The 56,774-nt window shown below is 56.9% G+C and carries 55 protein-coding genes (2 of these 55 only partly in view); 18 read left to right on the forward strand and 37 right to left on the reverse strand.

Translation table 11 applies throughout. The annotated features are described in order from the left end of the window. Positions 1–111, reverse strand: partial view of a baseplate assembly protein gene (locus QQJ86_RS11935; protein ID WP_284321169.1) — the start only. 780 nt of this gene lie to the left of the window's left edge; only the first 111 of its 891 coding nucleotides appear in the window; it begins with the start codon at positions 109–111; its stop codon lies beyond the left edge, outside the window. A 282-nt stretch (positions 112–393) separates the two neighbouring features. Between QQJ86_RS11935 and QQJ86_RS22840 the strand changes: the two genes are divergently transcribed. From QQJ86_RS22840 to QQJ86_RS11950, 3 genes are all read left to right on the forward strand, one after another. Further along, positions 394–636, forward strand: coding sequence for a Com family DNA-binding transcriptional regulator (locus QQJ86_RS22840; RefSeq protein WP_284321170.1), 243 nt, complete (start codon positions 394–396; stop codon positions 634–636). After that, positions 554–1,297, forward strand: coding sequence for a DNA-methyltransferase (locus QQJ86_RS11945; RefSeq protein WP_284321171.1), 744 nt, complete (start codon positions 554–556; stop codon positions 1,295–1,297). Before QQJ86_RS22840 ends, QQJ86_RS11945 begins: the two co-directional genes overlap by 83 nt. Positions 1,298–1,464: 167 nt before the next feature. Further along, on the forward strand, positions 1,465–1,890 hold the full coding sequence (locus tag QQJ86_RS11950; protein ID WP_284321172.1) for a hypothetical protein: 426 nt from the start codon (positions 1,465–1,467) through the stop codon (positions 1,888–1,890). A 34-nt stretch (positions 1,891–1,924) separates the two neighbouring features. On the opposite strand, the gene QQJ86_RS11955 is transcribed toward QQJ86_RS11950, so the two are convergent. From QQJ86_RS11955 to QQJ86_RS12005, 11 genes are all read right to left on the reverse strand, one after another. Then, positions 1,925–2,383 carry a phage virion morphogenesis protein gene (locus QQJ86_RS11955; RefSeq protein ID WP_284321173.1) on the reverse strand — a complete coding sequence of 153 codons (459 nt, stop codon included), beginning with the start codon at positions 2,381–2,383 and terminating at the stop codon, positions 1,925–1,927. Next, complete coding sequence (locus QQJ86_RS11960) at positions 2,380–2,859, reverse strand: phage tail protein (protein WP_284321174.1); 480 nt, start codon at positions 2,857–2,859, stop codon at positions 2,380–2,382. The genes QQJ86_RS11955 and QQJ86_RS11960 overlap by 4 nt, the downstream gene beginning before the upstream one ends. Continuing rightward, a complete protein-coding gene (locus QQJ86_RS11965; protein WP_284321175.1) occupies positions 2,856–3,341 on the reverse strand; it encodes a hypothetical protein in 486 nt (161 codons plus the stop codon). The genes QQJ86_RS11960 and QQJ86_RS11965 overlap by 4 nt, the downstream gene beginning before the upstream one ends. Next, positions 3,338–4,156: an N-acetylmuramidase family protein gene (locus QQJ86_RS11970; protein ID WP_284321176.1), complete on the reverse strand. Its 819-nt coding sequence runs from the start codon at positions 4,154–4,156 to the stop codon at positions 3,338–3,340. Before QQJ86_RS11970 ends, QQJ86_RS11965 begins: the two co-directional genes overlap by 4 nt. Beyond that, positions 4,146–4,430 (reverse strand): phage holin family protein, encoded by a 285-nt coding sequence (locus tag QQJ86_RS11975; protein ID WP_284321177.1) that lies wholly within the window; start codon positions 4,428–4,430, stop codon positions 4,146–4,148. The genes QQJ86_RS11970 and QQJ86_RS11975 overlap by 11 nt, the downstream gene beginning before the upstream one ends. Continuing rightward, on the reverse strand, positions 4,430–4,780 hold the full coding sequence (locus QQJ86_RS11980; RefSeq protein WP_284321178.1) for a putative holin: 351 nt from the start codon (positions 4,778–4,780) through the stop codon (positions 4,430–4,432). Before QQJ86_RS11980 ends, QQJ86_RS11975 begins: the two co-directional genes overlap by 1 nt. An 11-nt stretch (positions 4,781–4,791) precedes the next feature. Next, positions 4,792–5,001, reverse strand: a complete 210-nt coding sequence (locus tag QQJ86_RS11985) for a tail protein X (protein WP_284321179.1) — start codon at positions 4,999–5,001, stop codon at positions 4,792–4,794. Continuing rightward, positions 5,001–5,465: a head completion/stabilization protein gene (locus QQJ86_RS11990; RefSeq protein WP_284321180.1), complete on the reverse strand. Its 465-nt coding sequence runs from the start codon at positions 5,463–5,465 to the stop codon at positions 5,001–5,003. The genes QQJ86_RS11985 and QQJ86_RS11990 overlap by 1 nt, the downstream gene beginning before the upstream one ends. Before the next feature lie 100 nt (positions 5,466–5,565). After that, a complete protein-coding gene (gpM, locus tag QQJ86_RS11995; RefSeq protein WP_284321181.1) occupies positions 5,566–6,216 on the reverse strand; it encodes a phage terminase small subunit in 651 nt (216 codons plus the stop codon). A gap of 11 nt (positions 6,217–6,227) precedes the next feature. After that, entirely contained in the window at positions 6,228–7,238 is a 1,011-nt protein-coding gene (locus QQJ86_RS12000) for a phage major capsid protein, P2 family (protein WP_284321182.1), read from the reverse strand. A 50-nt stretch (positions 7,239–7,288) separates the two neighbouring features. Then, complete coding sequence (locus tag QQJ86_RS12005; RefSeq protein WP_284321183.1) at positions 7,289–8,146, reverse strand: GPO family capsid scaffolding protein; 858 nt, start codon at positions 8,144–8,146, stop codon at positions 7,289–7,291. A gap of 148 nt (positions 8,147–8,294) precedes the next feature. Between QQJ86_RS12005 and QQJ86_RS12010 the strand changes: the two genes are divergently transcribed. Together QQJ86_RS12010 and QQJ86_RS12015 are read left to right on the forward strand one after the other, a co-directional pair. Then, entirely contained in the window at positions 8,295–10,055 is a 1,761-nt protein-coding gene (locus QQJ86_RS12010; RefSeq protein ID WP_284321184.1) for a terminase large subunit domain-containing protein, read from the forward strand. After that, entirely contained in the window at positions 10,055–11,068 is a 1,014-nt protein-coding gene (locus QQJ86_RS12015) for a phage portal protein (protein WP_284321185.1), read from the forward strand. Before QQJ86_RS12010 ends, QQJ86_RS12015 begins: the two co-directional genes overlap by 1 nt. Before the next feature lie 294 nt (positions 11,069–11,362). Here QQJ86_RS12015 and QQJ86_RS12020 read toward each other — a convergent pair whose 3' ends face one another. The 3 genes from QQJ86_RS12020 to QQJ86_RS12030 all read right to left on the reverse strand — a co-directional run bounded on the left by QQJ86_RS12020 (position 11,363) and on the right by QQJ86_RS12030 (position 18,245). Beyond that, a complete protein-coding gene (locus QQJ86_RS12020; protein WP_284321186.1) occupies positions 11,363–13,510 on the reverse strand; it encodes an RHS repeat-associated core domain-containing protein in 2,148 nt (715 codons plus the stop codon). A gap of 13 nt (positions 13,511–13,523) precedes the next feature. Next, on the reverse strand, positions 13,524–15,755 hold the full coding sequence (locus tag QQJ86_RS12025; RefSeq protein WP_284321187.1) for a DUF6531 domain-containing protein: 2,232 nt from the start codon (positions 15,753–15,755) through the stop codon (positions 13,524–13,526). A 369-nt stretch (positions 15,756–16,124) separates the two neighbouring features. Next, complete coding sequence (locus QQJ86_RS12030; RefSeq protein ID WP_284321188.1) at positions 16,125–18,245, reverse strand: DUF6531 domain-containing protein; 2,121 nt, start codon at positions 18,243–18,245, stop codon at positions 16,125–16,127. 1,409 nt (positions 18,246–19,654) lie between these two features. Here QQJ86_RS12030 and QQJ86_RS12035 point away from each other — a divergent pair. Both QQJ86_RS12035 and QQJ86_RS12040 read left to right on the forward strand, forming a co-directional pair. After that, positions 19,655–20,026, forward strand: coding sequence for a helix-turn-helix domain-containing protein (locus QQJ86_RS12035; RefSeq protein WP_284321189.1), 372 nt, complete (start codon positions 19,655–19,657; stop codon positions 20,024–20,026). Next, positions 20,023–20,544, forward strand: coding sequence for an ImmA/IrrE family metallo-endopeptidase (locus tag QQJ86_RS12040; RefSeq protein WP_284321190.1), 522 nt, complete (start codon positions 20,023–20,025; stop codon positions 20,542–20,544). Before QQJ86_RS12035 ends, QQJ86_RS12040 begins: the two co-directional genes overlap by 4 nt. Before the next feature lie 683 nt (positions 20,545–21,227). Here the strand turns inward: QQJ86_RS12040 and QQJ86_RS12045 are convergent. Next, positions 21,228–22,280 (reverse strand): alpha/beta fold hydrolase, encoded by a 1,053-nt coding sequence (locus QQJ86_RS12045; protein WP_284321191.1) that lies wholly within the window; start codon positions 22,278–22,280, stop codon positions 21,228–21,230. Positions 22,281–22,476: 196 nt separating this feature from the next. Next, on the reverse strand, positions 22,477–22,800 hold the full coding sequence (locus QQJ86_RS12050; protein WP_284321244.1) for a DHCW motif cupin fold protein: 324 nt from the start codon (positions 22,798–22,800) through the stop codon (positions 22,477–22,479). 667 nt (positions 22,801–23,467) lie between these two features. On the opposite strand from QQJ86_RS12050, the gene QQJ86_RS12055 reads away from it, so the two are divergent. Next, positions 23,468–23,935, forward strand: coding sequence for a hypothetical protein (locus QQJ86_RS12055; RefSeq protein WP_284321192.1), 468 nt, complete (start codon positions 23,468–23,470; stop codon positions 23,933–23,935). A 63-nt stretch (positions 23,936–23,998) separates the two neighbouring features. Here QQJ86_RS12055 and QQJ86_RS12060 read toward each other — a convergent pair whose 3' ends face one another. Further along, a complete protein-coding gene (locus QQJ86_RS12060) occupies positions 23,999–24,916 on the reverse strand; it encodes a LysR family transcriptional regulator (protein WP_284321193.1) in 918 nt (305 codons plus the stop codon). Between the two features lie 142 nt (positions 24,917–25,058). On the opposite strand from QQJ86_RS12060, the gene QQJ86_RS12065 reads away from it, so the two are divergent. After that, the gene (locus QQJ86_RS12065) at positions 25,059–25,919 is read left to right on the forward strand and encodes an NmrA family NAD(P)-binding protein (protein WP_284321194.1); all 861 of its coding nucleotides are present in this window, start codon (positions 25,059–25,061) and stop codon (positions 25,917–25,919) included. 147 nt (positions 25,920–26,066) lie between these two features. On the opposite strand, the gene QQJ86_RS12070 is transcribed toward QQJ86_RS12065, so the two are convergent. The 4 genes from QQJ86_RS12070 to QQJ86_RS12085 form a co-directional block, all read right to left on the reverse strand. Continuing rightward, a complete protein-coding gene (locus tag QQJ86_RS12070; protein WP_284321195.1) occupies positions 26,067–27,170 on the reverse strand; it encodes a Fic family protein in 1,104 nt (367 codons plus the stop codon). A gap of 277 nt (positions 27,171–27,447) precedes the next feature. Beyond that, complete coding sequence (locus tag QQJ86_RS12075; RefSeq protein ID WP_284321196.1) at positions 27,448–28,386, reverse strand: alpha/beta hydrolase; 939 nt, start codon at positions 28,384–28,386, stop codon at positions 27,448–27,450. 75 nt (positions 28,387–28,461) lie between these two features. Then, complete coding sequence (locus QQJ86_RS12080) at positions 28,462–29,085, reverse strand: hypothetical protein (RefSeq protein WP_284321197.1); 624 nt, start codon at positions 29,083–29,085, stop codon at positions 28,462–28,464. Between the two features lie 108 nt (positions 29,086–29,193). After that, entirely contained in the window at positions 29,194–30,330 is a 1,137-nt protein-coding gene (locus QQJ86_RS12085) for an acyltransferase family protein (RefSeq protein ID WP_284321198.1), read from the reverse strand. Positions 30,331–30,629: 299 nt separating this feature from the next. On the opposite strand from QQJ86_RS12085, the gene QQJ86_RS12090 reads away from it, so the two are divergent. Further along, complete coding sequence (locus tag QQJ86_RS12090) at positions 30,630–32,222, forward strand: carboxylesterase/lipase family protein (protein ID WP_284321199.1); 1,593 nt, start codon at positions 30,630–30,632, stop codon at positions 32,220–32,222. A gap of 138 nt (positions 32,223–32,360) precedes the next feature. Here the strand turns inward: QQJ86_RS12090 and QQJ86_RS12095 are convergent, their stop codons facing one another. After that, positions 32,361–32,645, reverse strand: coding sequence for an XAC0095 family protein (locus QQJ86_RS12095; RefSeq protein ID WP_284321200.1), 285 nt, complete (start codon positions 32,643–32,645; stop codon positions 32,361–32,363). A 526-nt stretch (positions 32,646–33,171) separates the two neighbouring features. Between QQJ86_RS12095 and QQJ86_RS12100 the strand changes: the two genes are divergently transcribed. Then, positions 33,172–33,825, forward strand: coding sequence for a Rossmann-fold NAD(P)-binding domain-containing protein (locus tag QQJ86_RS12100; protein WP_284321201.1), 654 nt, complete (start codon positions 33,172–33,174; stop codon positions 33,823–33,825). A 213-nt stretch (positions 33,826–34,038) separates the two neighbouring features. Here the strand turns inward: QQJ86_RS12100 and QQJ86_RS12105 are convergent, their stop codons facing one another. The 4 genes from QQJ86_RS12105 to QQJ86_RS12120 form a co-directional block, all read right to left on the reverse strand. Next, positions 34,039–35,916, reverse strand: a complete 1,878-nt coding sequence (locus QQJ86_RS12105) for an AI-2E family transporter (RefSeq protein WP_284321202.1) — start codon at positions 35,914–35,916, stop codon at positions 34,039–34,041. 485 nt (positions 35,917–36,401) lie between these two features. Then, positions 36,402–36,896, reverse strand: coding sequence for an Ohr family peroxiredoxin (locus QQJ86_RS12110; protein ID WP_284321203.1), 495 nt, complete (start codon positions 36,894–36,896; stop codon positions 36,402–36,404). Positions 36,897–37,015: 119 nt separating this feature from the next. Continuing rightward, the gene (locus QQJ86_RS12115) at positions 37,016–37,792 is read right to left on the reverse strand and encodes an SDR family oxidoreductase (protein WP_284321204.1); all 777 of its coding nucleotides are present in this window, start codon (positions 37,790–37,792) and stop codon (positions 37,016–37,018) included. A gap of 144 nt (positions 37,793–37,936) precedes the next feature. After that, on the reverse strand, positions 37,937–38,977 hold the full coding sequence (locus QQJ86_RS12120) for a LysR family transcriptional regulator (RefSeq protein ID WP_284321205.1): 1,041 nt from the start codon (positions 38,975–38,977) through the stop codon (positions 37,937–37,939). A 296-nt stretch (positions 38,978–39,273) separates the two neighbouring features. Here QQJ86_RS12120 and QQJ86_RS12125 point away from each other — a divergent pair, with 296 nt between their 5' ends. The 6 genes from QQJ86_RS12125 (at position 39,274) to QQJ86_RS12150 (ending at position 43,103) form a co-directional block, all read left to right on the forward strand. After that, positions 39,274–39,717: a cupin domain-containing protein gene (locus QQJ86_RS12125; RefSeq protein ID WP_284321206.1), complete on the forward strand. Its 444-nt coding sequence runs from the start codon at positions 39,274–39,276 to the stop codon at positions 39,715–39,717. Between the two features lie 582 nt (positions 39,718–40,299). Continuing rightward, complete coding sequence (locus QQJ86_RS12130) at positions 40,300–40,653, forward strand: YkgJ family cysteine cluster protein (RefSeq protein ID WP_284321207.1); 354 nt, start codon at positions 40,300–40,302, stop codon at positions 40,651–40,653. 12 nt (positions 40,654–40,665) lie between these two features. Further along, positions 40,666–40,896, forward strand: coding sequence for a hypothetical protein (locus QQJ86_RS12135; RefSeq protein WP_284321208.1), 231 nt, complete (start codon positions 40,666–40,668; stop codon positions 40,894–40,896). Positions 40,897–40,966: 70 nt separating this feature from the next. Continuing rightward, positions 40,967–41,116 carry a hypothetical protein gene (locus tag QQJ86_RS12140; protein ID WP_284321209.1) on the forward strand — a complete coding sequence of 50 codons (150 nt, stop codon included), beginning with the start codon at positions 40,967–40,969 and terminating at the stop codon, positions 41,114–41,116. A gap of 113 nt (positions 41,117–41,229) precedes the next feature. Continuing rightward, positions 41,230–42,609, forward strand: a complete 1,380-nt coding sequence (gene dbpA, locus QQJ86_RS12145) for an ATP-dependent RNA helicase DbpA (protein WP_284321210.1) — start codon at positions 41,230–41,232, stop codon at positions 42,607–42,609. Positions 42,610–42,857: 248 nt separating this feature from the next. Next, complete coding sequence (locus tag QQJ86_RS12150; protein WP_284321211.1) at positions 42,858–43,103, forward strand: hypothetical protein; 246 nt, start codon at positions 42,858–42,860, stop codon at positions 43,101–43,103. Between the two features lie 168 nt (positions 43,104–43,271). Here QQJ86_RS12150 and QQJ86_RS12155 read toward each other — a convergent pair whose 3' ends face one another. The 4 genes from QQJ86_RS12155 to QQJ86_RS12170 all read right to left on the reverse strand — a co-directional run bounded on the left by QQJ86_RS12155 (position 43,272) and on the right by QQJ86_RS12170 (position 48,079). Then, positions 43,272–45,080, reverse strand: coding sequence for an aspartyl protease family protein (locus QQJ86_RS12155; RefSeq protein WP_284321212.1), 1,809 nt, complete (start codon positions 45,078–45,080; stop codon positions 43,272–43,274). A 523-nt stretch (positions 45,081–45,603) separates the two neighbouring features. Then, on the reverse strand, positions 45,604–46,248 hold the full coding sequence (locus QQJ86_RS12160; protein ID WP_284321213.1) for a DUF6348 family protein: 645 nt from the start codon (positions 46,246–46,248) through the stop codon (positions 45,604–45,606). Between the two features lie 125 nt (positions 46,249–46,373). After that, positions 46,374–47,135, reverse strand: coding sequence for an ABC transporter permease (locus tag QQJ86_RS12165; RefSeq protein WP_284321214.1), 762 nt, complete (start codon positions 47,133–47,135; stop codon positions 46,374–46,376). Further along, on the reverse strand, positions 47,132–48,079 hold the full coding sequence (locus QQJ86_RS12170; protein WP_284321215.1) for an ABC transporter ATP-binding protein: 948 nt from the start codon (positions 48,077–48,079) through the stop codon (positions 47,132–47,134). The genes QQJ86_RS12165 and QQJ86_RS12170 overlap by 4 nt, the downstream gene beginning before the upstream one ends. Before the next feature lie 278 nt (positions 48,080–48,357). On the opposite strand from QQJ86_RS12170, the gene QQJ86_RS12175 reads away from it, so the two are divergent. Next, positions 48,358–49,158: an AIM24 family protein gene (locus QQJ86_RS12175; RefSeq protein ID WP_284321216.1), complete on the forward strand. Its 801-nt coding sequence runs from the start codon at positions 48,358–48,360 to the stop codon at positions 49,156–49,158. A 157-nt stretch (positions 49,159–49,315) separates the two neighbouring features. Here QQJ86_RS12175 and QQJ86_RS12180 read toward each other — a convergent pair whose 3' ends face one another. The 6 genes from QQJ86_RS12180 to QQJ86_RS12205 all read right to left on the reverse strand — a co-directional run. Beyond that, a complete protein-coding gene (locus QQJ86_RS12180) occupies positions 49,316–50,530 on the reverse strand; it encodes an MFS transporter (protein ID WP_284321217.1) in 1,215 nt (404 codons plus the stop codon). 53 nt (positions 50,531–50,583) lie between these two features. Then, positions 50,584–51,795: a cation:proton antiporter gene (locus tag QQJ86_RS12185; RefSeq protein ID WP_284321218.1), complete on the reverse strand. Its 1,212-nt coding sequence runs from the start codon at positions 51,793–51,795 to the stop codon at positions 50,584–50,586. Between the two features lie 320 nt (positions 51,796–52,115). Next, positions 52,116–52,595, reverse strand: coding sequence for a flavin reductase family protein (locus tag QQJ86_RS12190; RefSeq protein ID WP_284321219.1), 480 nt, complete (start codon positions 52,593–52,595; stop codon positions 52,116–52,118). Then, positions 52,585–54,132 (reverse strand): NAD(P)/FAD-dependent oxidoreductase, encoded by a 1,548-nt coding sequence (locus QQJ86_RS12195; RefSeq protein WP_284321220.1) that lies wholly within the window; start codon positions 54,130–54,132, stop codon positions 52,585–52,587. The genes QQJ86_RS12190 and QQJ86_RS12195 overlap by 11 nt, the downstream gene beginning before the upstream one ends. A gap of 83 nt (positions 54,133–54,215) precedes the next feature. Next, the gene (locus QQJ86_RS12200; RefSeq protein ID WP_284321221.1) at positions 54,216–55,226 is read right to left on the reverse strand and encodes an iron-containing redox enzyme family protein; all 1,011 of its coding nucleotides are present in this window, start codon (positions 55,224–55,226) and stop codon (positions 54,216–54,218) included. Positions 55,227–55,262: 36 nt separating this feature from the next. Next, a protein-coding gene (locus QQJ86_RS12205; protein ID WP_345782817.1) for an AMP-binding protein crosses the window boundary here: on the reverse strand, positions 55,263–56,774 show its 3' portion. Its footprint extends 135 nt past the window's final position; 1,512 of the gene's 1,647 nt are visible here — the last part of the coding sequence; its start codon lies beyond the right edge, outside the window; its stop codon occupies positions 55,263–55,265.

The following is a 56,774-nucleotide window of genomic DNA, read 5'->3' on the forward strand; positions in this document are numbered from 1 at the left end:
GCGTGCACGCAGATCCGCAAGCATGTCCGCGAAGATGCGCTCGAACGAAATCGCCTCCACCACGGCGGGTGCCGGGAGTTGCGATAGATCGACGGCGGTCAGGCCGGACATGGATAGCGGGCGAAGAGCGAAGGCATGCCTGCATGCTGCCGACGGCGAGGACGGTGACGCGAGCGCAGGGCGATGTACCGAAGGATTGGTACATCCGTGTCAGGCTGTCGTGCGCCATGTTGCGCAAGGCATCCTCTCGCTACTACGTGGAGCGGCCGACATCGCGCGGGAACGCGATGCCGACCATCCAACCCGCAGCAACACCTGCAAGCCAAACCGAAGGCTCCACACCCCGTCGACGGAGCCTGGCGAGGCTAACACGCCCGTCAATAGGATCTACGGATGCAGGATGTTCGCTGCTCGCGCTGCGCGAAATTGCTCGCGCGCGCTCGTCATTTCGATGCGATCGAAATCAAGTGCCCGCGTTGCGGCACATTTAATTCGTTGAGGGCCGTTCCGAGCCCCCTGCCAGAGAGCCAGGGAGCGCCATACGAGAACGACCATGCACGACAAAGTCACTCCCTACACGCTTCATCGCAGCGATGCGCTGCAAGTGCTGCGCACCCTGCCGGATGCAAGCGTTAATGCGGTGATCACCGATCCACCGTATTGCTCCGGTGGTCAGACCATGGCCGCGCGCGCCAAGCCCACCGGCGAGAAGTACGTCAACAGCGACGCCAAGAACAAGCTCCCCGATTTTGAGGGAGATTTTCGTGATCAGCGTGGATTTCTTGCGTGGGCGAGCCAGTGGCTCGCCGAGTGCCATCGTGTCACGCGTCCTGGTGGTCACCTCCTGACGTTTATCGATTGGCGCATGCTGCCCACGATGACGGATGCCGTGCAGGTGGCCGGCTGGGTGTGGCAGGGGATTGTGGTGTGGGACAAGACCAACGGGTGTCGGCCGCAACGCGGGCGTTTCCGTAGTCAATCGGAATATGTGGTGTGGGCGAGCCGCGGGCCGATCGATACGCAAGCCCATCCGGTGGTCTTGCCCGGCGTGTTCTCGGTGCATCCCCAGCGTGGCGGCAAGCAACATCAGGTCGGCAAGCCGCAGGTATTGATGGATAAATTGATGGCGATCGTCCCTCCGGCGGGCACCGTGCTTGATCCTTTTATGGGTAGCGGCACGACGGGTGTGGCCGCGCTGTGCGCCGGACATCGGTTCGTCGGCATAGAAATGTCGGAGGGCTACTTCGGTGTGGCGCGGGACAGACTGAGTGCGGTATCCCAAATCTCTGCTGCGTAACGTTGGGCATCTTGAACGGCGTCTACACACATGCGAGGTGGCTCTCAAGTTTTTCCAAAGATCGCCGAACTACTACCGGTAACGGTGGGTGCAAGGGGGCAGCCTGCCGTCAGGTCGGGAGGTTTTACGCACCTCCCGGTGTTTTGTTGTTCGATTCGGAGCTGACGATGTCGACCTATGATCGTACTCAAGAAACGCTGATTGCCCTCGTTTTCGCCGCGATTCTCTGCGCTATCGGCGTCAAGACGTGTGCCGATGCGTTTGGTTTGCCCTGGAAAACAATGTTGCAGGAGATCGTGGCAACCTTGACGGTTGCAGGGCTAGGCATTGCCTCTTGGCTCTATGGGGGTGAGTGGCGCTTCTCCCGGCTGTCGGTTGCATGGCCTGCCTTGCTGGGCCTGCTTTTCTATGCTTGGTGGCCGGCGCTCGATGCATGGAACACGGTGATCTCACTTCCATCGCTGTTGGACTATGACCAAAGCAACTATGTGATAAAGGGCGATGCGTTCTGGGACGCCGCATGGTTCCGATGGAGCATCGTTGCTGTCTGTGTCGCAGGTTATGGCTGGCTCTACAAGCGCGAACCCTATTGATCGCGTTTTCAGAGAAGGGCTGGGAGAACGAGCGTCAACGCGTGAGGCTGCTGAGCAGTATGTCCTTCACCAGCACTCGATCTTCCGCACTAAACCCAAGCAGCTCGCGGCGTGTATAACGCACCCGCGGGCCGCTTGGCGTGACGCGATCGGTAAGGCCGTACTGGTGTACACGTGCTATGCGTGCGGCGCGACCTGTGAATGCGACCACCGCTGCATCGGCGGTGGCGTGGGTTTTGAAGTGTTTGGCCGTCCGCAGTTTCGTGAACATCTTACCGCGCTTGATGCGCCCCGCCTTGTTGCGCAGTTTGTGCATCTTGCGCGGCACATAGGGTGTGCCATCTGGATTGCGCTGGTCCACAATCCGTTGCTGCTGGCTTCGTCGCAAGGCGACCGCCACCGACTGCGTGATGCGACGACGTCCTGCAGGACGGATGGCCAGCAACAACCCCTCCACCCAATCTTCGAGCAACGCCAGATCTGCATCGCTCATGCGGGCTGATCCCACTCAGCGATCAACGCATCATGCAGAAAGAGCCGCCAATGCTTCGCCATCAGCCGTGGCTCGGGCATCGGTTCTTCGACATGGACGATATCCAGGCGACCGTTATTGCCCTCGGCCACGATCACGCGCTCGGTCAGTTTCAGCGTGAGGCTGAGATCGCACGCGTCATGGCTGATGATGTCCGCTTCGAACGTGATGCCATCCGGCCGTATATCGACGTTGTCGAGCAGCTCCGGCTGGTTCTCCCGCACCCACATCAAGAGCGGCACCATCACGGTGTCAGGATCGCCCGCATAGTCGATCAGGATCACGTTGAGGGTGTAACTGTATTCGAACGACAGGCCCGGCACGTAGGTGGCGATCACCGAACCCTTGTCGACGAAGACCAGCAAGCTCTCGGGATTGCGCGCGAGATCCGACAAGGCCGCGGTCAACGCCTGGCGCAGACTCGCAGGCTTCTTCATGGCGCGGCCTGGTTAGCACGCACCCATGCTTGCAGTGCCTTCAATTGTTCGATGGCCGCATGGCAGGTGGCGTAGTTGTCGACGACGGTGCCGGCGACTGCAGAGAGCGCAACGCCGCTGGGTTGCGCATCAAGAGTTCCGGCGGGACCGGGCAGCTCATTCGCGGCGGCAGCGTCGTGCACGCGCACAAAGCCAACAGGCACAGAACAAGCAGCGTCCGCTTGGGCAGTGACATAGACAGGGATCTCCTTGGTCAGCGTGGCGCCGCGCTCCTGCACGACGCGTACGCGGTCGACGTAACGCGTGACGATGTGTTCGCTGGCGCGCACAGCGGCGAGCTGGCCAGTCAGGTCACGCTGCGCCGTTGTGGCGGCGTCAGCACGCGCTTCAGCGAGCGCGATGCGCTGCGTCGTGACGACGTGATAGAGCCACAGTGCGCCGAGCAGGCCGGCACCGAGCAGCACTTGGCGCACCAGTGTCATGCCATCTCCGAAACCGACGGCCGCGCGGCGGCATGGCGTGCATACGCCTTGGCCAGCTTCACGTCGTACAGGTTGTCGGCATACCCCGGGCCGTTGTAGCTCCGCGCAAACGCGGCCCATTTGCGATTGCGCAGCGCCTTAAACAGCTCCGCATCGTTTTCTACGAATCGCACGAACGCCTGCAGCTGTTCGGCTTCGCCGGCGGCGAAAGCCGCAGCCATCGCTGTCGCACTGGCGTATCTGAGTGCTCGTGCATGGTGGCCCATGATCTGAAACCGCCCCCAACTGCAGGCTTCCATGGCGGGTTCCTGTGCGATCGCTGCAGCTTGCGCGAGGCGTGCATATTCCGCGACACCGCCGACATAACCACCACGTGCCTGGCTCAGAATCGACACCGGTGCCTGCACCGTGGTCGGATCGATGCCATGGGCCTGCAGCTGCCGCCAGAACACATGCCGCTCGAACAGGATCACCACCCGCCCATCCGGGAGGTAACCGGTGCGCGGGCTTTCCACTTCCACCACCGCGTTGATCGCCGCGCCCTCGCAGCCGAGTTCCGCCGCCGCGCGCTCGATATCGGCTTGCGTCAGTGCACGCGGATCGACGGTACCGAGCAATGCACTCTGCGTGCGCGGGCCGGCGATGCCGTCCTCGATCAGGTGGCGGCTGCGCTGGAAGGCGCGCACTGCGGCTTCTGTGGTCGGGCCATACCAGCCGTCGATGACGACAGGGTGGCCCACGCGATGCAATCGCTGCTGCAGCACGGTGACGTCCGCGCCGTGATCACCGGTACGTAAGGTGAAGTTAGTTGTCATGGTTCGTCCGAAGGATGGCCGCGACATTGCCCTGGGCGGTGAGGCTCAACACGCACAGCACGAGGGACACGCCGAGATCGCCGAGATGGATCGGCGTGTTCGCATAGAGGCCGAGCAGCACACCCAGCGCCGTACTGCCAGTGCTGACGATTAGCACCCAGGCGCACACACTGACCGCGAGGCGATAGCGGGCACCGGCGCGCCGATACAGGAGCAGACGCGCGCAGGTGATGGCGTTGGCAATGAAGAGCAGCGCGGCCAAGAGGTGGTCCATTAGGAACCTCCCCGACGCAGCCACGTGGTGAGGTCGATCGTCTTGATCCGCTCCAGCACCTGGACAGTGACGGCAATGGCGAACGCTGCAGCAAGGAATGCGGCGACACCCGTGGCCTGCACGTCGATGCGCGCCGCGACTTCCGGTGCCGCGAGGTAACCCACAATCCAACTGATGAGCAGGTAGATACCGCGCGAGGTCATCGACACATCCCGCGCATGCAGCGCGACGAGCGCCGCACCCGCAAAAGCGCCGACGATGGCATTGCCATCGATACCCGGCACGAGGGTGGCAAGTCCCACACCGGTCGCGACGAACGCGAGCGTAGTGGTGGTCGTCGGTTCGGCCATCGTTATCCCTCTCAGGTCCAGAGCTGTACCTGCGCCGTCACGGACTGCGCGGTTTGAGCGGTATCAGGCAGGTTGACCGGATAGCCCTGGGGCAACACGGGGCCGAGATCGGCCAGGCCTGGATTGGCGGCGAGCGTCGCTTCCGTCACGCTGGCGGTGCGCCCCAGCACGCGCTGACAGAGCGCATCGAGCGTTTCGCCTTGTAGTGCGCGCACGATCATCAGAGCAACTCCACCGTGGCGCGTGGACGGCCCAGGATGTCGCGAATCGCGTAGCGCGCTTGCCGGCGGTAATCGTCGACGGACAATTCCATCGCTTCGGCGCGACGCTGCCCGGCATCCGTGCTGTCGACATCGCGATAGCGTTCGATCAGTTCGGCTTTCGCGGTCGCGTACACGGCACGCTGATACAGCAACACCAGTCGCGAGGTGTCGCCGATCACTTTGCTCGGCACGTCCGCAAGCGACGTGCGGCCCAGTGCTTCCTGCTGCTGTTGCCACGCATCCAGTTCGTCTTCGACGGTCGACATGGCCAGCGCGATGCATTCGGTCAGGCGTGCCTCGGTGACGGTGCCGTCCAGACGCAGCACGGCGCGCACCTCAGCAAGCGCGATCGGGGGATACCAGTCACCCGAACGGATGACGGGTGGATCGGTAGTGGGTGCCGTAGCGACAAAACCGGACATCGGGATCTCTTCGATAAGGTGCGGCGGTGGTCGGTGGGTCATCCGGATGGGAGAGAGGTCATCGGGTGCCCACCGAGCCGCCGCGGCGCTCGGGGCGAGCTCAGGTCGCGGAGACAAGCTGCTTTTGCAGCTTGCTGATCTCGGTCTTGATGCCGAGTCGCGGATTCAGGCGCAGCGCATGCTGCAGGTGATCGAGTGCTTGTGTGGGAACGGTGTCGCGCAGTGCAAACCCAATGGCTTTGTGAAGCTTGGCCCGCACTTCATCGGGCATGTCGCGCCCGTCGGTCAGTTGGCCGACGCGCAAGAGCTGATCGACGGTGACCGTGGTGCCGGGCTTCTCGCTCTGATCGGCGATTTCCTCGACCACCAGGGTGGCGACGTCGCGCTGATAGTGTTCGGGCAGCTTCAGGTCGTGCTTCAGAAGATGCGCGGCCATGTCGAGTGCGGACTCCAGCGCTCCGGTGTCGATGTGCCACACCATCAGCGTGGCAAACACATCATCCTGCACGGGCTGATCGGCTTCGAGCACCCCGGCGATCCAGGCCGCGTATTCCGGGAGGCGCTGGCGTTTGACGGCAATCTTCTGCTGGATGGACTGGATGCTTTTCAGCACACGCTTGTCTTCGGCAAGCTTGGCAAGCATCAGGTCGTAGGCGCTGCCGGTGAGCTGTTGCGCACCGGTGCTGGCGGCCAGGCTCGCTGCCTGGGCCGCCAACACGCGCTCCCGATGACGCATGGCGGGGCTGGTCATCGTGGCAGTCCTCAGTGCTTGAGCTCGATGTTTTCGAAGAGGGCCACGGTGCCGTAGTGCTCGACCACGTAGGCATCGTTGGAGGACTCGTAGTTCTCGATCTGATCGCGCTCCGGCCGATCGCGCAGCAAACGGCGGCGTGCACCTTCCTGCCAGTAGATGGAAAGATTGCTGAGCGGCGTCACCAGCACAGCGTTGTCCGGGAAGCCCGGTACGCGAATGGCCGGCAAACCACCCATTGCTTCGCGGCTGATCAGGATGTCGCTGGCCAATTCATCCGTCGCGCGCTGATCACGGTTGAGCTTGGCGAACATCTTGTCGTGCAGAAGTTTGCGACCGCAGATGGCGACGAGATCCGTCGCATCGCGGTACGGCTCCTCCAGCAGCATCACCGCGTCGTACACCAGCGCGTCGATGTTGGCGTAATCGCAGCCGACGACGGTGCCGACCTGAATCTTGCCTTGGGTTGCGCCTTCCTTCATCCAGTGGCTGGGTGCCTCGGTGCGGATGTGCTGCAACCAGCCGATGTTCACGTCCTGCAGCAGCGGGTTGGCGGCGCGATCCGTGTCGGCCGCCACCTTCACGCCGTTGAAGCCGATCAGGATGCGATCTAGCGCCTGGCGCTTGATGATGGCGTCGCGCAGGCGCGTCTGGAAATCGGGGAACTTCGCCCACGCATCGATCTGCTGGTACTTGATCAAGGTGTCGAAGTCGGTTTTCTCGCAGCGATAGCCCTGGTTCTTGAGATCGCTGACGTCGCGCGGCATGCGGTCCTTGGTGCGCGTATCGGTGCGCCCGGCGATGGTGCCGGTGACACCCAGCATCACTTTCTCGCCTTCCTGTTCCTGCACGCCGATAACGTTGATCTTGCTCAGGAACTCGCTGCTGGCTTGCAGCTGGTTTTCCAGTGTCTGCTGGACCGTCGGTGTCACGCTGAATTTGCTCGCGGCGCTGTCCACGCCATTGAGCTGGGCCACGCGTTCCGCGTAGGCGTTGAAGAGGCGGCGGGTGTCGTTACGCATGAAGGCTCCGGGGCGGGCAAGCGAGAATCGGAAAAGAAAGCGAGTGCGGATCAGCAGTCGGTTTGCAAGACACCGCTACCGCCGGTGGCCGGCGGACGTGGGGTGAACGCGGGCGTGGCCTCCAGTTCGGCGCGCAACGTGGCGAAGGCCGTCGTGGTGTCCTGGCCGGCTTGCTCGATGGCGTCTAGGCGGCGCGTGAACGCGCTGAGCTGATCGGCGAACTGCTGGGTGGTGGTGGTCGAGTGCGTGGCGAGTTGTTCCAACGCCTCGGTGAGGCCATTCAATGCATCGCCCAGCTCGGCGAACTGCGTGTCCTGCACCTTGGCTTTGCCGGTGAGCTTGGCCAGGCGTTCTTTGATCGCCGCAAACAACGTCGTGGTGTGGCCATCCGACGATTCCTCTTCCCACTCGATCTCGATCGGCTCGGCGGCGGTGAAGAGGTTGTCGGGCGATTGCTTGCGGCTTGCGAGCGGATTGCTGGAGGCCTGCGCGGCAAAGGTGAGCATGTCGGTACCGAGACTCGCCGGGCTGTCGGTGACGCCGAGGCCCACGAGGTACGCGCGACCGGTGCTCGCGAATTTCGGATTGACCTCGATGCTGCTGTAAATCTTCTGCTTGGCCTTGGTCATGCTGACCAGGTCGGCGGTCGGTTCGATCTGCGCAAAGAGGGCCAATTTGCCTTTGAGATCCCCGTCGGCGATTTCCTCGGCCTTCACCGCCGTCACGTCGCCGTACGCCTTAAATGGACCATCCGGCATCAGGCCACGGATGTGCTCAAGGAAGATGCGCGCGCCGTAGGTCTGCGGGTTGTAGGTCGCCGCGATATCGCTGATCCAGCTGCGCTCCATCGTGCGGCCATCGGTGGTCGCGCCTTCAACGGCAACGCGGAAGAACTTGCTTTTGGCCATGGCCGACACCTCGTGAACGCAGCGACGTAAAAGGACGGGGCCATCCTCGACACCGCACGTCACGCGAGCAACGTACTAGCGCGGTACCAATCCACTGGTACCGAAGCACAAGCCATCGATACGAACGCGCGCGGGCGACGATGCGCGCATGGTGATGCCATCCCCTGAAATCGATCAGCGCCGCGGTGCGCGTGCCCTTTATTGGCAAGGGTGGCGTGTATCCGATATCGCGCAAACGATGGGGATCGCGCGCACCACCGTGGAATCGTGGAAGACACGCGATGCGTGGGACAAGGCGCCGGTGATCGAGCGCGTGGAAACCTGCATCGAAGCACGCCTGGTGCAGCTGGTTTGCAAGGATCCCAAGACCGGCAGCGACTACAAGGAAATCGATCTGCTCGGCCGGCAGATCGAACGCTTGGCGCGCGTGCGCCGCTACGAAGCCCCCGGCGGGACCGAAGCGGATCTCAATCCCGCCATCGAAGCACGCAACGCTGGCCCCAAGAAGCAGCCGAAGCGCAACACCTTCAGCGACGAACAGGTCGAGCACCTACGCAAGAGCTTCCTCGACTCGCTGTTCGACTACCAGCACACCTGGCACCGCGCGGCGGACGAACGCACGCGCATGATCCTCAAAAGCCGCCAGATCGGCGCAACCTGGTACTTCGCGCGCGAGGCGCTTTTTGATGCGATCAGCACCGGGCGCAACCAGATTTTCCTGTCCGCCAGCAAGGCGCAGGCGCACATCTTCAAGCAGTACATCCGCCAGTTCGCACTGGAAGCCTGCGACATCGACCTCAAGGGCGATCCGATCGTGCTGTGGAACGGTGCGCACTTGTACTTCCTGGGCCAGAACGCACGCACTGCGCAGGGCTACCACGGCAACTTCTACTACGACGAATTCTTCTGGACGTGCAATTTCGAGGAGATCAACAAGGTCGCCTCCGGCATGGCCATGCACAAGCAATGGCGCAAGACGTATTTCTCCACGCCAAGCGCCAAGAGCCATCCAGCCCACGCGTACTGGTCCGGCGATCGTTACAACCGCCGCCGGCCGAAGGATCAGCGGCTGGAGATCGTCACCACGCACGAAGCGCTGGTGGGCGGTCTGCGCTGCGCGGACAAGGTGTGGCGGCAGATCGTGACGATCGAGGATGCCGAGCGCGGTGGCTGCAGTCTGTTCGATCTCGATGAGTTGCGCATCGAATACACGCCGGACGAATTTGCCAACCTCCTGATGTGCCAGTTCCTGGATGACGGGGACAGCCTCTTTACGCTGGCGATGATGCAGGGCTGCATGGTCGACAGTTGGGTCGACTGGACCGATCTGCAGCCGCTGGCGATGCGTCCGTTCGGGTATGCGCCGGTGTGGATCGGCTATGACCCCTCCCTGGGCGAGGGCGGCGATAGCGCGGGGCTGGTCGTGGTCGCGCCGCCCAGCAAGCCCGGCGGGAAATTTCGCGTGCTGGAGCGGCATCGGCTGAAGGGAATGGATTTCGAGGCGCAGGCCGACTTCATTCGCAAGATCACCAAGCGCTACAGCGTGACGTACATCGGCATCGACGGCACCGGCATCGGTGCCGCCGTGCATCAACTCGTGATCCAGTTTTTTCCGATGGCACGGAAGATCCTGTACTCGCCCGATGCCAAAGCGCAGATGGTGATGAAGGCGCAGAACGTAATCGGCAAGGGACGTCTCGAATTCGACGCCGGCTGGACGGATCTCGCCCAATCGTTCATGGCCATCCGCAAGACGCTCAGCCACAGCGGCCGACAGGTGACCTACACCGCGGGTCGCACCGAAGAGACTGGCCATGCGGACCTCGCGTGGGCCTGCATGCATGCCCTGATCAACGAACCCCTGGAAGGCGCCACCGCGCGCAATACCAGTTTGCTGGAGATTTTCTGATGAGTGAGTCCGTGACGATGCCGCGCGTTGAAGCCTTTGCCTTCGGCGATCCCACACCGGTGCTCGATGGGCGTGAAGTGCTGGAGTACATGGAAGCGTGGCGTAACGGGCGCTGGTACGAGCCACCGATGTCACTGGAAGGGCTGGCACGCTCGTTTCGTGCAACACCCCATCATTCCAGTGCGATCTATGTGAAGCGCAACATTCTGGTATCGTCGTTCAAACCGCACCGACTATTGAGCCGTGAAGCCTTTGCACGTTACGTGCTCGATTACCTGGTGTTCGGCAACAGTTACCTGGAAGCGCCCAAGAATCGGTTGGGGAAGGTGCAGCCGCTGCAGCCGTCGCTGGCCAAGTACATGCGCCGCGGCTGCGACGACCTGGACAGCTACTTCATGGTGAAAGGTTGGAAGACGGAGTACGAGTTCGCGCCAGGTTCGGTGTTTCATCTGCGGGAGCCGGATGTACACCAGGAAATCTACGGCGTACCGGAATACCTGGCCGCTTTGCAAAGCGCGTGGCTCAACGAATCGGGCACGTTGTTTCGGCGCAAGTATTACCTCAACGGCTCACATGCTGGGTACATTCTTTATCTCACCGATGCGTTGTCGGACGAGGCGCAAGTGGACGCGATCAAGACGGCGCTCAAGAACAGTAAGGGGCCGGGGAATTTTCGGAACCTTTTCATGTATGCGCCTGGTGGCAAGAAGGATGGCCTTCAACTGATGCCAATTAGCGAAGTGGCTGCGAAGGATGAGTTCTTCAATATCAAGAACGTGACGCGGGACGATGTGCTGGCTGCGCATCGTGTGCCGCCGCAGCTGCTTGGTTTAGTGCCGACGGGCACCACTGGTTTTGGTTCAGTGGTGCCCGCTGCGCAGGTGTTTGCTGCGAATGAGTTGCTTCCTTTGCAGGCACGGCTAAGGGAACTAAATGATTGGGTAGGCAATGAAGTAATTACTTTTAATCCCTATTTAGTGGCAGACAACAACGGAGGCGCCACAAGTGGATAGTAGTGATTGCGTTAGTCAGTAATTTCTGCAGGCACACCCTGGGGAGTCAATGCTCTTATGGCTTGTGTCTCACCTTAACGCGACGGGCTATGTATATGGCAATTGACGCAACCATAGAAACAAAGCATACCCCCGTTACAGTAAGCAACGAACCCATCCTAGAGTCAAAGGATGCGGGGGTTTTCGAGAAAAAACTAGCCAGCCAAATAGTTTGAACGGTCCAGCCAGCAAAAAACACGAAAGCGGCAAGAGACAAGAGGAAAACAACCATCCAGAAGCGCATAGCAATATCCTCTACAACATTGGCATTGTTCTCAAAGTTTTGTGTTTGCGGCAGTGTTGTAGGACCTGCTGCACAAATGTGTGGCAGTCATTAATGGCCGGTAAGAATCGGCCCAGATCGCGACCGGGCTTGATCATATCATTCACGCAGTCTTCGTCCACGTCGTATGGGAGCGGAATTGAGTACGAACCAGACTGGTCAGATTGCCCGGTATGATCAATTGTCCCAACAGGGGTGCCAGGCGAGTCCGGCGGCTCATCCTGACCAGGTACACCGCCACCCATTGGCCCCATGCCGGCTTCATATGTGTCGGTCTTTATCCATTGATGCGTTATGCCAACATCGTTCACCCACGAATAGTCACCGGTGATATGGGTTGGCCGCGCATACCAGTAGACAGTGAGACCAAGAGGGTCATAGCTGTTAAGCGGTCCTGCATTTACGTAAAGATACAAACTTGATTGTCCGCCATTAAAGCCAATTGGATCCGCCTCCCAATACCTCCCTGTCGCTGGATCGTAGTCACGCTGATTGTTGTAGTGCAGTCCCGTCTCTATGTCGAAGTACTGCCCAGGAAAGCGGAGGTTGTACGTATAGCCACTGCTTGTCGGCCCAACCTCACCCCACGCATTGCTCTGATATGCCCATGTCCACACAGTGTTGCCGCTGCTATCGGCAATTGCCCTCGGTGTTCCCAACTGATCAGCTGTCACATAGGCAACCGATGCGGTCGCTCCCTGTGTATCGAGATTGGCTACAGGAATATCATCCAAGTAGACATATTCGCGATTGGTCGGCCCGTATTCGCTCAGCAGTTGGCTATCGTCGCCGTAGTTATAACGTTCCGTGGAGCCATTGGCTGTCTTTGCCACACGCTCACCACCGGCGTTGTAGGCATAGGTGGCCACGGTAGCCTGATTCAGTTGCGCCACAACCATCCGGTTACGCGCGCTATAGCCGAAGCCATACGTACTGCCTGCTTGGCTAATCGCAGTCGTGTTGCCGTCACTATCTACTGTTCTTGCCGCATTGCCGATCGAAATCAGCTGATGCGTGTTGGGTGTGTAGCTATAGGTGCCAGTGGCGAGACCGCCGCCTGTCTTGCTCAGCCGGTCCCCAGTCTGGTTATACGTCACGCTCTCCGGGGTACTACCGTCGGCTTCTGTGATCGCCGTGAGGCGATTTAGAGGATCATAGCTGTAGGTCTCAATCGCAGGGTTTGCTCCTGAGATGTTACCTATCGCGGTGACTTCTCCTATTGCATCCCGTGCCACATGCAAGGTGAACGCGGGGCTGACGAGGTCCGTCAATCGATAATTGGCATCGTAGGTGCGTGTGATGATCTGGCCGTTGCCTAGCGTGTAGCCGCTCACAGGTCCAAATGGCAGATACGTGACGTCGCTAACCAGAGTACTGGTGCCGCTAGCCGTCGTTGCAGTGATGCCACTAACGTGGCCATCCGCGTCGTAGCTGTAGTTCACTTGATCGCCACTAGGATGCGTGATGTTCAGGATTTTGCCGCCAGGACTACGCGTATAGCTCGTCACGTCCGTATGGCCATTAACCGTCTGGCTCTTCTGGATCACATTTCCCTGCGCGTTGTAGCAGAACACCGTGGTGACAGTGTTTTCGACGACGTGGGTCAGGTGACCAATGGGATAAGAAGTGGCGCAACCCGTGACACTATTGGGTTCGTCGTAGGTGTAGCTGATGTTTTGCGTGCTGTCGGCGTAGCTCGCGGTTAGGCGGCGGTCCTTAGCGTCGTAGCTGTAGGTGACCGTGTTGCCATTGGCATCGGTACCCGTGAGCATATTGCCCGCTGCGTCAAAGGTCTTGGCGGTTACCCCTGTATCGGGACTGGTGAGCTTCGTCTCGTCCGATAAGCCGTCGTACTGGTAGGTGGTGTTGAGGCCGTTAGGGTCCGTCACCTGAGTAAGGCGGTCCAGAGCGTCATACGTGTAAGTGGTCTTGGTGTTGGCGGTCTGCGCAACAGCCGGTAATGCGCCATTGACTATCGCCAAGCCCAGCATGATGCCGACCAGCGACTTCTTCCTTACTTTCATGACACGTCCCCCTATTCTTACTCGATTCGCCCGTTCTTCTGCGCTGGTGATCGCTTTCACAACGGCAAAAACCTTCGCTGTTTGTCCTTGATCCATGGCCGCGCCTCTATCAATTCGTGCCGTTGTAGTTGTCGATGGTCTGCACCAGGCGATTCAGCGCGTCATAGCCCAACTGGCGCTGGATACCTAAGCCATCGGCGCTCTGCACCAAGTTGCCGTTGGCGTCGTAGCTTCCGCTTGCGCTGGCGTCGAACACGGTGTGGCTAAGGCCGTCCATCACCTTCGTGAGTTGGCCCAGAGTGTTGAAATTGCGGCTCAGGCTCTTATGCAATGTGCCTGTGGAGTCGTAAACCTGTTCGACAGTTTTGTCGCCGGCGGCATCGAGCGTGTATTGCACGTAGTTGCCTTGGGCATCGGTGACCTTCACCAAGCGGTGCGCGGTGTCGTAGCCGTAGGTGGTAGCAACACCATCCGGATCGGTGACCGTCTGCACTGCACCGTACGGAGTGTAGCCGAAGGCCACTTGTGCGCCGCCGACACTGCGTGAGGCGAGCCAACCGCGCGGCGTATAGCTCAGATCCGTATTGGTGCCGTTGGCGTCGGTGATACGCGTAGGACGACCATCCGCATCGTAGGAAACGAAGGTGGTGATGTGCCCCTGCGGATCGGTGACCGTGTGCAGGTCGCCCGCCTGATAGCACGCCGTACCTGGCGTCCCGCAGTTCACGGAGCTGCTGTTTAGGTAATAGCTGTAGGTCGTCGTTTGCGTCAGGTCGGTACGTGAACCGGTAGCAGTGAGCATCAAGCCGACGATAGGGCACTGCGTTGTGTCGACGGCAGTGCAGTAGGTATAGGTCCAGCGGCGCACGCCAGCGGGTACGGCGCCGGTGTTGTTGCAGGTGTAACCGGATGCGGCACTGTTCGTAGGATCGATGTCACAACGGGCCAGCGTTTGACCAGTGGCGTTGTAGACCCACTGCGTATTGCTGATGGCGGTACCAGAGGCATTCAGCACCGTGCGCGTCAGCGGGAGACGCAATGCAGAGTTCCATGTGACCGTTGTAGTGCGCTGGTTCGACGCGCCTTGTGCGTCGACCTGCTGTGTCAGCAAGCCATTGTTGCTATAGGTAGTGGCCGTTACGTTCCCATTGAAATCAACGTATGAAGCAGGATTACCATTTGCATCATACGTGCGTGTTTGCCAGGACTGATTGCACTGCGACCCGCAAGGCGCGCTGACACTCGCCGCCTGAGTCAGGCCACTTGTCGTCTTAGAGAATCCCATCGTCATGTTGGCACCGAGGGGATACTGCACTGTGGATGTGCCGTCACTGTTGTAGGTAACTTGAGTCGTTCCCACGTTGCCAGCGAAGCTCGAAGACGTAGCTAGCCCATTGCTGTTATACGTCGCGTAGACATAGCGAACGCCGGCCTCATCAATGATGCCAGTCAGCGTGCTAGGCAGGTTTGCGCCGCTCGTCTGCGATGATTCGTTATAGACATACTGCCGCGTCTTACCATCTGGATACTGGACTGAAAGTAAATTTCCGACGCTATCGTACGAATACGTCAGCGCACCCAAGTCGGGCAACGTAACTTGGTGAAGAGAGCGGTTGGAGTTGTAGGAAAAATTGAGTTGGCGGCCTTTGGGGTCGGTCACAGTAAGCAGCAATCCTGCCACTGGAGCGACGGACGCTGGTGTTGATGTGGTGCTGTAGGCAAGAGTAATGCCTTGCCCAGAGTCGTCAGAGACCGACTGCAACAAGCCGCTTGTCGCATCGTATGTTTCGTATTGCCGCAAGTCTGAAACAAACAGCGTGTACGAGACCGCTGTCCCTTGTGCATTGTCGTTTTCCAGGAGCTGATCAGCCACATCTGGATCGGTTACCCAGACACCGTTCGATTTCGTAAACCCTTCTTGGGTCCCATCGGGCCGAATCAGCACGAGGGATGACGTCGGCGATCCCTGCAGCAACAAGGTGCGATCAAAACTGTGCCGCCATTGCAAACCCATTTCCGACGAAGTCGTCGCGGCCGCACTGTTGTAGAAGCGCCGAAATACTAGCCAGCGGTTGTCTGAGTAATCTTCCGCCTCTTCGTATTCGTTACCTGTCGCCGCGTTGATAGGCTCTCCCACCAAATTGGGACAACTCTTGCCACCTTGACCGCTACCGGAGCGACAATCACTGCCCAGATCCTTCGCTTGGTTAACGTTGTATTGAGTGGCTACAACAACATAACCATCGCCACCGCATCCATTACCCAGATCCACCCAGGCCACCCCACCCCCGTTGCTATCTGACGGTGTGTGGTACGTCACGGGCCAAGTACATTGAGGCATGTGCCAAACGCTCTGGTACGCTGCCCAATACATCTGGAGCGCTATTGAAACTGTTGGCCACGGACCGTGATACGTATACGCCACTTGTGTGTAAGGCGGCCCCCAATAGTGAGGTGAGCTGGTAGATCCTGTTGAAGCCGCTGTGGCAAATTTCGATACAACTAATGGGACACTGGCAACTGTTGCAGGTGCCGTAGCTGACTTTGCAGGCTCCGTTTGCGCGCAAGATGCAGAAGCCAAGCCAATGCCAAGCACACCAACACCAAGCGCTAACAATGAACGTCTTGTAAGTTCCATTCCTTTTCCCCTGCATTACGAACACGTCGGCGCACAATCACACCCACGTATTGGCGGCTGATACTTCTTTCCCTAGTTCGTTCCGTTGTAGTTGTCGAGGGTCTGCACCAAGCGATTAAGGGCGTCATAGCCCAATTGCCGCTGGATACCCAAGCCATCCGCACTTTGGACTAGGTTGCCGTTGGCGTCATAACTACCGCTCGCGCTGGCGTCGAACACGGTATGGTTGAGGCCGTCTATCGTTTTAGTGAGCTGACCCAGTGCGTTGAAGGTGCGAGTCAGGCTCTTGCGCGATGTGCCGCTGGAATCAAACACTTGCTCGGCTGTTTTATTGCCGGCTGCATCCAAGGTGTATTGGATGTAGTTACCTTGGCTATCCGTAACCTTCGCCAAGCGGTGCGCGGCATCGTAGCTATAGGTGGTAATGACGCCATCCGGGTCAGTGACAGTTTGCACAGCGCCGTAGGGGGTATAGGTGAAGCTAGTAGTGGCACCACCCACATTGCGCGAGGCGAGCCAACCACGCGGGGTGTAGGTCATATCTGTGTTGATGCCATTGGCGTCGATGACACGTGTAATACGACCATCGGCATCGTAGGAGCCGATGGTAGTGACGTGCCCTTGAGGATCAGTGACGGTATGTAGATCACCGGTTTGGTAGCAAGCTGCGCCGGGCGTGCCGCAATTCGCAGCACTACTATTCATGTAGTAGTTGTAAGCGGTCGTCTGTGTAGTGTCGGCGCGTGGGCCGGTTGCGGTCAGCATCAAGCCAATCAGCGGGCATTGCATGCTATCGATCGCGTTGCAATACGTGTAAGTCCAGCGACGCACCCCGGAAGGGGTGGTGCCCGAATTGCTACAGCTATAACCGGAGGCGGCACTATTGGAAGCATCAATGTCGCACTTGGCGAGCGCCTGACCAAGGTTGTTGTAGACCCACTGTGTCGATGTGACTAGCGTTCCATTGGCATCGCTAATCGTCTTTGACAATGGGAGGCGAAGCGTATCGTTCCAAGTTAAGTTCGTTGTTCGCTGGTTTGACGTGCCAGAGGCTTCGATCCTTTGGTTTAGAAGCCAATAAGGATCATAGGTGGTTGTGGTGACGTTACCGTTGAAATCGGTGTACGACGCTGGATTGCTGTTTGAGTCGTACGTGAGTGTCTTCCATGGTTGATTGCAAGACGGATTGCACGATGCGCTCGCGGAGCTAACACGATTAAATCCGTTGACCCATGCAAAGCTGAGGTTAACGCTTTGACCAAGAGAATATTGGACGGTTGAAGAACCATCCGAGTTGTAGGTGATCTGGGTGGTAAAGGCATTCCCTGCAAAGCTGGAGGAAATGGCCTGGCCGTAGCTGTTATAGGCCGTGTTTGCATAGCGGCTGGACGCTTCGTCGATGATGCCTGTCATCGCATTGGGCAAGCTGTTGCCACCCGTCAACGATGATTCGTTATAGACGTATTGCTTGGTCTTTCCGTCTGGATACTGGACGGAAGCAAGATTGTTGCTTGAGTCATAGGTATATGCGAGTACGCCACCATCCGGTTGCGTCACCTGCGAAACATTGCCACTGCTGTTGTAGGTGAGATGAAGCTGACGCCCGTTGGGGTCAGTCACCGTTATCAACAGGCCTGACTTTGGAGCAATCGACGTTGGCGTCGAGGATGTGCTGTAAGTGAGCGTGATGCCATTACCGGTTTCGTCGGTTTCGGACTGCAGCACGCCCGCAGCATTGAAGTTATCGAAATGTCGGGAGGCCCCATCGAAAACCGTGTAACCGACGACGGCACCCTGCGCGTTTGCATTGGCGGTCAGCGTGTCGATCGACGCGGAATCACTCGTCCACACATTGTTAGTCTGAGTGAATAGTTCCTGCGTACCGTCTGGCCGAAGTAGGTTGATTTGGGTAATGGGGTTACCGATCAGCGTCAGTGACCGATCGAAACTATGCCGCCATAGATACCCTATTGCCGACAGACTTGACTGATAGCTGTTGTAGTCGCGTCGAAAGGTTAGCCAAGGCCCACCTTCGTAATCCACTTCTTCCAGGAATTTATTGCCAATTGCCGCATTGATGGGATCTCCGACCAGCGGAGACCCATGGCCGACCGATCCGACGTTTTTTGAAGGGTTATACGAGCAATCGTATACACCGATGATATTGGTACGCGAACCACCGCTATCGGTCATGATTTGCCAGACGTCGGTCCATCCCGTCCATCCACGATCATCCGGCTTTGTATAGCAAGAGAGCCATATTCCCGGATAGTTCACATCCCAGCCGTTGCATGCGTCAGAGCTGAGCCAGTGTCGAACGTCAGCACAGCTTGCGGCATCGGCACGCACCAAGCCTGGTGTAACGCAGATCGCCAGAAGAACACATGACGTGAACCAGCCAATGGCACGTCTCCATCGTTGCAACCACTGCGGCAAAAGGTCGGTCCCTTTCAAAACAGCCTGCGAATTGGACACACCAAAACCGGGCAACCTTGCCCACTGACCGAAGCGCATTCGTGATCCCCTGTGCGGTGCAACAGACTGCGGCAGTGCACACCGGAATGCGTGAATGGTTTGTGATGATTTTTAACTGGTCACGTGATCCATATCACGAACCGCGTGAGTGCAGGAAACCCCTTACAGGTTAGCGTGCACAAGGACTACAGAAGCAGATGTGCTCGGCGTCCCGGAGCTATGCGCGACAATCTTCGCTACCGCATGACCCGATAGATCGCCTCCCTTTTGAGAAAGAAACGAGCGCCCTTACGGGCGCCCGGTCGGACGTCGGCTTCCATGCTGCGGCGGGCCCACCGCGGACGCCAGGACATTCCGGCGAGCGTATATATGGAAATCCTTTGGTGGACATCAAGGTCATCGCTAGCTGTTAGCCAGCTGCTACAGCGCGGCCAGTGCGAGCTGCGCGCTGACCCCCGCCACGCCCGCGATGCCTTCGGAGATCGATTTCGACGCAGATACCCACAGCTCACCGGTGGGCAGCGGGCTCAAGGACTGAGTAACTACGAAGGGGATGGGCAGACGCAAAGTGACGCGTGCCCGGGCCGTTTCCGGTATCACCGCCTTCTGACTACTTCCCAAAATGGCAGGGGGCGTCGGAAAAAGGTAATCCCGGTAACCATGCCCCAAAACAGGTGGTAACCCATTGAAATTAAAGGAAGGAAAGATTACCCCTAAGAGGTAATTTCCGGTAACCACAAAGGTAATCGTCTGCTAAGTCATTGATTTTTAGGCAGAGACACTCTTGCGGAGGTTACCTTTTAAGTAAGGTAACTAGTTACCTCATGATTACCTTAAGGTTACCTTTTGCCATTATCCGTATCCATTTGTTCTTATTGACAAAAGTGGCTCTTTTTCACACAAGGTTACCTTGGTTACCTTTTTCCGAACAACCCGGAAATTTTGCGGGAGTAGATATCCACGTTCTCCCCTGGTACGCCCACAACTTGTAGTTGCTTACCGAGCGCTTGCACACAAACCGCTGTGTCAGTACAGTTCAACCGCCGGGTTGAATTTTTCAACCCGGAAGAAAAAGGGCCGCCACCGAGGGGAACCACTATGTATCGGAGCAAAAATCGGAGAACGACATGCTGACTGAGTTCGGCAAAAAGCTGAGGACCCTACGTATCGAGCACGGCCAAACGCTCTCGGACCTCGGAAAACTGCTGGATTTGAGTAGTGCGTTTATTTCCGCCATCGAAACCGGCCGTAAGCCCGTGCCGGCGGGGTTCGCAAGGAAAGCGGCTGAGGTATTGGGATTGAACGCGCAAGAAGCCAATGAGCTGGACCGAGCCGCGTCGAAAAACGTAGTTGCCATCAATCTACCGCTGGAGGGCAAAAGTGATCACGCAAAAGAGTTGGCCGTAGCTTTCGCGCGCCGCTTCGAGACGATGTCCGATGCGGATGTAAAGAAGCTGCTTGGGGATCTCGGCGACAACACGAAAAAGGATAAGAAATGAGTGGTGTTTGTTTAGACGTGCCAGGTCGCAGCAACGCCAGCTTGATGGACCTGGCCCAGAGCGTAAGGCAATCACTGAGATGGGAAAAACCCTATTTTCCGATTGCGCAGTTCATGGAGCTGGGCCTGCCGACCTTATGGCCTGACTACGAATTCCAGGTAGTAGAACGTCAGATGATGCCATCGGAACACGGATTAACGTATCCCGATAAGAGGCTCGTGCTCATCCGAGAAGATGTTTACGAAGGCGCGCTACGGGGAGCTGGCCGAGATCGTTTCACTATGGCACATGAGCTTGGCCATTTGCTTTTACACACAAATGTCGGCATGGCTAGGCATGTGCAGAAGGGGACCATACCAGCCTATCGCGACTCGGAATGGCAGGCGAACGCCTTTGCGGGAGCCCTGCTGATACCACGATTCGCGGTAAACGATGGCCCAACCATCGACCAAATCATGGAGCGGTGCGGAGTATCTCGCGATGCCGCGGAGGTACAAATGAAAAAATATCGCACCTAAAAAGAAAAAGGCAAACCAGCGCCAACTGGCTTGCCTCCGAATCCTAGTGGATAGAGCGCCACGCGGATCTTGCTCTCCTACAAACAGCACCCGGGATGTTATCCGGCTTGTGGGGTGGGAGCAAGTAACCTCGCTCTGAGGTAACTCTTATGGTCGAAATGACCAGTCGTAAGCCTGCCCCACCAGGTTACCGGTGGATATTCACCCGCTACCGCAAGGTGCGGAACTCCAACAAAGTCCTCGATGCCCATGAGTACGGGTACGAATCTTGGGCTTTTCTCGTAAGGGCCTAATAGCCCACCCGGGTGCCTATGGCACCCGGGGTTTTCGGGTAACTCGCCGGCGACACCGCTTTCATTCCACAGTAGTGATGCTTCCTTGGTGGTACATCTGGTGGTACAGCTGCGAAGATGGATCCAGTACTGCCTAAATAAAACATATTGTTGCGCCCTTAATTCGGCGGCTGGTGGGCCCACCATCTAGCCATCCAGCGACACCTATTGTTCGTTAAAGCATAAGTTGTCCGTTTCGGACAACTATTGGTTTAACTAAAGCATAAAGTGTCCGCGCGATCGCCAAATGGCGCATATGTCCGCTTGGGGTGGCGGACATTACCAGGGCGACGCCCCAGCTCATCTGAATCCACGAACTACTGAATGGCTGTGGCCGCTCGTCCCGATGGTCTAACGGTCTATCCGCACTTTTGCGACTACCTCATTTACGTAGCGGACGAGCGTCGCGGGCTGGTCTCGTTGAATGAAATGACCGGAGTTCGGAACCACAATATTCTTGCCGTCGGTCGACAATGAGGCAATGACATCGTGCGCTCGCTTCCACGCCGCGTAGTAACGCGCCTGTTCCTCGCTACTGAAGTCTGATACTGGTGCGGGATGTCGTGCAGCGGTTAGCACGATCACCGGCATCGAGCCAAACTCGTTAGCTTCGAAGTAAGCTTCGTGATCGTTGACGTTTTCCCCTGTCACCGAGCCAAAGGTATTTTCGAATTCCGATAGATTAGCCTCGTAATACTTCGGCTGAGCTTTCTCGCTATTCAGGGCGGCATGAAGGACAGCATCTGCCTTGTTTGCGTTGTCCAGACACGAGGAGCCCGTGCTTTCGCGTTCAAGCAACTCACCCGACTTAGCCTTATCCAAACATACGCGTGCATCGGCGATGTAGCGCCCGTTCGCCGCAGTAAGCTCCGCGGCCTTGCCTGGCGGCAACCCATATCGCTCGAAATGTTGCTGACCTGCATAGCCTGGGTCCACCAGCACCACACCGGCGACTTCGCTCGGATACGTTCTCGCATACAAACTCGCGTAGATACCTCCGTTCGAATGACCTACCAGCACTACCGGAACGGGCAGCTTAGCGCGCTCAATCAGCCGGTGTAGATCGTCCACGGCGTTGGCCGCATCCGAAGGACGCGATGCAGCATCGCTGAACCCATAACCAGCCCGGTCATATGAACAAACCGTCGTCGTTTGTGCGATGCGGCCTTGCACGTCTTGCCAGCTTGCCGTACTTCCGCCGGTTCCAGCGTCAAGGATCACCACCGGCGAGCCATGCCCAAGGCAAAATAGATTCAACCTACGCGATCCGTCGACAGAGACAAGACGTTGTGGATGGGCGTAGGCGGTCGAGGGTACACCTGCGTCGTTTTGACTTGCACAAGTCGCCGTAAATCGAACTACTGCGGCTGCGGTGAGCCACGCAATCAAATGACGTGCATGCATAGGTGCGTTATTCCCGCGTAGTGTCAAAATCGAGAGGTGACGAGCTAAGCGTTGACATTAGGCCATAGGCGGTTTCCAGAACACGGTGACCTTCGAGATAGAAGGTAGCCTCTCCTAGAAATGGAATAATCAGGCTCGTGACGCCAGTGCCGGAGTGTCCGCTTCGGGTGAAAGCGGACACTACTAATCCAACTAGCTAGTCGACAACGAACAACTTGGCGCCAATCTCCGTATAGGAGCGATGCGGTTCTGCACCATCGCCGACCTGATAACTCATGCCTGGTCTTAGCGTGAACGTGCGACCGTCTTCGAGCTCCGTGTGGAGCTCGCCTTCCACACACAGCAGGATGTGTCCTTTCGTGCACCAGTGATCCGCAAGGTAGCCTGGCGTGTACTCGATCATCCGGACCCTCATGCCGCCAAACTGCCGGGTGCGCCAATAGGCGAAGCCAGATTCGCCCTTGTGCTGGGTTGCATCCACGGAAGACCAGTCGGTTGTTTCAAACGCGATGCCTGACATTTTCAAAGGAGCAACCCCTTTTGGGCTGACGAAGTCGTGAGAGGTGATGATGCCATGTCCGCTCCGGGTCGAAAGCGGACATTTCGGCGGTTCGTTCCGTCCACCATCGGCTACCCTAGCTAACTAGCAACACCCCCTCAGTCCGTGATGGCTTTTAGACGCAGTCTTTCGATCTCCTTTTCCTCGAAAGCTCTAACTCTTTTGCGCACTAAATGGATTGGGACTTTCAATTCAAACGCCAGGCGTTGAACGACCTGCTTTTTCGTTTCATCACAGACGCTCGCAATGTGCTTCGCCAAATGCGAGGATCTTTTTAAGCAACGAAGCCTAACGGCGCCCAGTTGCTTCCTGTAAAACTGAGTAGAGTTGCGAGTAAGCAACCCTGAGCCAAGCCGGCGGTATACCGTCGGAAGGTACAGAGACTACCTGAGGACTTCAGCGTCCTTCATAACAGGCTCGAGCGTCTCGCACCCTACCCAACTCGAAGAGTCATCGTTCCTGCGCGAGAGGGCCTAGTTCACCGCCTTCGAAAGAGTCACATATAGTTTCAATGAGTTGGCGGTCATCAGCTCCACGGGAGTTAAGCTATGCTGGATCGCTCAACGAGTTGGCTCCGCGAATCCAAGCGTCGCGTAGCACAAACAGAAATAACGAAGCAGGAGGGTCTATGAAGACGTTCTTAGCAGTTATCGTTATTGCAAGCACGGTGTTGACCGGATGCAGTACATCCGGCGGTACGGCCTCATCGCAGAGCGCACGGTCCAGCACGGCATCGAGCACAATCGTGTACGCCGTGAATCCGGCGACCATTGCTTCGTTCACGGTGGGTGTTACCACTATCGATCAGGTAGAGGCGACGCTTGGGAAACCGGCCGGTGCGGTGCGTACGCCGTCCGGCAACCAAGTGATTGCTTACGCCATCACGCGCAACGAAAACGTCAGCAACGATCGCACACCTGAAACAGGTACGGCGCTACCCAAGCGCCATAAAGTTCGCTACTCGACCATGCTGTCATTCGATGCGCAGGGGCGTTGGATCACGTCATGGACACGCACTGATGATTTGGGCGATGCATCGCCGGGTTCGTTAGGCAACATGGGCGCCGGCGACGTCATGCGCAATATCGGAGGCTGACAGGGTGCCCGCATTTGGCCAACAGTGTTTGCGGCGAGGACTTTCTCAGGCGTCAAACCTCTCTCAACTCCCCCGTTCGTTGTCACCAAGAATCTTGATGACAAAGTCTATGAATGCACGCACTTTCGCGGCGCGATGGTGGCGAGAGGGATAGATGGCATAAAGCGGAAAGCGTTCATCCGACCAGTCGGGAAAGAGCTCAACCAAACGGCCGCTTCGCAACAATTGCTCGCACCCAATTTCGAGTATCTGCGCAATGCCGGCGCCGGCCTCACAGGCATTGAGCAGCGTTCCCGAATCAGATACCAGCAGGCGTCCTTTGACGCGTAATGGCACTACCTCCTTTTTCCTCCTTACTTCCCATTCGTAAGGACGTCCGTTCGCTGCATCATAGAAATCGATGCAATCATGCTTTTCCACTTCTTTTGGATGTCGTGGCTTAGTGTGCCTTTTGAGGTACGCAGGTGAGGCAACAGTTATCACCCGTGTTTCGGTGAGTTTGCGTGCCACAAATGAACCAACGGGCGGCTCGCCGAAACGCAACGCCAAATCGAAACCATCGGCCACAAGGTCCCCCGTCGAATCGCGCATGATCAACTGGACAGAAAGCTCCGGATACTGCGCGAGGAAGGACGTGAGATGCTTGGCGAGAACGACGCGCGAAAAATACGGATCGATGTTAATGCGCAGCCGCCCTTGTACCTTCTGGGTTGAACTCGCCGCTCGCGTGGCCGCATCTTCAATACCCGCGAGGTGAGGGCCTACCTCCTCGTAGAAGCGTCGCCCTTCGTCCGTTAATGAAAGCGATCGCGTTGTACGAGCCAGGAGTCGAGCCCCAACGCGTTGCTCCAACCGTTGCAACGCACGACTTACACCGGATGGAGACAAATCCAACGCCTCGGCAGCACCGGCGATGGTCCCGGCTTCCACGATCGCGAAAAGCACGGAGACGCCGGAAAAGAGTTTAGTGTTTTGCGCCATGGTCATTCATGACAAAAGTGCACGACTAAAACGACATAGACGCTATTGAAGCATGAATAGCAAGACTAGATAGTGACGACACGGACGGCCGCCCCAGGCCAAACCCGCCGCAACGCTCACTATTCAAGCAGGACTACCCACTATGTATGCCATTACAGGTATCACCGGCAAAGTCGGTGGAGCGCTCGCGCGCACCTTGTTGTCCGAAGGAAAGCCGGTTCGCGCTGTATTGAGGAATCAAGACAAAGCCCGGGAGTGGGCCCAGCGAGGCTGCGATGTAGCCTTGGCCAAAATGGATGATGTGGCCTCACTGACAGCCGCCTTTAAGGGTGCCGATAGCGTTTTCATCCTGCCGCCTTCCGAATTCGCCCCCCTGCCCGGCTTCCCTGAGGCGCGTGCAGTTATCGATGTGGTCAAAACCGCGCTTGAATCCGCGCGTCCTGCCAAAGTGGTCTGTCTTTCGACCATCGGCGCCCAGGCCACGAGAACCAACCTCCTGAGTCAGCGCACGCTGATGGAAGAGGCCCTCGCCGGCTTGAACATCCCGGTGACATTCCTGCGCCCTGCCTGGTTTATGGAGAACTTTGCATGGGATGTGGAATCAGCCCGTCAAGAAGGCGTCATCCACAGCTTTCTACAACCGCTCGACAAACCCGTTCCGATGATTGCCACAAGGGATGTCGGACGCATCGCTGCGGAACTCATTCAACAAAATTGGCAAGGATGCCGAGCCGTCGAATTAGAAGCGACAAAACGGATATCACCCAACGAGATTGCAGCCACCTTTGCCAAGGTGCTTGATCGCCCTGTGACCGCGCAGATCGTCCCGCGGGAAACCTGGGAAGAGTTGTTCACGTCCCAAGGTATGAAAAACCCTATCCCGCGGATGCTGATGCTCGATGGTTTCAACGAAGGCTGGATTGAATTTGAAGGCAATCCGTCTCGTATTCTTCGCGGCGATACCGAATTGGAGACGGTGCTTCGGGAAGTCGCAGTTGGATAAATGCAAAACAGTGCCAGGTTGACTCATGGGATGAAGCTCAACCTGGTACCGTTTCTGCGTTTCTGCGGTACCGTTTCTGCGACTTCCTACTCATGAAGCGTTGTATGTCTCGCCCATCGTCCTCGCTCAATAGGCTTAAGGAAGGGGTCAAAATATGTCCCTACCTTCAACAATATTGAGTAACCTTGGAAACACATAAAGGCCCGGTCTGCGTCCCTTTCCGGGACGGATACATCGGACAATCTTCGCCTCAACGAGTTGTTGCACCACCTTATGCGCGGACGCAGCAGGAATCTCTGCGCTGTTCTGCAAGCCAGCAATACGGAAAATAGGGCTTGCAAAGATAGTGTCAACAATTAGCGCGCTGTGTTGTGAGTGCGTTGCGTCGCGGACAGCTACCTTCATCTCTTCATAGAGCTTGTAGATTCCGCTGGCGGCTTCAATGTTCTTGTTGGCCTGCTCGGTTACGGCCCTCAAAAAGAAGATAACCCACTCATTCCACTCACCTCTGTCTGTGACTGCACGGAGCCTTGCGTAATATTCGTCGCGATGACTTTCAAGGTAACCCGACAGGTAGAACATCGGTGCGTGGATACGCTTTTTACAGTAAAGAAACAACGGAATTAAAAGGCGACCGATGCGCCCATTACCATCTATGAAGGGGTGGATGACTTCGAACTGCGCGTGGACCACGGCAGCCTGGATCAGGGGATCCATGTCATCGCCAGCAATGTACTTCTCAAATGCCTCCAGATGCTCAATCAAGATCATCGGGTTGGGCGGTACAAAATTCGCCTGATCGATCGAGCAACCCTTGGGTCCAATCCAATTTTGCTCCGTACGAAAGCTGCCTGGCTGCTTATCTTGACCACGAACCCCATCCATCAGAACGCTATGCAGCGACCTGATCAGCTGAAGGGAAATCGGGCGCTCTTCCACCTCCCGTGACGCACGCCGCAGCGCAGTGCGGTAATTCAGCACCTCCTCGACATCATCATTCTTTGCATCATCGAACTGCTCACCTGCATCGCTCTCTAGCACATCACCCACAGTGGCCTGAGTGCCCTCGATGCGCGACGACAAGACAGCCTCTTGGGTCGTCAGAGGAGAGAGCATAACCTCAGCGTTTACCATGCCCTTCAACAGGCCGTCATATTGCGATAGCGCTGCGATTGCTTGGCCGAGGGGCGTGATCAGCCGGCTAGCATCGAGCACGCTGAGGGGAAGAGCATCCGGGATCCAAGGTTTCATGATCCCAAGATATAGGAGCAATTTTTTTTGTCTACAGAATTTCGACCTTTTTTGGAATCAAATTTTCTTTCTTCCAGATCTTGGAAATTTCGTGGGGAGAAGTTTTCCGCATATTTTGGGGGTAAGGCCTACGGCGCCCCTAAATGTTGGGGATCTTTTCGCCCGTTGCCAAAATCCGTCTCAAACCTGTCGGTCCCAAGATGCTCGCACTGGGCCGATCTCGGGTCCGCGCGGACAGGATTGGCGACACAGCAGGCACCACTCCTACACATCCAAATCAGCCACCAGTATAAGGACCTGTTCCAGGCAAAACGCGCAACAACGCTCGGCTGATCATCGACGGATAGACGGAGAGATGGTCCTCGTCGGGGATGACAAAGTTCTCAACGGAAAGATGCGGGTATTTGCGTTCCTTCAAGCTTAGGGTGAATTCCCTTGCATCCTGCACCATGTCAAAGGTTTTGTTGTAGCGAGGCGCCTTTTTGATGGCTTCGAATTCACCGTCGTAGAGCAATACACGAGCCGTAAGATCGCGATGCGTTTTGGCATAGACCTCTTCGTAGCGCTTGATTACATGATCGTCGTACTGCAAAGACGGGCTACTGAGGATATAGGTCTGGAACATCTCAGGCTTCGTTAACAGTACGAAGGCTCCGAATAGGCCGCCATAGGAATGACCGACAAAGTATCGACGCGACATGTCGACCCGATATTTATCAGCAATCAAAGGAAAGACCTGCCCTTCGACGTAGTCCCGGTAGGCCTCAGCTTCGCCGTAATGTGATGCTTGGTACTGATCCGGCCTGCGTGGATGTTGAAGTACGTTGGTAGGCGTAAAGTCTCGGCTGCGACTTTCTGCGGACGAGTCGCCGGCAGCATATGACAGGCCAACCAGCACGAATTCCTCGATGTTCTGCCCTCCCGCACCAAGTCTGTTGCGGATGCTGTGAATCAGCGGGAACGAATAATCCGCATCAACCACGAACAGCACGGGATATTTTTTGTTGGTGCTTGCATAGGAGACCGGAAGGTCGACCCAGACCTGATACAGACGATGCGATTGAGCAGAAGGCAGTGTATGAACAATTGTGTTCGGAACCTCGTAGCGCGGCAGTGATTCATCGGCCTTGGCGCTAGATACAACCATCGCCAGCGTCATGCAAAGAGAAACGTTACGGATGACCTTGCCTACCCATCCAATAGAAAGCGATTGCATGATTAGTTCCTTTCTCGATAGGTGATCACTTGCACCCAGCACGACCAAGGTTCCCCTTAGGTCGCATATGTTGACTTAGGTACCTAGCTGCCATGTCACAACGTGCCCCTTGATGATCCAGTGTCCACCGGACTTTTCGAGGTAGAAGTATCGTCCCATGGATTTGCTCTGATCTAGCCAGCTAACGATACCCACGTAAATGAGTGCGTGACCACGGTCTGTAGCAATGGCCGGTCGCGACATATAGAAGGCCATTTCTGGCTGCGAGGCGGGCTTTTCAGTTACACCCTTGCCATACAAAAACTGAGGCACATTCACCGGCAACGCGTGAGTCAAGGTAGAGGGCACCTGGCCTTCGTGAAGCATCTTCTTGGAAAGCTCCACTGTTACCGATGGCATAGCGGAACTGAGCCTCTCCACTAATGCTTCCGGGGTGGTATCGGCCGACCTCATTCCACTGCATCCTCCAATCGCAAAGCCGTTGTCTACAGGAGGATTGCAGTCAAACGTTGCCGTCTGCGTTGCGACCAGGACTGGCTTGTTGCTCCCAGCTGGATATTCGGCCTGAAGAACGGTGGCTGCTACTTCATAATCGGCCTGAGATAGCCCCGTACCCTTCGACGACTCCTGTGCCGCCAAAAGGTGCAACGGTAGGGCCAGACAGATCACAGCTGCCAGGCCGGAGATGAGCTTGCGCACTTTGTCGCCCTTTAAGACTTTCGACGCAGTAGAAGAATCAGTTAGACGACAATCTTCGCTTTGAGTTGAACGTGAATGTCTCGAACGTCAACGGTAAATACACGCTGATCAGAATGTCGGTGTGGTCACATAACCACTCTGCCGCCGTTCCCACCTCCGGCGTATAGGCTCCCGCAACCGCAAGCATGGCCGCTCCACCAGATAGTGAAGCGCCGCGCCGACAACGAGTACGGATGCTATATAGATCAGCACTGTCCAAATGCCGTGCCCATCGACCCATGGCGCGAAACGGCCGTGCAATTGCCCGTAAACCATCTTGTGGGTCAGATAGAGACTGTAAGATGCCGTCCCAAACCATTCCGCCCCCGGAATTCGAATACTAGCCAGCACACTGCGTTGGCTAGCCGCCCCCGCCACAAGCGCCGTCATGGCAACGGACAGAATCGGATAGCCGAATACATTGGCAGCCAAGTCAAAGCGTTGCTCCCCATTAAAACCCCACATGCACAGGCCGATGAGCAAGACTCCCGTCATCAGCACGCCGTTGGCATTACGTTCGATCCACGCCCAGCCACGCGTGCGATAACTGCGTGCAGCTGCTAGCGCGACACCGCCGAGCAGATCGTCAAGACGGGCATACGTCGGGTAGTAGAGGAAGCGCAGATATGCGTCGCCTGCTTCACTACCGTTGGCCTGAATTGGTTGAACAAAGTGCATCCATAGCCAAGTGCGAAGCACTATGCCGCCTAGGACCAACGCAGCGATAACGGCTGCACCGCGCACAAGTCGACCTGTGCGTAAGAGCAAGAGTGCAAGCAACGGGAACAACAGATAGAACTGTTCTTCCACACACAATGACCAAGCGTGTGAAAAAGCGCCACGATTTGGATCAATGAACAGATTGAGTGTGTAGGCAAGGAACTGCCACAGCGGCATCATGCCTGGCTCTTCGCGCATCGAAGGCCACGCGACATAGATACCCAGAACCAAAAAGTAGGCGGGCAAGGTTCGAAAGCCTCGCCGAAGATAGAAGTCGACAAAATCGATGCCGCCACGGGAGACGAGAGCATTGAACACCTGCGAGCCGATCAGGAAACCTGATAGTGCAAAGAACAGGTCCACACCCATCCAGCCACTCCAGCGCAGTACGCCTCCTCCCATATAGCCAGCCAAATAACTGTGAAATGGCATGACCCACAGAATCGCGATCGCTCGCAACAGGTCAAGCCCCGGCTTCCGTTCCATGATTTCCCCTGTTGAGCAGGCTAGCGGCCTGCGAATGAGCGATGCGGTTCGTGCGCGTGGCACTGTAGCGCCAACTTATCTTGCGGTCGCTCTAATTTACTTGGAATTTGTGGCTTCGCTCTGGCGCAAAGGAAGACAGACTATGACTGGCTTTGCTCATTTGACGAGCAACACAAAGCATTCTGGCCGAACTGCGGTCTCCACGAACACGCCACATAGGCGACGCTGGTGACATGCAAGCCAAAAAGAATATAGTCCCGGCGACAAGACCCTGCGCTGCTCATACAAAGATCTAATCCATGCTCACTGTATTCATGCGTACACGCTGTGTCCTTCCTGCGATAGCCATTGCGTTTGCCGCCACTTCCGCCGCGGCTTCCGACTCACCCCCTATCGCAAACGTCACCACAGGCCAGCTGTCGGGCGCTCATGACAACAAGACGGGTTTGAACGAATTCAAGGGCATTCCGTATGCCGCGCCACCTATTGGACCATTGCGCTGGAAGCCACCTCAACCTGTGGCCGCGTGGACGGGAGTGCGGCAAGCCGATCACTTCGGGCCACGCTGCATGCAGCGGCCTATCTACAGTGACATGGTGTTTCGCTCCAACGGAGTGAGCGAAGACTGCTTGTATCTCAATGTATGGACACGTGCGCACAGCTCGAACGAGAAGTTGCCGGTGTTGGTGTATTTCTATGGTGGCGGCTTTTCAGCCGGTGATGGTTCGGAGCTTCGTTATGACGGAGCGAGCCTTGCTCAACGCGGCATCGTTACTGTCACCGTTAACTATCGCTTGGACGTATTCGGTTTCCTGGCCTTGCCGGCGCTGGCGGCTGAGTCGCCCGAGCATGCTACGGGCAACTATGGGTTGCTCGACCAGAATGCGGCATTGCGTTGGGTTCAGCAGAATATCGCAGCGTTTGGTGGCGATCCGGATCAGGTCACCATTGGTGGGGAGTCGGCGGGTTCCATGTCGGTGTCGGCGCAGATGGCTTCGCCTTTATCGAAGGGATTGATGCAACGTGCTATTGGCGAGAGTGGCGCGGTGCTCGGCAATCTCAAGCCGAGGCCGTTGGCGCTTGCAGAGCAGCAGGGTCAGGCTTTCGAGCAGCGGGTTGGTGCGCACTCGCTGGAGCAGTTGCGCGCCATGGACGCCAATGCGTTACTCAAGGCGGCTGGTGAGAAGGATGTGCCTGAGTTTCACCCTACGATCGACGGCTATTTCTTTCCTCGATCGCCGGAGGCCATCTATCAGGCTGGCGAGCAGGCGCACATTCCGCTGTTGGTGGGTTCGAATTCGCAGGAGGGTGATTACACCAGCTTGCTCAACGACAAAGCACTCACGCCCGCGAACTATCGTGCCGCTATGGAAAAGCGCTTCGGCAAGCATGCGGCGGAGGCATTGAAGCTCTATCCGGCCAGTGCCGAGGCGGAGGTCAAAGCCTCCGGCACGGCATTCGCGAGTGATGACTTCATTGCTTTTGCGACGTGGCGCTGGATGAACATGCAGCACCAGACCGGACAAGCGCCGGTGTATTACTACTATTTCACTCAAGCGCGTCCGGTGAAGCGTGATGGCAGTGCCGGCCCGGATGCAGGGGCGGTGCACAGCGGCGAGATCGAATATGCGCTGGGCAATTTATCCGGCAATAACGTCTTTGCCTGGACCGCCGCGGACCATCATGTTTCGGACATCATGCAGGGCTATTGGGCAAACTTCATCAAGACCGGCAATCCCAATGGCGTGGGTTTGCCGAATTGGCCAGCTGTCGCTAACAAAGATAATGGTCTCCTGCGCCAGGTGATCGGCGTGGACACGCACGAGAGTGTCGACCATAACGCGGCGCGTTCCGAATTTCTGCAGCGCATCGATCCAGACGCTCATCTTTGACAGCTGGATGAAATTGCCTCACCGTCATTCCGGCGCAGGCCGGAATCCATAGCCAGTGCGAAGCGTGGATTCCGGCCTTCGTCGGAATGACGACTAGGTAATATCAAAGATCGGGTTAGCCAACCGATTTCATTGAAATCATCGAACAAAAGCAGGCGAAACCTCTGGCACCGAACTGAGCCAGTTCTCATTACCCAAACGCTCCAGCACATCGTCAATCTTTATGTTGATCGCCTCGAAGATGAAGCAAAGCTCGGCACGGCCAATGGTCAGCGTGGCGCCGCTTTTCACACCATCGCCCTTGCTGTAGGTGATGTGCGCCATCAGCGCCAGCATGGCTTGAAGGTCTTTGAGCCGTTCATAGCCTTCTTCGGACAATAGATAGATTTGCGGTCCGCACGGGCCGCCTTGCATGTCTTCCATGTTGTTCTCCACACGCTTAAGTCACGCCGCGTATTGCGCGCGGCGTGAAGGGCTTCAGGAAAAATCCTGCTCGTTTTATCGGAATCAGCTGCTTCCGTTTCGAGGAATGCCCACTTTGGCTCGACGCTGCGCAGCGTGCGCGGCGGTGAAGTAGGGGAAATGCACCGTGGTGGGAGCACGAAGGCGTGCAGGTGCCTTATGATCGAACATAACCATGATCAACTCTCTCGCTAGTTGGTGGTGGCCAGCGGATCGTTTGGGGTGCAACCCAGACGATTCGCGCTACTTCACTCATGTCGGGTGTGCCGAACTCATCAACGGTGGATGAGCACACCTGACGACAGCACCATCGCATACATGCGATGCGAACATCTGTCAGGGGACGCAGATTTCATGCTGACGATAAAGCTGATGTTCTGACGCGCTATGTTTTGCACCTTTTGTTTGAACTCGCTCTGCGCTCGCGCGAAGACCATGATGAGCGCATCATGGTGCGCGACGACCACGAAAGGCTCGGGAGGGTTGTATGAAGGTCATTCTCTTCGGTGCGACCGGCATGGTGGGAAAGGGTGTTCTTCGACAGTGCCTGCTCGATCCTGATGTCGAGTCTATTCTTTCGATCGGCCGCAAGCCTTCCGGCATGTCGCACCCGAAGTTGCATGATCTCGTTCGCACAGACATGTTCGACTTCAAGGTGGATGCGAATGAATTAAAGGGCTACGACGCGTGCTTCTTCTGCCTCGGCGTGTCTTCCGTTCGCATGAGCGAGGCCGAATATACCCACCTTACGTATGACCTCACGATGGGTTGGGCACGCGCATTGGCACGCGAGAATCCGGCGATGCGGTTCCTATACATTTCCGGTATGGGTACGGGCGGCAAGGCGATGTGGGCACAAGTGAAGGGACGCACGGAGAATGATCTTCTCACGCTCTTGCCCGAGGCGATCATGATCCGCCTTGCTGCGCTGCGCCCGATGCATGGCGAGCGTTCGAAGGCACCGGGTGGCGGCGTGCTGTTTACCTTGGTATCGCCTCTCTGGCCGGTCTTCCAATGGCTCTGGCCCAATGGTGTGATCACAACGGAAGAACTTGGGCGCGCGATGATCACCGCTGCACGCAAGGGTGGCCCCAAGCGTGTGTTGGAGAGTGCCGATCTGGTGGCCTTGGGGCGCTACTGAGAGGAGTACGCCGCTCTCCGACCGACTTGATTAGCGTCGAGTCTCAGTTGGATGTACTTAGTGATATCGAATCTCGCCAGATGGTTGTTCGTCGTCCCGGCGAAGGCCGGGACCCAGTGTCTTTTCGCCTTAAAGTCGCTGGGCCCCGGCCTTCGCCGGGGCGACGATTTGTGCAGAGCATCTCCCTAGCGGCCATATGCGATTCACCACCGGCTATTTCATAAACTTCTCAATCGCATATTGCGCCGCTTGTTCAAAAGACTGAGCGACGCGATCGATGTGCTCACTCAACTCTGGGATCTCCTGCGTTTCCAGGAGATTGGGAAGAAGCACGGCGACGATGACGACATCCGCAAATCGCTTGCGTACTTCCGTTGCCAGCGCATCACCCGCTTCCCACCCGCCAGCCCCGGCGGCATCGACGACATGGATCATGGAAACGGCATTGGGTGTCGCTTCCGGGTGCTCTTCCGCTTGGAAGTCTTCAATATCCTGCATGGAGACATGCCGCGCATCGACGTGCAGGTCGCGAAGAATGCGCACAAGTATTTCCGTCGCTATGTCGTCGTAGGGATGGCCACTACCGATGCATAGCGCGATCGACCCAGGCGCTACGGCAAGCGGTCCCTGCCAACGTCCTGCAACATGCTCGCGTTGCTGCCGAAGGTAGTGCGCGAGGTCATCTTCGAGCACGGAAGTACGGCGGCGCCACCGCGGTTGCGTCGGCGTTTCTCTTCCGAGCGATTCGATGACTCTGATTACCGCTCCTCTTGCTTTGACCAGTTGTTCTGGGCCAATCGCTTTCTGTGCAAGATCCAACTGCGCAAGTTGTAGCGCCGGCAACAATACGACGTCGCAATACTTGGCAAACGATCTTTGCCTTAAGAAGCCGCGCGCGGCTGCAATAATTTCATCGGCATCCCCGGAAAGCGCCCGTTGATAGAACCGCTGCGGCAGCGTCAGGGCCGGCGTGTCGCCAAGCAGAATTCCCAGCAAGGTAAACGCTTTGACGTGTTTCCCTATCACCACCAGGCAAAGCGTCAATGGGGTAGACAGTACCAAGCCCATCGGCCCCCAAAGCCAACTCCAGAAGATGGCCGAAACAACGACGGCTAGCGGCGACAACCCGGTCGCATGGCCATACAACTGCGGCTCCAGCAACTGACTCACCAGCGCTTCGACGATGACGAACAAACCTAACGTCATCAGCATCAGCGACCACCCCGGCGTGACGGCAGCAGCGAGCAAGGCGGCAAGCAATGCAGCCAGCCATACCCCTATGTAAGGCACAAAGCGCAGCACTGCGGTAAGCGTTCCCCAAAGCAACGCGTTGGGAAGTCCTATCGCAGCCAGTCCCAGCCATATCGCGAGGCCCACGCCGAAATTCACTGAGAACTGGGAGACAAAAAAACGAGAGAGGCGTTCGCCGGCGTCATTGATCGCTGCCGTCGTTGCGCGTAGATCTGTGCCGCCGATGGCACGGATAAAACGATCACGCAGGGATTCGTATTCGAGCAAAACAAACACGAGCACGACCAACACAATGCCTGCGGTCTCTAACGGACTCCACAGCGAAGACAGAACTCTTCTTACCGCGTTCCATGGGCTGCCCAAGGCGGTAACGTCCACCGCATTAGTGTATGACGTCGCAACAGGCGCCTCTTGGATCTGCCCTGCATTGCTCTTGGCGCCAAATGCGTTGAATACCTTGCCGGCTTCACCGCTCATCGCTTCCAGGCGGGCTATCGTCAAGTCATGCAGCAGCTGGAGTTTGGCTTGAACGGTCCTCTCGTATTGCGGAAGGCTTTCTGCCAGATGCACGATCTGGGAGCCGATGATCGTCATGAGTCCGGTTGCAATCGTGGCCAGCAGCAGCACGGCGATCAATACGGCGTACGCATGGCCCAACCTCATCTTCTGCAGCAGGCGCACGAACGGCGCCATCAGCAAAGCCAATATAAAGGCCAGGATGACGGGGACCATCACGTCCTTGCCGAAATACAGCAATGCGAGCATCACGCCCATGGCGATGATGGTCAATGATCGTTGGCTTGCGGATGCGATGGGTGGCGAATCTGGCGTGAGGGGCATGATGGCAATGTCGGCTGGAGTGGCTGTTCCGCAGAGGGTGGTCACGCAAGTGGCATTTGAACTGCACGTACCTTCACCCCTGGGCATCATTCAAGCCTGACGTGCGCCAAGGATGTGCCCGATTGGATCACAATTTGTGCGTGCTCTTTAAGGCTAGCGGAACGCTATCGTGTATACGCTGATCGGTCAGACCTAGGCTTGTTTTTCTGCCGCTTGGCACTGTCTCCCGATCACAATTCCAATGCTGCCATGCCCCCTCTCCCCTCCGGGGAGAGGGCTGGGGTGAGGGGTCAATCTCGCGGGATAGTTCGCTCCATAAGAGATTCAAAGGGCAAAACTTGCACGCAGCCGTCGAGTTTCCCGCAAGCCCGGCCCCTCACCCTAACCCGCTCCCCGAAGGGGAGAGGGGACTGGTTCGCCGCGTCTTGCTTGTTATCAAGCAAGTGATAGCACGCGAAAAATGCGATCAAGAGACAGCACTCGGATCAGCAATCGAGCAAAACCACGCACTCGATCCCTGCCCTGGCCATTTTCGAGTAAGGGCAAATGCGCTCGGTGTTGCGCACCAATTCCTCGGCGATCGCCCGGTCGACACCCGGCAGGCGGATGCGGATAGTCGCTGTGAGCATGAACAGACCATCGACCGGGTCGCGGCCGAAAGTGACCGAGGCGACAACCTCCGCGTCGGGGATCGTCACGTTCGCCCGCTCCGCAAGCAGGCTCAGCGCGCCGTGGAAGCATGCGCCGTAGCCCGCTGCGAATAGCTGTTCTGGATTGGTGCCGCCACCCGGCCCACCCAACTGCTCAGGCATCCGCAGTTGCACGTTGAGGGCTCCGTCGTCGGAACGGGCCACGCCAGAAGTGCGGCCATGCCTGGATTCACCGCCGCTGATGGATACGGTCGCCGTGTAAAGCGGAAGGAAGTCCTCCCCAACATGCTTGTCGAGCAGCGAGGTGGACGGCGGTCGCAGGTCGGTCATGTTGGCTTGGAGTCCTTTGATAGCGGATAGCCAATTTCCTCACCGTTTCGTACGGCGCACCGATCCATTGAGCACGATGTGCCTCGCCAGCGATCGGGCGTCCCATAAGTAGCAGCACCTCACGCCGCCGCTCCGCGGCTGCCGAACGCAGAGTGAGCGAACCAGGTTTGGAAGTTCTGTACGCCCAAACGCGCGCCCTCGCCTGGCAATAACGTGGTCGGCTCCAACACGGCACCGAAGTAGGGCGCCTTCGGATCCGCAACGACTTTGCGCCGATCGCCTATGGCGATGAGGAATCGCTGCACCCATTCCGACAGCGGCGCTTTCTCCGGACCGGCAATTTCCACCGTGCCGTTGACGGCTGGACCAAGCGCGTAATCGGTGACCGCATCCGCAACGTCGTCAGAAGCGATCGGCTGCATCAGTCCGCTCGACAGGCGGATCTCCTGACCCGCGCCACCATCACCGGCAATGCCGTTGAGGAATTCGAAGAACTGAGTGGAATGGACAATGGTGTACGGAACGCCGGCGGCGCGTATCAGCTTTTCCTGCGCCACTTTGGCGCGGATGTATCCACTCGCTGCAAACGCAGGACGACCGGTACCCACCACCGACAACGCCACATGATGCTTTACGCCGGCTTTCTTCTCTGCGGCGGCAAGGTTGTGTCCCGACTTCTCGAAGAAATCCAGCGCGGCCCGATCCTCGAACGAGGGAGAGTTGGCCAGGTCGATCACTACGTTTGTGCCTGCCATGGCCTGCTCCAGTCCCTCGCCGATGACAGCATTGATGCCTGACGATGGCGCTGCGGCAACCGCTTCATGGCCGCGCTTGCGCAAGCGCTCAACGACTTTGCTGCCGATGAGTCCGGTTCCGCCGATGACTAGGATTTTCATGGAAGACCTCCGCGTTACATTTGCGCCAGTGGCGCGTGGTGAATGCATGCTAGGCGTGGCGATCGGCAGCGGGTAGCACCACCGATGGGCTCGCGATGTTGCATGCAACGCACCAATCGTTGCACCGCTGTAGCAACGGTGGCGTCAAGCAACGCTCGCCGTGAATGCGGCACTCACCTTGCTTGCGGGCACAGGTAAAATCGGGGTCAGCCCGGTCGCGCACTGCAAGTCCAGTGCGCGTATGCCTGCTGTCATGAAGTCGATAAAAACGCGTATGCGCGCTGGCAACTGTTGCCGACTCAGATAGCAGAGGTAGTGCCCACGATCGTCAGGCGCGTATTGCGCCAGACACGCCACCAGACGGCCGGTTCGCAGATGTTCGCTGATCTGATAGCCGGCCATCTGCGCAATACCCTGACCGTCGAGCACGGCCTGCAGCACCAATTCCTCGTCGTTGAACGTGCACGTGGACGATGGCAGAAACTTTTGTATTCGACCGCCAACTTTGAATTCCCATTCGAAGATCCTGCCCGACGCTGTGCGGAAATTGATGCAGTTGTGCGCGGCCAGATCTTCCACTTGCCGCGGCAGCCCGTGCGTATGCCGATACGTTGGCGAGGCGCAAATGAGCATCGGCATCGGGATTAGCTGCTTTGCGATGATTTGGCTGTCCTCCATGCGCCCGTTGCGAAACGCCACGTCCACCCGCTCCGCACTGAAATCTGTAGTGCGATCGTCTAACAGCAGATCGACGGCGATATTCGGATAGCGTTCGCGAAAACCACTGAGCAGCGGTGCCACGATGCGACGCCCGAACCCCACCGTGGCACTGATCCGCAGCTGCCCGCGCGGCGGGCCTTCGCGCAGATCGCGCATGTCTTCCAGAGCCTGGACAATCCGCTCCACGCCTGGATGGCAATTTCGATAAAACAGTTCACCCTCGCGGGTCAACGTAGTGCTTCGGGTGGTGCGCAAAAACAACCGTGTACCCAACTGCGCCTCCAGCTTCTGCACACTGCGACTGACGGCCGAACGGCCGATACCGAGTCGGTCGCCCGCGCGCGCGAAACTGCCTTCCGTCGCCACCGCAATAAACGCGACTACACCGGCGTAACTTGCCGAGAAGCTCGACGCGAGCGCATCGCTGTTTGCGCACTGGGGTCGATCTTGCGAATCGGGAGTCATTTGGCATGTCCAGTCAGGGCTTCGCATTTGCCAGGCGAAGCGCATCCAGCACCGGCATTGGCCGGGCTATACCTGATAGACGTTTTGGCTGCGGCGTCTGTGACAGCCTCCATCCATTGTTGCCTGAGCGGCAACACCACGAGCCCGCTGTCGGACCTACCGGGCGAATCGCGCCGAACCTAGGCTGAGCGCCACACGCTATCGAGCGCGAGCGGACACCTCAGCCGACCGGCCTGAGCAATGGCCATGCCGTGCCCAGGGCCGTGTCGGAGCTGAATTAATTCGAGGAGACACCCATGCGCATGCTCAAGACATTCCGATTCAATACGTTCGGATTGCTGCTGTTCCTGCTCGCTTCCGGCGTTGCCGCAACGCAATCGGCAGAGGACGCTTCCGCCTCATCAAAACCGCCGATGGCCCACGTCTCAGAGCTAATGACCAAAGCCCTCAAGGATTATCCCGGCAAGGAAGGCAAGATGATCCTCGTCACCTACCCGCCCGGCTCGGTCGATCCGGTCCATCGCCACTATGCGCACGCCTTCGTCTACGTGCTCGAAGGTTCCATCGTGATGGGCTTGAATGGCGGCAAACAGGTAACGCTGGGGCCAGGACAAACGTTCTATGAAGGGCCGGATGACGTGCACACGGCTGGCCGCAATGCCAGCCGCACCAAGCCGGCCAAATTCGTGGTGTTTCTGTTGAAGGATCAGAACAAGCCGATACTGGTACCCGTGCACTGAGCTTTTCGGTGCACCGTTTCTCAGCGTGCGTGCGTTCAGCCATCCGACGACACAGATTTATGCTTTCGATCTACGCTCGATCGAAACGCATACTGTGTCACCACACTGTGCGACTTACTTCTTGAAAGCCTGCTTCGTTACGAGCGACCGGACCGCTTCTTTTCCACTTTGCCCTTTTCAGGTGCCTGACCCGAATGCGCGGCATCACGCGCAAAGCTATTCGTCGACTTAAAGTTCTTAGCCTGGTCGACCGCAGAAGTAATCTTCTTACCTGAATAAACCGAATGAATGGTCGCTGCCGACAAAGATTGTGGTGTGTCTTTCATTCGCAGGCCTAGATGATGGGTGGCTGGGCTATCCACCATACTCCTAAATAGTTGGCTCTGCAGATTCGCCCATTTCCATATCAACTTGGCATGGGCAGTACACAATCTCGGCCTGCTGGCATGGTGTACTATGGGTTAGTAGATATTTCCCGCTTCTTGCGCTCCGCGTTGCCATTCAGCAGCTGCGCGCCTCGCTCCCCACTTCACGCTTGAACCACCTCCAGTATGAGGTGAGGCCCGCCCCACGGGAGCACCGATGCCAGACCATTCCACGCGCCATACAGACGGAATCCAGCCCAGAAGGAAAGCGAAAGTCGCAGCAAATTGCTCGACGTGCGAAGCGGTGTGCTGTCGACTGACCGTTACTTTGGGACCTGAGGACAATATCCCTTCTCACTACACCACTTATCTTCCGAATGGCGTCCACGTGATGGCACACGGCGAAGACGGGTGGTGTGTTGCGATGGATCGCACTCGTATGAACTGCAGTATTTATGAAAATCGTCCAACCATCTGTCGACGATTCGTCATGGGTGGCCCGTACTGCAACGCCATTCGCTCTGACTATGCAAAGCAACGTTCTCGCAACATCGAGATCACCCTGAAATGAGAGGACCCCATCATGTCTAGCGCTCGCCATTCCGGTGCCGGTGGTTCTTACACTGGTTCTGCCTCCCCCAAAACTCTGACCAGCGAACGCATCGCCGCAGATATTGCTGCTTTCAACAAGGCTGGCGGTCATATTGAGGTGCTGGGCAATACGCCGCTTCATCGCAAACCTGAAGAGGCCGAAACTGCCACGAACGCAAACAACGCTACTGCGGCCACTAAGCAGTCTCCCGGCCGGAAGTAAGTTTCTATATGCGGTCATGCACATTGCATAGACCGACGTCACCTCCACTGCATTGAGCGAGACATCTCACTTGGCAAAGACAAACTACTCATTTGAAAAGCGTCAGCGCGAACTGGCCAAGAAGAAACAACAAGACACCAAGCAGGCCAAAAAGAAAGCGGTACGCGAGAACCTGAAACCAGGCGATACGGGACGGGATCCTTCCGAAGGCCATTCGTGAACACCCCCGAGGTCGCCCCGCCGCAGGTATAGGCGGGTGGCGACGCTTGTACAGCTGCGATCAAAGAGATCCTGTTTCTCGCTGCCGAAGAAGCGATCGTGCGATCATGTTGCATGACCGCCTTTCATACGCTCCCCCTTAAACCCGCCTTGCTCGCCAGTGTCGAAACCCTCGGCTACAGCGAGATGACTCCTATCCAGGCAGAAAGCCTTCCGGCGATGCTGGAGGGACGCGACGTGATCGCGCAGGCGCAGACTGGCAGCGGCAAGACCGCGGCATTCGGACTGAGCTTGCTGCAATCCCTGCACGTGGAAACGATCCGCTTGCAAGCGCTGGTACTGTGCCCCACACGCGAACTGGCCGATCAGGTGAGCAAGGCCATTCGCAAGCTCGCTGCGAACATCCCCAACGTAAAGCTGCTGACCTTGTGCGGCGGCATGCCCTTGGGACCGCAACTGGCCTCGCTGACGCATGATCCGCACATCGTGGTTGGCACGCCCGGTCGCATACAGGAGCACCTCAAGCGCGGCAGCCTGCACGGCGGCGGCATCAAGGTTCTGGTGCTGGACGAAGCCGACCGCATGCTGGACATGGGTTTCAGCGAGGCCATCGATGACATCGTCGGGCGTATAGCCAAACATCACCAGACACTGTTGTTCTCGGCCACCTATCCGGACGAAATCCGCGAAGCGAGCCGGCGCATGCAGCGCAACCCGGTTGAAATCATCATCGAAGCGCCGGTCGACACCAAACCCGCGATCGAGCAGCAGTTCGTCGACGTTGATCCCGCCCGCAAACTCGACGCGCTGGCCCAGCTGCTTACCGGGGAACGCGGCCAGCACGCGCTGGTGTTCTGCAATATGCGACGAGATGTGGACGCCGTGGCGGAGGAGTTGGATCGCCGCGGCTTTTCTGCATTGGCATTGCATGGCGACATGGAACAACGCGATCGCGACGAAGTGCTGGTGCAGTTCGCCAATCGCAGTTGCGCCGTACTCATAGCTACCGATGTCGCGGCGCGCGGGCTCGACATCCATGCACTGCCGTTGGTGATCAGCTACGACGTCGCCCACGATCCCGACACGCATACCCATCGGATCGGCCGTACGGGCCGCGCAGGACAAACGGGCCTGGCGATAACGCTATGTACGCCGCGCGAAAAACCAAAGGCCGAAAACATCGAACATATACTCGGCAAACCGCTGACGTGGCATCCGCTGAAGATCTCGCCGCCGCATGGCAAGACATTGAATCTGGCGCCCATGAAAACATTGGTCATCGACGCCGGTCGCCAGGACAAGCTGCGCCCCGGCGACATCCTCGGTGCGCTAACCGGCGACGCCGGACTCAAGGCGGACGATGTCGGCAAGATCGACGTTTTCGCCACACGCGCTTACGTGGCGATCAGCCGATCGCTAGCAAGCAAAGCCTTGGAACGCTTGCGTGCCGGGAAGATCAAAGGGCGCAATCTCCGAGTCCGGCCGTTGGGTTGACGTCATCGAGAAGCCATGCGATCGGCATGCCTTGAATTTTCAAGCTATACAAGCTCGCCGTGATCTTTCGAACCGCCTAGGCGTCATCCCATTGGCGAAAGCTGGGATCCGGTGCCTTTGAGGCAGTAAAGACACTGAGTCTCGACTTTCAAAGCCGCCAGGCCTGAAGAGCTGCCAGAGGGGCTTGTCACGAAGTCAATCGGTGCGCGTATGATCCCCAGGAAAATTCAAGACCGGGAGATAGCGCCATGAAATGGACAATCTCTATAACGGCCAGCGCTTTTGCGCTGCTGGCTGGATGCACCAATCCAGGCATCGTCAAGGTTTCTGACAAGACCCCTATGTCGCGCAACGAGACCCCAGTCGTTCGCCCCGATGTTGTGATCCAGAATGAGAAATTCCCTGGTCCCGCGACTCTTTCGCGAGAATATACGGATGTGCAGACGCCCAAACTGAAAGACCTTCTCAGCAGTACGTGGCTCACCAGGAACTAATAGCCGTACTATTTGCGGCGGCGATGTTTTCCTTTCCTGTTTCGACCAAGAACTAAGCGCGTAGGTTGAGGTGCAAACCCCAGCATCCGAATTTATGTGCATGGCGACGTTGGGGTTTTCACCCCAACCTACGTGCTACGCGCTTTGATCCGCTGGATGTCGTGCGATCTATGGCCCCGCCACAGTCAAGCCATACTTGGTGGCACGTGCCTCGATGCCCGAATCAAGCGCGCGCGCTGCGACCAGATCGGCATTGCCCGCGTCCATCTGACCACTGCGGATTTTCGCCAAGCCAAGACCATAGCGCGACCACGCGGAACGCGGCATTTTCGCGATCGCCTGCTCGTAAGCCTTGATCGATTCGGGATAATGTCCCAGCCGCAACTCCACCAAGCCGAGACTGTCGAGATAGGCCGGATTTTCGCCATCGCGCTTGATCGCCTTATGGCAATCGTTTAACGCATCGTCCAGCATCTGATTGCTCAGGCCGCGCGCCCAGCAGCGTTCGTTGAGCACGGAGCCGAGCTGTGCGTCATTGCTATGAAGGCGAATCCAATCGTCCAGCATCGGTAGCGCCGCGCCGGGTTGATCAAGTTGGATGTACATGGCGGCAATCGAACGTGCCTGCGGAGATCCTGCAGGCGCCAAAGGGCTTGCCGCCGCCACATCTGCTTCTGCACTCGTGCGATCTTTGTGCGTGAAGTGAATTCTGGCGCGCAGCAGCAACGCGTCGAGGTTCTTTGAATTCATGCTCAAAGACTTGTTCAAATCGGTGAGTGCCGCATCGGACTGTTTGTCCGCCCAAAGTGCCCTCGCACGGGCAACATAGTAATCGGCTTGATCCGGCGCCATGCGGATCGCCTCATTCAGATCGGCTATGGCAGCCTTCGGCTCGCCACGAGAAAGGTAGGCCTCGCCACGCAACGCGTAATCGGGCGCGGTCTTGAGTGTTGTGTCGTTGCCGCTCGCAGCACTGCCTGCGTCGGATTTATCGCCGTCGTTCGGCGCATCGGCGTAAGCAAACACGCGCCCACCGTTGTAGGTGAAATAAGCTTTTCGCTGGCTGTTGGCGATAAACATATGATGGGCGAGGAGATAATCCAGGCCAAGCAACATGTCGGTTCTGGTATCACCAAGGGATCCATCAATGACTTGCATCTGGCTATGCTGGATGGTTTCCGTGCCGACTGAGAATGAATCGACGCGTACAATCCACGCCTTGACCGACTTGGCACCAAAACCGTAAGTGATGAAGTTCCTCTTCACATCCGGCGCATTAATGTCGATGCCGACTCGCTCCGCAGCGCTGCGGGTTAGCACAGTGGCGTAGGCTCCCGAATCGAGCACTGCCCGCACGTGCTTGCCGTTTATCGTCACGTTGAAAAACGTGCGTCGATCGTTTCGATTGTCGCTCGGCTCGGTATCGGCCATGAAGAAATCGCGACCCGTAGACCAATATGCCAGCGCTGCCTTATTGCAGCCATCCACCTGAAACAGAGTGAATTTTCCATGTGCCATATCGATTTCAAGATCAGCGAAATCGAGCAGATTGGCACCTAGCAATCCATAGCCCGGGTCGGTACCACCGACAAGGAAATCAACATTTTTGAGCGTCGTGCCAAGAATGCCGAATTCCTTCACGCTCGCGTACTGAGCATTCGCGGCGCCTCCAATGCCCATGATGTGAAACCCAAAAGGCATGGGTCGCAGCTTGAGTCCCAGCGACGACGCATTGGCATTCGACATGATGCTGAAAAAGGCCCCGGTATCGAGAGCAAAGCGCGTATCGCTCCCATTGATCTTCACCATGGTCGTGGCGCGCCCGTTTTCCATGTCCACCGGCAACGTGCCGTACTTTTCCAACTTGCAGCTGTCAGCCCAAGCCTGGCTTACGAGCAAAACGCTGATGCCAAGACAGCACAAACGCAACACCTTCATCGCTAAGGTGTCTGCGGCAATTCGTATCGCACCGATCATAGTTTCCCCTGAAAAATATGATGCCCATTGCTGTTCGTATCATGCCCGCCATGCGTGGCGGCTATTTAGAAGTATTACCTCTCCCCAATCTTCCCTTGAGCAACGAGATTGCTTTCGTGTCTTCGAAGGAAACGTCGTGCCACTATTCCTACCAGCATCACTGCGGCGAAAGCACCGTAACCGTAGAGTGCCGGCATGACCTGTTTCCAAATACCTCCACTTTCTCGCCCAAAGCTCCCCACGTTTTGGATAGCGATATCGTCAAAGGCTACTAAGGCACTCCTGCAAGCGGCACCCAAGGCCATGAGAGCCACCGCGATGTCATATAGCTTGAGCCGCCATGTGATGCGAAAACGCTTCCCCAATGCCCAATAGGCCCACACCAAGATAACGAGCCAGGGACACAACAGAATAAGAGACAGGTAGCGCATGGGATTCAATACTTAGTAGGTCAACAGTCGACTTCATGGTGCGTCCGCTTTCAAAAGCGGACACAATCATCAGTCATTGCCCATACGTGACCTCAGTAATCACGAATGTCCAATGCAATAAAGCAACGCGCGCTATATCCCTTGTCCGTTGATGGCCAATTCAACTGGCCAAGCACGCGATCACCACCCGGCCAAGGTTCGTTATCCAGCAATGCCTCGGCTACTACCGAACCATCATCTTCGCGGCGATGGAACAGGCGAATCCAGTGCAATTGACCACTCAATGATTCGCTGCGCAGCGCATCTTGTAAGGCTGGCAGCAAGCCTTCAGGCGTAGCAACACTGTCACGACTAAACGTCAGCGGGCCGACGAATACATCCCAAGTTCGCGCGCCAAGATCCCAGCTTTGCAATTGGATGCGGCGATCATCCGTGACGTACCAGCACGCAGCCAACAGCACGTGCAAGACATTTCGTTCGAACGCGCTGAGCGCATCGCGTAGGCCGGCGACGCCAGCTCCATTGCCAGCAAAGCTTTCTTCGATGTGGCGCTCTTCGCTGATCACCACGTCCACATCCAATCGGCCCGGCGTACCTGCCCCATCTTCATGCCAACTGGCACGCACGGCAGGAAAATCGCCATCCGTAACCAGCCAATCTTCATCCACTTCGAGCTCCACGTCATGGCGCTCGAACAGATGAAGCAACTCAGTTTGTAAGGTTTCGAAATTAGCCACGGTTTTCTCTAAAAGCTGCGTTTGCTTTGGATTGGAAGCGGCCCCTAGAAGGTCACCGCCTTTTTGACTGCCACATTATTTCTTCAAGAGGAGCATGGCATGCAACATACCATCTGCCAGTCGATCTATGATCGCAGTTTGTAGCCGCTACGGAAGATCCAGGTAATAACCACAATACATAACAGAAGAAACGCCATCGTCATACTCGCACTCAATATAACGTTGACGTCGGACTGACCGTAGAAGCTCCAGCGAAATCCGCTGATGAGGTACACCACGGGATTGAACAGCGCGACCTTCTGCCAGAACGGCGGCAGCATCCCGATCGAATAAAAGGCACCGCCGAGAAACGTCAATGGCGTGATGATCATCAGCGGAATCACCTGAAGTTTCTGGAAGTCGTCGGCCCATAAACCGATGATGAAACCGAACGAACTGAAAGTGACCGCCGTTAGTAGCAAGAAGACGATCATCCATACCGGATGCAGGATGCTGTAAGGCACGAAGAAACGTGCGGTAAGAAGAATAAGCAAGCCCAGCATCATCGATTTGGTAGCTGCCGCCCCGACATAGCCCAGCACCGCCTCAAGCGGCGAAACCGGCGCGGAAAGCAATTCGTAGATAGTGCCGGACCATTTGGGAAGGTAAATACCGAACGAGGCGTTGGATATGCTCTCATTGAGCAGCGACAGCATGATCAGGCCGGGAATGATAAATGCACCATAGCTCGTTCCGCCGATATGCCCCATGCGCGAACCAATCGCGGTACCGAACACAATGAAGTACAGCGATGTCGATAGCACCGGTGAGAAGATGCTCTGCATCAGCGTGCGGAACGTGCGGGCCATCTCGAAGCGATAAATGGCGCGAATGGCAGGAATGTTCATGGCGTCCTCCGCACCAGGCTGACGAAGATGTCTTCGAGCGAGCTTTCCAAGGTGTGTAGATCTTTGAAGTCGACGCCCCGATCACCGAGCTTGCGCAACAACACCGCAATACCCGTATCGTCGCTTTTGGCATCAAACGTGTAAGTTAGCGTCGCACCATCGTCGGCAAGCTCCAAAGCGTACTCGTCCAGCCCCTCAGGTAGCGCTTGCATAGGCATTTGAAGGCTGATGATCAGTTGCTTCTTCCCAAGCTTGCGCATCAACACATGCTTCTCTTCAACCAGGATCAATTCACCGCGCGTGATGACACCCACGCGGTCGGCCATTTCCTCAGCCTCGTCGATATAGTGCGTGGTGAGAATCACGGTAACGCCGGTTTCACGCAACCCGCGCACCATGCGCCACATGTCATGCCGAAGCTCCACATCCACGCCCGCCGTGGGCTCATCCAGAAACAGGATGCTTGGTTCGTGGGCCAATGCCTTGGCGATGAGCACGCGACGTTTCATGCCTCCGGACAAGGTCATGATCTTTGAGTCTTTCTTGTCCCAGAGCGACAAATCGCGCAGCACCTTTTCGACGTGCTGGTCATTTCGGGGACGACCGAACAAACCTCGACTGAACCTGACCGATGCCCATACCGTTTCGAACGCGTCGGTCGACAGCTCCTGCGGTACCAGACCGATCTTTGCGCGCGTAATCCGATAATCCCTCACCACATCGTGGCCAGCCGCCGTTACCGTGCCGCCACTGGGCTTGACGATGCCGCAAATGATGCTGATCAGCGTGGTCTTGCCCGCACCGTTTGGACCAAGCAGAGCAAAGATCTCGCCATGCCGGATATCGAGGTCGATCGACTTCAATGCCTCGAAGCCGCCCTTGTAGGTCTTGCTGACGCCACGAATGGAAACCGCGTGCGCTGTCTGAGTGGCCTGCTTGTTCATTGCATATCGAGTCCTTGAATCAATGTCCTTCAGTTTACGCTTTGGCTCGGCCACAAGGCGTCATGCCTAAGGGCATGGACTGGCCGTGATGATTGTTTTAGATCAGAAGCAGTATTCCGTAGCTACGAACATTCAACTGCCCCAGGGGCGTTTAATGCCGCAAAGACGTCGGCCTAACGGCACTCCCTTCAGAGTCCGTGTTCGGTAAGAATGTCTGGGGATCGTAGCTATGCCGTCATAGCTGACAGATGCATGCAAACGTTTGGGGGAGTTAAGCAATGAAGACGCGTACGGTAGGAACCACCTTGCCAGTCCTGGAAGTTGGCCTGGAGCAAGGTGACAGAATCATTTCAGAGCCGGGCCGGTTTTCCTGGATGACACGTAACATCACGCTGCAGACGTCGGCACGGACGGCCGGTGCAACAGGCTTTCTCGGTGTCGTCGGACGCGCCCTTTCGGGTGGCGGACTATTCATGAATGAATACGAGACTTCGGGATCACCCGGTATGGTCGCCTTCGCGGCAAAGGTGCCTGGCTCGATCGTTGAAGTCCAAGTGAACTCCGGCCAGACCTACTTCATCCATCGCCACGGTTTTCTATGCGGTACGCAAGGCGTGGAGCTGTCGATCGGTTTTCAGCGCTCGCTCGGCGCAGGCATCTTTGGCGGCGATGGTTTCGTGCTCCAAAAGCTGGGCGGTAACGCCCGAGCCTGGGTAGAACTGGGCGGCGAGATCGTCACCTACACCCTTGCTCCCGGCGAAACACTGCAGGTGCATCCTGGGCACGTCGGCATGTTCGAAGGCACGGTCAACTTCGACATCACCATGATTCCCGGTTTGAAGAACAAACTCTTCGGCGGCGACGGCCTGTTCATTGCAAACCTCACCGGCCCAGGCCAGGTATGGCTGCAGACCCTCACCATGCCGAATCTGGCGCACGCGCTGGAGCCTTACCTTGCCCGTGAAAGCGGAACGAGTTCGCCCGTTTTGAGTGGTGATTCGGGGAATTCGATCGGTGGAGCCATTGCTGGCGGTGTGATTGGCTCAGTGCTTGGTGGGTTGTTCGGCAAAGACGACTAGCTGTCTGGCCTGATCTATGAAGAAGCTGTCTCGTGATGATGTTCAATCATCGCGTGCCGAGCTGGACGCGAGCTTCGCTCGCGTCACCCCACCCATTCCCTCCCCTGCAAGCAGGGGAGGGAATGGCATCTCGCACACCGGTACCAGCTCACCGGCATCATGCTTCTTCAGGCTCTGTCGTGTAATAGATCATCGCAACAGTCGGAAGAACAAACCCGATCCAGGATGTCAAAGGCCAGCCTCCCTGCGCGAACGACCACACACCTATCGCAGATCCCACGGCCCCGCCCATGAAAAACGTCGCAATATAGAGGCCGTTTAGGCGTCCGCGATACTCGGGGGGCAGAGTGAAAATAGCTCGCTGGCCGACTACGAAGTTCATGGAAACGCCGAAGTCCAGCACGATCGCTGACAACACCAGGATGGCCAGCCGAATGGAAGTTCCGGATGTTCCCCAATGCGTCATCAGGAAAGACGACGCGACCGCGATGATGGCGAATCCGGTCAAGGATCGGCCCCATCCTCTATCGGCAAGCCGGCCCGCGATCGGCGCTGCGATGGCACCTGCAACGCCCGCCAAGGCGAACCAAGCGATGCCCGCCTGCGTCAGATGAAATTCCGGCCCTGCCAATAGCAGCGGCACGGTCGTCCAGAACAAACTGAAAACGGCAAACAGGCAGGTGTGATAAAGCGCGCGCCTGCGCAAAAGCGGAGTCTTTAGATAGAGCCTCGCCATCGATCTGAGCACGGCGCCGTACGTCAGGCCCGCAGGTGGTTGTCGCTGCGGCAGAAGTAGCGCCAATACGGTTGCGAGAATCGCCATGCCGCCCGCAGCCAGCGTGAACACCGTTCGCCAAGATCCGAGATTCGTCAAAAAGCTGGCCACTGGGCGCGCCAACATGATACCGAGCATCAATCCGCTTACGACATTCCCGATGACATTGCCGCGAGCCGCTGGCGCGACGAGATGCGACGCATAGGGAATGACGATCTGTGATGCCACAGCACTTATGCCGATGAAAAACATCGCCGCCATGAACGTCGACGCATCATCGGACATGCCGGCAACGATCAGCGCGAGCGTGCTGGCAATCAGTGCCGAAACAATCAGGCGCCGATTTTCGATGACATCCGTGAGCGGCACCACCAAGGCCAAACTTATGCCATACCCAAGCTGCGTCATCGTCACGATCAATCCGGCCGCTTGCGACGATAGACCGAGCGCTGCGCTGATAGGTCCGACCAACGGTTGGACGTAGTAAAGGGTGGCGACAATCATCCCGCAAGCAGTCGCCAGGAGCAGCGTCGTCCAGGCCGGCAACGATGCTGGCGCTGAGTCGGTATCGAGCTGCTCTACGTATTTCGTATCCATGAGTCATTCGCCGGAGTAAATGATCGGTTGGCCAATCGTCGCGCCCCAGGCGCCTAACTCATCTTCGTTGCCAAAGTCGGATTCAGCGCGAGCTTCGAAGAAACCACTGGAACGGTAAGCATGGTGCTCACCAACGACATGAGCAGCACGGCTGTAAAGGCCTCATTCGAAATCACGCCCTTATCCAGCAGCACATTGGCGAATACGATGGTGATCAGGGATTTCGATTGCAGCAGCCAACCGATGATCGACGCCTCGCCCTCGCTCCATTTCAAGATGCGACCGGCAATGTGAATACCTACAAGCTTCCCGACCACCGCCGCTACCAGCATGAAACCGGCCACAATGAAGACCGCCGTGCCGCCGATGGACCAGGTAGTTTTGAGGCCGGTGCTGAGAAAGTAGACCGGCATCATGATCAGAAGAACGTAGTGCCTCAATAGATCCATCTTCTTTTGATCAAACCAGCGCATGTCGATCACGACACCCGCCATGAATGCACCGACCATGAAGTGCAGACCCGACCACTCGGCCATGAATGACACGCCCACCATCCAGATCAACGCGTAGAACCAACGATCCGCTTCTCCGACGGCGACCATGAGCTTCCGCAGGAATGCGGACGCCACGCCAAAGCCGATTAGAAACAGCAGTTGCGTCTTGATACGCGGCAAATCCACCATGACCACCGCCAGAACCGACCAAATCAATAAATCATCAAGGCTTGCATAACGCAGGACGCGCTGCCCCATGGGCTGCCGAAGCAGTTCCATCTTTTCCAGAAAAACGATCAGGACAGGCAGTGAAGTAATCGCACAAGACATGCCGATGGCCAGAATGAACTGCCAGTTCTCCGCGACCTGCCCGACCCATCCCGGGTGCTGCACCAAAAGCCATCCGACAACGGCGCCGAAAGACAACGGCACCCCCAATGCCAAGCCAGCGGTGACACTGCTTTCCTTTCTATGACGCCATACATTGCGCAGATCCAGTTCGACACCCGCCACAAATACGAACATCATGACGGCCCATGATGCGATGCCGTTCAAATTGTGGATGGTCACTGGCGTGAATATGGCGTGGTAATAATCCTTGAAATAGGCACCGAGCACGCCAGGCCCGACAATGATGCCGGCGACGATTTGTACAACCACCATGGGTGCAAAATATTCTGTCTTCAAATATCGCCATATCATGAAGGGCAGAATGAATATGATGAGCATGGCAATCAGGAAGGATTCCGGCTGAGTAATATTCGGTTCCATAGTCAACTCCTTTTCCCGACAAACATAATCTGTCGCGCCGGTGACGCGCGCTGATGTGACATTGAGCTTGATATAGCTTGCGACCAAGGCGCTTCTTAGTGGTCTCAACAGAATCTTGAGCCCACCCGTGCTCGTCGTTATCTTTCGTATTGCCTTGTCGTCATCCCATTGGCGAAAGCTGGGATCCATCGTCTTCTACGCATCAAAGTCACTGGATCCCAGCTTTCGCTGGGATGACGAGCAAATGCCTTAGTGCCGACATTGGCGATTCCGCAATCAGTCGACACCCGGTGTTTCATTAGAAACTTTAATAGCACCAATCAAATAAGCAGCGGACGATAACCACCGCCGAAAAAGACCAACGGTTTTCCTTCTGCATCCGTGGAAAACCCCTCGACGGCAGCGATCAGAATATCGTGATCGCCCGCCTCCATCTGTCCCCAGCTCTTGCATACGAAGTGGGCCAACGAACCTCTTATATAAGGCACACCTGATTCGGTACTTGAATAGTCATCCGGATGCATCGCATGCTCGCCCGGCTTCGCATAGCGCTGGGATATATGCGCCTGCTTGTCGGACAGGACACTTATCGTGTATCTGCCCAGCCGTGAAAAGAGTGGATAGCACATCGACTTCTTCTTGATACTCCATTGAACCAGCGATGGGCTCAGTGAGAGCGATGAAAAAGAGTTGATCGTCATGGCTATCGGGGCATTCGCTTCGCTCACCGCGGACACGACGCATATACCCGTCGTGAACCGCCCCAGGGCATTGCGATATTGCCGCTCATCAAGTTCCATGACGACGCTCTCTGGGCTCGTCGTACTCGACCATATTCAGTGGCCGCCGTGGATGCACGCTGTGCATTTCGGGGCTACCGTACTTCCTGAAGTTGAACGGCTTCATGTCCTCCCGTATGAACTTGGCGAGCGCCTCGACATCTTCGTCGCTCACCGTCTCATACTTGGAGTACTCCACGATCTTCGCGTAGATCGCCTCGAACTTCTGGACGAAGTCTTCGTCGCCCGCGCTCAACAGAAGGTGGTTGAGATCTACCGCCTTCCCGGCACCGCCCTTCTCAAGATAGGACTCGGTGCCCATGAAGCAGAAGAAGCAGTAGTTCTTGAAGATATCGAAGTGCTTGAACGACTTGTACATGCCATCCACCATCTTGGCGACGTGGAAGTATTCCTTCCGGATGGACAGCTCGTAATCAAGCAACAGCTTCTTGTCGAACTGCTTCTTGGGAAGCATGCGGTTGTGCAGAATGTCCACCAGGCGATGGACAGACATGAACGTCGCCGCCAAGCCCGTGCTGAACCATGCATCGAGTGCATACGCCGAAGCAGGCAGCATGGCCCAACGGTCGCCGGCCAGCTCCTTGTTGATGAACTGAAGGCGGTTGGTCTTGATGAATGGCATCAAGGTTTCGCGGCCTTTCAGCATGTTGGAGATCATCGGATACTGGTCGATGATTTCCCAAAATTCCGCTTCGCCTTCCTTGTCGTTCATGGGGTACAGATCGACATCGAGATTGACGCCAATACTGGTGACACCGTTATCAAACGGAATGAACCAGAGCCAGCCACCGTCAAAGCAATGATGCTGTGTCGCGCGGGAGCGCGGCACCGGTGACAGATCAGGCTGTTTGGACGGGCAATTGTTGATCACCTCGTCAAACGATCCGATATCTTTGAAATGGCTGAAGATGCAGCGGCTTTTCAGCGGCGTGCCCACCGCTTCGCCTTGCAGCTTCAGGTTCTTCTTCTTGCCGATCACCGAATTGAAACCCGTTGCATCCACGACGAAATCGCTGACCACGACATAGCTCTTGTCGTGCTTTTTGCAGGCAATGTCGACGCGATCGTCATGAAACTCGATGTCTTCGACACTGGTTTCGTCGGAGTACTCGACGCCGTATTTGACGGCGACTTCCATCAGGTGTTTGTCCGACGCTGCTCGGTTGTACTGGGCGTCCACTTCCGGCGTCTGCACGATGACTTCAGGGAAGGCGCCGAATTGGCCCGGCTGCGTTTGCCCTTTCTGGTGGACGAAGTATTGGAACATTTCCTTTGGGCCGCAAAGAAATCCATCTTCGGACGCCTTGATGGCGTCATAGGTCGCCATCTCTTCAAGTTCGGGAATGTCATAGGTGCGGCTGATGAAGCGCATCTTCCTGCTCAACGCGGGCGTGCCGGATTCACCCAACGCAAATCGCGGATGCGTGCCGCGCTCAATAAGCAGAACCTTGTAGCCAAGCCTCTTCAATACGAGCGCACAAGCGCTTCCGCCCATACCGCTGCCAATAACGGTCACGTCATATCGTTTCATCATCATGTCCTTTGGTTAACAGGTAGCCACCGGCCGTCTTCCGTCGCCGGGCGACGGAAGTTCACCTTTCCAACGTTGTAGTCGGCGTATTAAGCGACTTGCTCTTGCTGATCGACCCGATCAACCGAGGCGTGCCGTCCCTTCATTTCCGCCCTGCGCTTGAGGATGCCCCTCACGATGCCGTCATAGACGCCAGCACGTGCAGCCAGCATGCGCATCGCAGCGATATAGACCTTCTTGAAGTCCTCGCGCGTCTTGATGTACGGAAGTCCCGCAGCAAACCAGCCGTCGCCGTGCGCTTCATCGCATTCGCAATGAACCACGAAGTACTTCAGCATCGGCTCCGTCAGTCCACGACGGCGGAAGTGCGCCAGCATGCGGCGCTGCTGAGCGGGAATTGAAAGTTCGAGCGCGCCCATGCCACCCAGACCGTACTGCAGGCCGTCTGCAAACCAGCACAGGGCCATCTTGGTATTGAGCAGGTGGAAGGTTTCGGGATTCCAATCTTCTTCGCGGGCACCACCGAAATAGTCCATCAGCGGTTCGTAGAGATTGGGATGCGCCTGTTCGAAGTCGCCCTGGCCGAATTCGTCATACAGATTTTCGTACAGCTCTTCACGCATCTGGAACGGCACAAAGAGGCTGTAAGCGGCCACATGAAGATGGAATCGCTGCATGTTGACGCGATAATTCGACAGGAAATACCTGATTTCCTCGCTGCTCAAATCATCGTTGTCAAAGTATTTGAATAATTCATGGTTGTTGACCGGATGCTCATGGATCTTCGTCTTGAGCCAGGTGATGAACTCGGCCGGATCAGTGATTTGCACCGGGATTTCCGCCTTGGACAGCAATTCGTTTTCGACGCCCTCGACGATCGACCGGATCTTCCATTCCAGCTCGCCCCGCTTTGTTCCCAGCGCGAAGCCCTCAGACATGAGCTTTACGTTCAGATGGAAGAGCGTCTCCTGAAGCGCGCCCCACAATGCGGACTTCTTGTTGGAGATCGCCTCCCTGACGATGATGTCGAAATCACCGATGTGGCCAAGGGACTTGATCACATCGACCTTTGATTGAGGTTTGCTAGTCAGCTGATTCATATATAGTCCATTTTGTTGAAATTAAGGGGAATAGCGTCAAACCAATTTCAAAACGCGTGCATCTTCGGCCGATAGCCGCTTCATAACCTCGTCCTTCAGCATGCCTTTGATGACTTTTCCCGTAGCGGTTTTGGGAATGGCCGCCTCCAGGAAGTAACCAGGCACCTTGAAGTCCGGAAGATTTTTCTTGCAATGATCAAAGATGATTTTTTCGTCGACGTCGCCGTGGACGGATTTTTCATAAAACAGCGCGATAACCGGCTTTTGCCCTTTGCCGTCGACGCCAACGACAGCCACATCCTTAATGCCCGGTAATTGACTTGCGACATGTTCGATTTCCATGGATGAAATGTTTTCCCATCCATAGGTGGTTTCGACGTAAATAAGATCTTTCAGTCGATCCTTGATTTCGAGGTATCCATCCGGATGCACGACGGCCATATCACCGCTGTGAAACCATCCGTCCCTGAATACGGCGTCTGTCGCGGCAGGATTGTCAAAGTAGCCCTGCGCCACCGTATTGCCTGACATGAGCACCTCACCCAAGGACACACCGTCCCAGGGCACGTCATTCATGTCTTTATCCACTACCCTGAGCCCAACACCCGCATGGATGCCTGCAATACCTTGCCGCAATCGCAGCTTCACTTGGCTCTCGGTCGACAATTCGCTCCAATTCCCCTTGGCTTCGCAGACGACAAAGGGCCCGCAAGTCTCGTTCAAACCGTATTGATGGATCATGTTGACGCCCCGCCGTTTCATCGATTCGGTCAAATCAGGCGTCGGCGCCGCCCCGCCTGTCATGACGGTTAGCCCATCGAGGATGGACTCGTCGAATATCTCGTCCATCAGGTGCCGCAGAAGTCTCGGCGCACCGGCCATATGCGTGACTCCATGTGAAGTGATGCTCTGCTTCAGCGATTTCGCATTCAGCTGGACGATATGCTCGTCCACCACCTGCCGTGCACCCACGGCGGTCGCCGCCCACATGTGCCCCCAGCCATTAACGTGGAACATCGGCAACGACCAGTAGTAGACCGATGACAATGAGAGATTCATCATCATCACCTGGCCCAAGGCGTGCAGATAAGCGGCACGATGGCTGTAGACGACTCCTTTCGGATCACCGGTGGTGCCGGAGGTGAAGTTGATGGCGATGGGATCGTTTTCCGATCGAATGAACCGGTCCAGCGGAATATTCGAATCGAATTTATGTTGATCCACCTCAAATCGGTAATACCGGTTCTCGATGTGGCCTGATTCAATCGGCTCATCGATGGCCATCACGATATGGCTCGACAACTCCATGAATAAGTCACGATGCTGCTGAAGCAACGCGTTGCTCGCCAGAATGACTCTGGCGCCGCTGTATAGAATTTGATTCTTGATCGCTTGCGATGGAATCCACGGATTGAAGGAGACGATCACACCGCCGACAGCGGGAATCGCGTAGTGAGCGGCTATCGACTGCGCGGAGTTGAGCGCCAGTAGCCCTACCCTATCGCCATAACCCACGCCCAAGTGCCGCAGCATCGTCGTCATGCGGCG

This window comes from Dyella acidisoli (genome assembly GCF_030160295.1).
Lineage (GTDB): Bacteria > Pseudomonadota > Gammaproteobacteria > Xanthomonadales > Rhodanobacteraceae > Dyella_B > Dyella_B acidisoli.

Excerpts from the sequence above, each read along its gene's own strand:
- QQJ86_RS12040 (WP_284321190.1), top strand. The coding sequence starts at position 20,023 with ATGAGTGGTGTTTGTTTAGACGTGCCAGGTCGCAGCAACGCCAGCTTG.
- QQJ86_RS11990 (WP_284321180.1), bottom strand. The coding sequence starts at position 5,465 with ATGTCCGGTTTTGTCGCTACGGCACCCACTACCGATCCACCCGTCATC.
- dbpA (WP_284321210.1), top strand. The coding sequence starts at position 41,230 with ATGACCGCCTTTCATACGCTCCCCCTTAAACCCGCCTTGCTCGCCAGT.
- QQJ86_RS11970 (WP_284321176.1), bottom strand. The coding sequence starts at position 4,156 with ATGACAACTAACTTCACCTTACGTACCGGTGATCACGGCGCGGACGTC.
- gpM (WP_284321181.1), bottom strand. The coding sequence starts at position 6,216 with ATGACCAGCCCCGCCATGCGTCATCGGGAGCGCGTGTTGGCGGCCCAG.
- QQJ86_RS11955 (WP_284321173.1), bottom strand. The coding sequence starts at position 2,383 with ATGAGCGATGCAGATCTGGCGTTGCTCGAAGATTGGGTGGAGGGGTTG.
- QQJ86_RS12180 (WP_284321217.1), bottom strand. The coding sequence starts at position 50,530 with ATGGATACGAAATACGTAGAGCAGCTCGATACCGACTCAGCGCCAGCA.
- QQJ86_RS12090 (WP_284321199.1), top strand. The coding sequence starts at position 30,630 with ATGCTCACTGTATTCATGCGTACACGCTGTGTCCTTCCTGCGATAGCC.
- QQJ86_RS12200 (WP_284321221.1), bottom strand. The coding sequence starts at position 55,226 with ATGAATCAGCTGACTAGCAAACCTCAATCAAAGGTCGATGTGATCAAG.
- QQJ86_RS12165 (WP_284321214.1), bottom strand. The coding sequence starts at position 47,135 with ATGAACATTCCTGCCATTCGCGCCATTTATCGCTTCGAGATGGCCCGC.
- QQJ86_RS12010 (WP_284321184.1), top strand. The coding sequence starts at position 8,295 with ATGGTGATGCCATCCCCTGAAATCGATCAGCGCCGCGGTGCGCGTGCC.
- QQJ86_RS11985 (WP_284321179.1), bottom strand. The coding sequence starts at position 5,001 with ATGATCGTGCGCGCACTACAAGGCGAAACGCTCGATGCGCTCTGTCAG.
- QQJ86_RS12095 (WP_284321200.1), bottom strand. The coding sequence starts at position 32,645 with ATGGAAGACATGCAAGGCGGCCCGTGCGGACCGCAAATCTATCTATTG.
- QQJ86_RS12170 (WP_284321215.1), bottom strand. The coding sequence starts at position 48,079 with ATGAACAAGCAGGCCACTCAGACAGCGCACGCGGTTTCCATTCGTGGC.
- QQJ86_RS12100 (WP_284321201.1), top strand. The coding sequence starts at position 33,172 with ATGAAGGTCATTCTCTTCGGTGCGACCGGCATGGTGGGAAAGGGTGTT.
- QQJ86_RS12070 (WP_284321195.1), bottom strand. The coding sequence starts at position 27,170 with ATGAAACCTTGGATCCCGGATGCTCTTCCCCTCAGCGTGCTCGATGCT.
- QQJ86_RS12065 (WP_284321194.1), top strand. The coding sequence starts at position 25,059 with ATGTATGCCATTACAGGTATCACCGGCAAAGTCGGTGGAGCGCTCGCG.
- QQJ86_RS11980 (WP_284321178.1), bottom strand. The coding sequence starts at position 4,780 with ATGGCCGAACCGACGACCACCACTACGCTCGCGTTCGTCGCGACCGGT.
- QQJ86_RS12030 (WP_284321188.1), bottom strand. The coding sequence starts at position 18,245 with ATGACCGATAGCGGTGGTTCGCGTACCAATATCATCGGTGTATACGAT.
- QQJ86_RS12110 (WP_284321203.1), bottom strand. The coding sequence starts at position 36,896 with ATGACCGACCTGCGACCGCCGTCCACCTCGCTGCTCGACAAGCATGTT.
- QQJ86_RS12150 (WP_284321211.1), top strand. The coding sequence starts at position 42,858 with ATGAAATGGACAATCTCTATAACGGCCAGCGCTTTTGCGCTGCTGGCT.
- QQJ86_RS12105 (WP_284321202.1), bottom strand. The coding sequence starts at position 35,916 with ATGCCCCTCACGCCAGATTCGCCACCCATCGCATCCGCAAGCCAACGA.
- QQJ86_RS22840 (WP_284321170.1), top strand. The coding sequence starts at position 394 with ATGCAGGATGTTCGCTGCTCGCGCTGCGCGAAATTGCTCGCGCGCGCT.
- QQJ86_RS12130 (WP_284321207.1), top strand. The coding sequence starts at position 40,300 with ATGCCAGACCATTCCACGCGCCATACAGACGGAATCCAGCCCAGAAGG.
- QQJ86_RS12195 (WP_284321220.1), bottom strand. The coding sequence starts at position 54,132 with ATGATGATGAAACGATATGACGTGACCGTTATTGGCAGCGGTATGGGC.
- QQJ86_RS11960 (WP_284321174.1), bottom strand. The coding sequence starts at position 2,859 with ATGAAGAAGCCTGCGAGTCTGCGCCAGGCGTTGACCGCGGCCTTGTCG.
- QQJ86_RS11975 (WP_284321177.1), bottom strand. The coding sequence starts at position 4,430 with ATGGACCACCTCTTGGCCGCGCTGCTCTTCATTGCCAACGCCATCACC.
- QQJ86_RS12045 (WP_284321191.1), bottom strand. The coding sequence starts at position 22,280 with ATGCATGCACGTCATTTGATTGCGTGGCTCACCGCAGCCGCAGTAGTT.
- QQJ86_RS12085 (WP_284321198.1), bottom strand. The coding sequence starts at position 30,330 with ATGGAACGGAAGCCGGGGCTTGACCTGTTGCGAGCGATCGCGATTCTG.
- QQJ86_RS12050 (WP_284321244.1), bottom strand. The coding sequence starts at position 22,800 with ATGTCAGGCATCGCGTTTGAAACAACCGACTGGTCTTCCGTGGATGCA.
- QQJ86_RS12000 (WP_284321182.1), bottom strand. The coding sequence starts at position 7,238 with ATGCGTAACGACACCCGCCGCCTCTTCAACGCCTACGCGGAACGCGTG.
- QQJ86_RS12025 (WP_284321187.1), bottom strand. The coding sequence starts at position 15,755 with ATGCCTCAATGTACTTGGCCCGTGACGTACCACACACCGTCAGATAGC.
- QQJ86_RS12120 (WP_284321205.1), bottom strand. The coding sequence starts at position 38,977 with ATGACTCCCGATTCGCAAGATCGACCCCAGTGCGCAAACAGCGATGCG.
- QQJ86_RS11945 (WP_284321171.1), top strand. The coding sequence starts at position 554 with ATGCACGACAAAGTCACTCCCTACACGCTTCATCGCAGCGATGCGCTG.
- QQJ86_RS11950 (WP_284321172.1), top strand. The coding sequence starts at position 1,465 with ATGTCGACCTATGATCGTACTCAAGAAACGCTGATTGCCCTCGTTTTC.
- QQJ86_RS12060 (WP_284321193.1), bottom strand. The coding sequence starts at position 24,916 with ATGGCGCAAAACACTAAACTCTTTTCCGGCGTCTCCGTGCTTTTCGCG.
- QQJ86_RS12005 (WP_284321183.1), bottom strand. The coding sequence starts at position 8,146 with ATGGCCAAAAGCAAGTTCTTCCGCGTTGCCGTTGAAGGCGCGACCACC.
- QQJ86_RS12020 (WP_284321186.1), bottom strand. The coding sequence starts at position 13,510 with ATGGATCAAGGACAAACAGCGAAGGTTTTTGCCGTTGTGAAAGCGATC.
- QQJ86_RS11965 (WP_284321175.1), bottom strand. The coding sequence starts at position 3,341 with ATGACACTGGTGCGCCAAGTGCTGCTCGGTGCCGGCCTGCTCGGCGCA.
- QQJ86_RS12015 (WP_284321185.1), top strand. The coding sequence starts at position 10,055 with ATGAGTGAGTCCGTGACGATGCCGCGCGTTGAAGCCTTTGCCTTCGGC.
- QQJ86_RS12190 (WP_284321219.1), bottom strand. The coding sequence starts at position 52,595 with ATGGAACTTGATGAGCGGCAATATCGCAATGCCCTGGGGCGGTTCACG.
- QQJ86_RS12115 (WP_284321204.1), bottom strand. The coding sequence starts at position 37,792 with ATGAAAATCCTAGTCATCGGCGGAACCGGACTCATCGGCAGCAAAGTC.
- QQJ86_RS12155 (WP_284321212.1), bottom strand. The coding sequence starts at position 45,080 with ATGATCGGTGCGATACGAATTGCCGCAGACACCTTAGCGATGAAGGTG.
- QQJ86_RS12055 (WP_284321192.1), top strand. The coding sequence starts at position 23,468 with ATGAAGACGTTCTTAGCAGTTATCGTTATTGCAAGCACGGTGTTGACC.
- QQJ86_RS12125 (WP_284321206.1), top strand. The coding sequence starts at position 39,274 with ATGCGCATGCTCAAGACATTCCGATTCAATACGTTCGGATTGCTGCTG.
- QQJ86_RS12075 (WP_284321196.1), bottom strand. The coding sequence starts at position 28,386 with ATGCAATCGCTTTCTATTGGATGGGTAGGCAAGGTCATCCGTAACGTT.
- QQJ86_RS12035 (WP_284321189.1), top strand. The coding sequence starts at position 19,655 with ATGCTGACTGAGTTCGGCAAAAAGCTGAGGACCCTACGTATCGAGCAC.
- QQJ86_RS12135 (WP_284321208.1), top strand. The coding sequence starts at position 40,666 with ATGTCTAGCGCTCGCCATTCCGGTGCCGGTGGTTCTTACACTGGTTCT.
- QQJ86_RS12175 (WP_284321216.1), top strand. The coding sequence starts at position 48,358 with ATGAAGACGCGTACGGTAGGAACCACCTTGCCAGTCCTGGAAGTTGGC.
- QQJ86_RS12185 (WP_284321218.1), bottom strand. The coding sequence starts at position 51,795 with ATGGAACCGAATATTACTCAGCCGGAATCCTTCCTGATTGCCATGCTC.